Here is a 57,671-nt window from a genome sequence, read left to right as displayed (position 1 = left end):
ACCCGCACGATTACGTGCCCTGGGACGAAGGCCGCAATTTCGCGGCACTCGGTGGCGTCGATTGGGATCCCGAACAGTCCCGCCTGTCGGAGGTGGCGAAGGTCGCCATGATCACCAATCTGCTCACCGAGGACAATCTGCCCTCCTATCACCGGACCATCAGCGAACATTTCTCCCGCGACGGCGCCTGGGGAACCTGGGTCGGGCGGTGGACCGCCGAGGAGAATCGCCATGCCATCGCCATGCGCGACTATCTGGTGGTCACTCGCGGGGTCGATCCGGTGGCGCTGGAGCAGGACCGGATGGTGCACATGACGCGCGGGGTGCACGCGCCGGATCATTTCCACGGCATGCTCGACCAGGTCGCCTACGTGACGTTCCAGGAGCTGGCCACCCGTATCAGCCACCGCGCCACCGGCCGGGTGTGCAACGACCCGATCGCCGACACCATGCTCGCGCGGATCGCGGCCGACGAGAACCTGCACATGATCTTCTACCGGTCGCTCGCGGCGGCGGCGTTCGATCTGGCGCCGGATCAGGCGATGGAATCGGTCACCAAGATCGCGAAGACGTTCGCGATGCCCGGCAACGGAATGCCGAACTGGCGGCGCAACGGTGTGCTGATGGTCAAGCACGGCATCTACGATCTGCGCCAGCATCTCGACGAGGTGCTGACTCCGGTGCTGCGGCACTGGAATGTCTTCGGCCGCACCGATTTCACCGAGCGAGGCGAGCGCGCCCGCCAGGAGCTGGCCGAGTATCTCGACAAGCTCGGGCGCGACGTCGTGCGCTTCGAGGAGCAGCGGGCGCGCATCCTGGCCCGCGAAGCCGCCAAGGCCGAGGCCCTGGACCCGGCCGGGGTATGACCGAGCGGGGGGAGATCAGCGGGCCATGGGTTTGCCGTGGCCCGGAATCAGCAGCCGCGGCCGTCGTGCGATCAGCGATTCCGCGGTGGTGTGGGTCTGTGCCTCGTCGTGGTTGAACACCTCGGGTAGTGCTTGAAGTCCGGTGCCGGGCAGCAATGGATGACCGGTGACCAGTGCGTCGCCGCTGAAGAGGATGCCCTCGTCGGGCATGAGATAGGCGGTGTGGCCGGTGGTGTGCCCCGGCGTGGGGACGGCCACGATACCGCCGGGCAACTGCCGCAGGGTGTTCTCGTCGTAGGCGGTGGCGGTAGGCACCTTCATGCGGACGTGGCCGCCCAGCGCGCGCAGCGTCTGGAACACCCACCGCGGTCCCCCGGGAGTGCGGAGTTGGCGGGCCATATCGGCGGGAGTGATCTGCTGCAGATACTCCCGGCGGGCGTGCGCGGCCTCGTCCGCTCCCGTGTAGACCGGCACACCGGTGCGTTCGACGAGGGTCGGGATGGCGCCGATGTGGTCGAGATGGGCGTGGGTGAGCAGAATCGCCGCCAGATCGGCCGGTTCGTGCCCGATCTGGCGCAGGGAATCGAGTACCGCGCCGGTATCGCGCGGATAGCCGGCGTCGACGAGGACCACGCCGGCGTCTCCGGTGATCAGTGACCAGTTGACGTTCGTCCCGGCCACCACGTACACCGAATCGGCGACCTGCTCGATGGCGCTCATGCGACGGCCCCCGCACGCTCGAACCGATCCCATGACGCGGGAGCGATTCCGCTGTCGCGGGCCGCGGCCCGGCCGAGGACGGACCGGTGCGGCCGGTCGCCGAGGTTGAAGTGGTTCTGCACACCGGCGATCGTGGTGCCGGTGGCCGCCTCGCGCAACTCGCATCGCATTCGGCTCGGCGATCCGTCGCGACGGACCGGCCGGTGGCGCGTCGGCGATCCCGTCGTGCGACTCAGCACGCGGCGCGGGTGGGGATCGAAAGTGGTTGTCCGGGAACCACTTCGGCGGGACCGCTGGGCGTCTGCAGGGTGATGGGGTCACCCGAGGTCAGGGTCACCGTGGTGGTCGCCGATGCGATGTGGACGGTCAGGCGGGTGTCGCCGACCGCGAGTTCGCGCACGGTCAGGCCGGCGGGGAAGCCGCTGGGCAGCATCGGATCGATGGCCGGGCCGCTGTCGGTCCAGCGCCATCCGAGGGGTGCGTAGAGTAGTCCCTGCAGGAATCCCGCGGCGCCGGTGACGAAGATCCACGCCGACTGTCCCTGTGCGTTGGCCCCCGACCGGTCCCCGCGTGCCTCGGCCTGGAATTCGTACGGTTCGCGGGCGTAGGGCCGCACGGATCGATCCAGGTAATCCTGGGTGCGGCAGGGGTCGTAGCGGGCGCTGAGGATCGCGCCGACGCTGTTGCTCATATTCGGGCCGTCCGGATCGGTGCGGTCGAAGTAGTACCGCATGGTCGCGGCCGGTGAATAGCCGGGCGCCGCGTAGGTGAACGGATAGCTGAGCAGCACCGTGTCGGCCTGTTTGATCGGGGCGCCGGTGTAGCCGAGATATTCGGCGGGCACCCCGGGCGCGATATCGGGCGGCATCGCCATATGCGCGCCGATATCGGCCCAGCGCGGGTCGACGGGAAGTCCGGACAGTCCGGCCGCTCGGGCGGCGATGTCCATCGTGTTGCGCACGCCGCCGTTGGTGAGGGCATTGTCGATCGAGAAGGCGACATACTCGTCGGATCCGGCGGCCGGGGCGAAATGGTAGGCGCCGTCGGGAAGTTTCGGCCCGATCCGCGCGGTCAGATAGTCGGCGATCGCGGTGATCACCGGGGCGCCGCGGGTACGCAGCCATTCACGATCGCCGGTGGCCAGATAGTACTGCCATTGGGCCAGCGCGATCTCGTTGTGCAGATGTTCCTCGGTGAGGCCGCACCCGATCGGGGACGCGCAGCGCTGGGCGGGCCCGTCGTCCCACGGATACAGCGCGCCGGGCAGGCCGTAGCCGCGGGCGTTGGCCCGGGCGGCGGGCAGCGCGGCGGCGCGGAAATCGACCACGGTGCGGGCCAGGTCCGGATACAGGGCCAGCAGGGTCGGGAAGATCCAGGTCTCGGCGTCCCAGAACGTCATGCCGCCGTAGTCGTCGGACGACAGTCCCGCCGGTTGCACCGACCAGCGCTCGCCCGCGCGGACGCTGGCCAGGACGGAATACAGTGCGGCGCGGATCCATCGGGTGTAGTCGGTGCGGCCCGGGATCTCGAGGGTGGGCTGCCACAGCCGGTCCCACTGTGCGGCGTGGGCGGAATGTGCGGCCTCGAAGCCCTGGGCGCGACCCGATTCGGCCGCGGCGGTGGCGGCGACCAGGGGATCGGGCCCGTAGTCGGTGGAGGAGATGCCGGTGTAGGCGGTGAAGGTGTAGCTGTCGTTCCCGGTGGCGGGCAGAACGTATCGGATGCCGTCGGCGCCGGGCAGTGCGGTGCCGGCGGCCTGCGGCGGGGAGTCGACGGACGACACCACGAACGCGGTGTCGGCGGTCCCGTCCGCGCGGACTCCCGCCACCGTGCGTCCGCTGCTCGGATCGGCCGTCGCCGTCACCGGGACGACCCGGCGCGCCGCCGCGCCGTCGATCCGGTCGACGACCGCGACCTCACCGGGGCGATCGGGTGTGACGGTCAGTTTCTGCACCGCGAGGTCCGGCCGATCGCGGGAGACGAAGGTGTCGTAGCGAAGTCGCAGCCGGTGCTGCGGGTCCGGTGTCCAGTCGGCCCGGGTGGTGACCGTCGCGGTGCGGTAGTCCAGCGTCTGCCGGTACTCGTGCACCGTCGCCGGATCCACGTCCGCGTCGTATCGATGCCCGGCGATCTCGACGGTGAGCCCCGACCACGCGGGCAGCGCGGCGATCACCTGGGTGTACTGCGGTGAGGGCTCGGCCTGCGCGTAGAAGCCCGCCAAATACGTTCCGGTATAACGGGATTGCTGCAGCGGAAACGAGGTGCGCACCGCGTCGCCGTAGTCGTGGTATCCACCACCGCTGGGCGGCAGCACCGTCCCGATCCGGCCGTTGCCCAGATAGGGCGCGGCGTGGAAATCGCCGGGTGCGAACGATTCCGACGTCGCGGACCACAGTGTGTCCGCCGGGGCCGCGGTCACCATCGGCGGCGGTGCGGCCACCACACCGAGGACGACGATCACTACCGGCCACAGGCGCCGACGCCGCGCAGCGGGCGTCCTTCGGATCGGGCTCACCCCGACGATCGTCGGAACCTGGTGCCGCGCGGTCAACCCGACACGCTCGGTGCCGCGATATCGGGACCGGAATATCGCCCGGCGCCTCAGTTTTCGGAGAAGTCGATCCCGTTTCCGGAGAAGTCGATCTGGGCGGCGGCATTGCCGACCGCGGTCACCATGCCGGTGCCGATCGGCCCGCGCGAATCGAAAAGGGTTGCGGTGCCGACGGATACACCGTTGCCGGTGAGGTGGGTTTCGGCTTGCAGCCCGATCCGGTCACCGACGGGCAAGCGGTCGAGTGCCACGGTGAGATCGGCGTTGATGTATCCGATGCCCTGCGATCCCCAATTGGTCACCAGGCTCGTGGACTCGGCGGCGACCACGGCTTCCACGAACGCGCTGCGCTCCTCGCCCTCGACCGCACCCAGCGGGACCGCCCACAGGCTCTTGCGGCCGGAGTTCTGATGGTCGCCCATCGACGTCGACCAGTCGTTGTCGCTGCGGTACCACCAGTCCACCCCCGCGTCGGTGGGCGGATCGAACGGATGCTCGGAATGCCACTCCTCGCCCGGCGGGGCGTCGGTGGCGCGCAGCTGGACGAGCCGCGCCTCGGCGACTTCGACCTCACCCTGGCGGACGGTGGCCGAGGCGATGTGGATCCGCCGGCCGGCGCGGATCACCTCGGTGTGCACCTCGAGCGGCTGCCCCTTCGCCGCCTTGAACAGATCGATGGTGAATCGAGCCGGGACGAAACCGGGCAGCCCGTGTTCCCGTTCGAGGGTGCGCGCGGCGGCCGCGCAGACGGCGGGGCCGCTGAGCATGTCCGCACCCCAGCGGCCGTATGCCCACTTGCGGGGCAGGTACCGGCCGTCGTCGTCGACGGTGAACATGGCAGGCATATCGGTCATCAGCCCATAGTGTCCTATCGCTTCCGGCGGCCTGCGGCCGACTCACTTGGTGGGCAGGGCGTTCTGCAACCCGCCGACGTCGGTGATCTTCCAGTCCGAGTTGCGGTCGATGGTGAGCGAGTAGGTCACGGTGGTGCGGCCGCCGTCTGGTGTCTGCGCGCTGGTCGACGTGACGTCCAGGTAGGCGTTCACCTTGTAGATGCCGTCGGATTCGGAGGTCACCGCGGCGGACAGCGGCGTCGCCTTCGAGGTCCACTGCAGCGGCAGCAGGATCTGCTCGAGTTGCGGTGCGGTCGCGTCGAATTTGGCCGCCAGCTGGGTGGTGGTGCCGGCCTTCAACCGCTCGATCCAGCCCTTCACATCGTGGTAGTCGATGGTCGAGGCGCCGACGGCGTACTTCGACGCGATGTCGGCGGCGTGCCGGTCGTCGGTGGCGGCGGTATCGCGATCGGACAGGGTGGAGCGTGCCGAGAAGTACAGGCACCCGAACACGATGCTCACCGCCAGCAGGGCGACGATCACCGCGGTGGTCAGTACGGTCGAGAGCCGGACCGCGATCGTCAGCGCGGCTCGTCGCTCACCGGCAGGCACGGAAACCGATGTGACACCGGTGTTTTCGTCCTTCTCGTCTACTGCTGTGCTCATCGGTGGGTTCCTCCTGCCGGTCGGGCTGGGTGGTACTCGGCTATTTGACGGCGATCCGGAAATGCAGCGTCCCGTCGGGATCGAGGCCCTGCAGTGCCTGGCTGATCAATGCGCTGACGTCGATGTGGGGTGAGGAGTGGACGGCCTCGGTGAGTACCGGCTGCAGGGCCGGGCCCAGTGGTGCGACGGCCGGTCCGATCTTGTTGAGCAGTTCGGTCAGTTGCCCGAGGAACGGGACCAGTCCGTCGCCGGTGTAGTAGTTGTCCACGGGTTGTTTGTTCGACAGCACGGACCCGCCCTCGACGATCTTGATCAGCATGGTGCCGAACCGGCCGAGTTGCGGTCCGGCGGTTTCCAGGGAGGGGCCCAGCCAGTCCATATTCCCGCCGACGGCCTGCATATCGGTGAACAGCTGCCGGATGGCGTCGGTGCGGCTCAGCAGGGTGGCCGCCAGCAGATCGGATGAATGCTGAAGGGTGCGCATCGCCTGATCGGTACCCGTCAGCGCGGTGTCGAAGGTGTCGACCAGCCGCGCCACCGTCTCCGGGTGGATCTGCTCGAGCAGTGTCACCGCCCGGGTCGACAGCGCCGTGATGTTCATCGGCAGATGCACCCGCTCGGTCGAGATCGTCTGCCCGTCACGCAGATACGGCCCGCCCGGTCCGGTCGAGGCGAATTCGATATACGGTTCGCCGAGCGCCGACAGCTGTTCGATGTGGATGTCGCTGGTGGCCGGGATGTGGTACTTGTCGTCGATCCGCAGCCGGACGAGCACGCCGGAGGCCTGTTTGCGCACCGTCTCCGCCTTGCCGACCGCGACCCCGTCGAACAGCACCGGCGAATTCGGCCCCAGCCCACCGGATTCGGCGAGCCGGAGATCGGCGGTCAGGTAGGACTTGCGGGGATCGAGGTGCAGCACGCCCACTGTCATGTAGACGATGCCGAAAACGAGGACGGCGGCGATCGCCGTGAGCGAGACGATCGATCGAATTCTCATCGCACCGCTCCGATCATCCGCAGCGCATCGACGATGCGGGTGGTCTGTTCCTCGGGGGGCATGCCGGGGGCCGGAGACGGCGATACCGTGACGCCGACCAGGTCGATCTTCGGGCCGCGCTCGGCGAACGGAATGATCTGGGACTGCAGCAGATTCGTCAGTCTCGCCATATTCGACGGGGAGCCGGTGTCGAGCGGCGCACTGCCGAACAGCATCGGCACCACCGCGCGGGCGGCGGCCGTGGTCGAATCCAGCACCGGCCCCAGCCAGGTCGTCGACGGCGCGAACGGGCCGAGGGCGGTGAGGACGAAGACGACGCCGATTTCGGCCCGGATCACATCGGTGGTGTGCTGCACCCCGTCCGGGGTGAGCAGGGGATCCCATGTCGAGGTGTGATTCAGCAGGCCCTCGTCGACCGTGGCCTGGATGCCGTCGACCAGCTGGTGAATCGAATCGGTATGTGCGGCAAGGTCGTTCAGGTCCGAACCGAGCACGTCGGAGATCCGCGCGGTCACCGCCGGATCCGCGGGCATGATCCCGTTCACGGTGTGCACGATGTTCTGGATGTCGTGCACCGCGCCGCTGCCGACGAAGGTGGCCAGCTGCGCGAGGATGTCCTCGATGGGCAGTTGCTGCCGCGTGTCGGAGATCGGGATCGTCGCGTCCGGGCGGATCTCGCCGGCCGAGGGATGGGCCGGTTCGGTGAGGGCGATGTGGACGTCGCCGAGCGGTGTGGCCTGCCGCAGCTGGGCGGTGGTGCCGACCGGTAGCCGGACCGAGGTGCGGATGGCGACATCGGCGATCACATAGCCTTTACGTGCGGCAGTCGTGCCGGTGGCCGGTGCCGGGTCGACGACGGTGATGTGGGTGAGCTGCCCGATCCGCACCCCGTTCGCGATGACCTTGGCGCCCTGCGGGAGATTGAGGACATCGGCGAACTGGATGCGCAACCGGTAGGTCGGTCCGCCGACGCCGGTGCCCGGCACCGGGATGTCGGCGGGCTGGAAACCGCAGGCCGTAGCCGATGCGGCGAGGGTGGCGGCGAGAAGCGCGCAGGCGCAGATCCGGCGCAGATTCGCGGTGCGTCGTGTCATTTCGCGCTCACCGCCGACAGGAGTACCGGCAGGGCCGGCACGGTCACCCCGCCGTTGCCGGCGGTCTCGCACTGCTGTCCCGCGACCGCCCGCAGCGCCGCGCAGATCTGGTCGGTCTGTTGTCGGGGCAGCACGAGTTTCGGTGGTGCGTACCCGATGGTGAACTCGCCGCTGACCGGATCGATCGCATCGGTGAAGCCGGTGGCGAGGGCCGGGGTCATGCGGATGATCTCGGCGAGCGAGCCGACTCCCGAGGCGATGAGTTTCGACAGGCCGGGAACGTTGTTCAGCGCGCGCAGCGCGGGGGAGCCGAGCTTCATGACCACCTCGTTGAGTTCCGGGAGCAGCCCGGCGAGTGCGGTCACCAGATCGGCCACGGGCGGGAAGGCGAGGGTGTTGATATCGGAGAACGTCTCGGTCAGCCGTGGCACGATGTTCTCCAGTTCCGGCCATCCGTTGCGGGCGCGATGGGCCAGTGCGGCCAGATCGTCCATGAGCTGACCGAGATGCCCGATCGCCGCGTCGGGGGAGGCGAGCGCCCGGCTCAGTTGCTCGATGAGCGCGTTGAGTTGCTGTCCGGTACCGGATGTCGCCCGGTCGAGGGCGTCGAGACCGTCACCGACGGCGGTGCGCTGTGCGGGATCTGCGGACGCGTTCAACTGATCGGAGAGTTTCGCCAGGGCGTCGAAGGTTTCCGACATGCTCTTGGGCGTCAGGGTTTTGGTGATGCATCGGCCCGGATCCCAACCGGCTCCGGCGGGTTCGGCGCCGATGAGTGCCAGAGTGCGATCGGCCAGGATGGTGTGGCTGACCGTCACCGCGCCGACGTCCGGCGGGAGGGTGCGGTCGGCGCGCACCGTGAACCGCACCGTGGCCGCACCGTTGCCGGGTTCGATGGCGGTGACCTTGCCGACCTGGACGCCCATGACGGTGACCGCGCTGTCGGTGTAGAGGCCGATACTGTCGGGCATTTCCGCGCAGTAGCTGCGCGTCGCCGGTTCGGATCGGGTCAACTTCACGCCGAATCCCGCGGCCAGCACGAGGACCAGCACGACCGCCGCCGACATCAGTCCGCGCGATCCGAGCATCTTGGTCAGCATCAGCATCCCCCTCCGGGAACCGGAACGCAGATATCGGTGATCGTGGCGGCGGACTGGTCGACGCTCACTCCGCCGCCCGGCTGGACCAGCGGCGTCAGGCGCTGCTCGAAGGTGTGCAGGGAATCGAGCAGGGCGCCCATGCGATCGCCGAGTTCCCGCAGTTTCGGAATGGCGTCGACGAGTGGCTGCGCCTGATCGCGCAGCGAGTCGTCCCAGATCCGGCCGAGCGGGACCAGCTTCTGCACCAGCTGGGCCAGGCCGTGCAGCGCCCAGCTGAGCTGTTCGCGGTTGTCGGCGACGACGTTCTCGAGGGTGCCGAAGGTCCGCATCAGGGTGGCGAGGGTGTCGGAATTCTTGTTCAGCGCCGTCAGATATTCGTCGGTCAGCGCCAGCGTGTGCGAGACGTCCGCGTTCTGCCGGTCCATGATGGCGACGATGTCCGCGACCGCGCGTCCGGCGTGCCGGAGCGCGTCCGGACTCTTGTCGATCGCACCGGAGAGCGCGGCGAGGTCGCGGCGCAGGGCGTCGCCGTCGGTCCGCTGCACGGGCTCGACCGCGTCCTGGAAGGCCTGGGTGAGGTTGTAGGGCAGAATGACACGCTGCGCGGGAATGACGGTGTGGCCCAACGGGTTCGAACCCGCCGGCTGTACGGCCAGATAGTAGCCGCCGACGAGGGTGAGCATCCGCACCGCCAGGGTGGTCTGATCTCCGATGGCGACGCCGTCCTTCACGGTGAACGTCATCCGCACCCGGTCGGGCAGGAGCCGCAGCGCTGTCACCTTGCCGACCGGAATTCCCGCGATCCGGACGTCGTCGCCCGTGCGTATCGAACCGGCCTCGGCGATATCCGCGGAGTAGGTACGCTCCGGGGTGGTTCCGACGATATCGATGACGCCGATGGCGGCCACCAGCACGAGGACGGCAACGATTCCGCCTATGCCCCAGCGCAATTGGGTGCCGCGTTCGTCGCGGCCGGTGAATATCGCGCGGCGGGTGGCGCGCACGGCGGTGACGATCGACGAGGGGGTGATTACCGGTGACATAGCGTGATCCTCTGTCCGGCGATCAGGACGGCCAGCGGTGCGGGCGCCGCCGCGATGCCGTGGGAGCAGGTCATATTCGCGTCGGGTCCGGTCGGGGGAACGGTCGTCGCCAGGGTCTGGATCAATCCGGGGAGCCGTCCCAGCACGTCGACGGCCTGGCGCGGATTGGGGAGGACCCGGTGCAGGAGGGCGTCCAGGTCGTGGTTCTCCTCGCCGGTGACGCCCAGGACATCCAGCAGGTCCAGCAGCGGGCGCAGCATCGGCGGAATTTCCATCGCGAATTGCACCAGGCCCGGCAATTTGTCGGTGATGGTGACGAACAGTTCGGTCAGATTCGTCATCAACTGCATGGCGTTTCCGGATTTTCCGGCCATATGCGCGGAAACCTGGGCGAAATTGTTCACCAGGATCGACAGCACCTGTGCGCGGTCCGACGCGTACCGGCCCAGCGTGTCGATGGCGTCGAGCGCCGGCCCGATGCCGTTGCCGTCACCCTGAACGACAGCGAGCATGCTGCTCGCGAACCGGTTCAGATCGTCGGGCGACAGCTGCGCCAGCACCGGCTGCAATCCGTTGAACAAGGTGGTGATGTCGAAGGCCGGAATCGTATGCGCCGTATCGAAGGCCGACGCCGAGGCGCGGCGGGCGCCGGGTTGATCCGGCTGCCGGATCTCCAGGTACCGGAAGCCGGTGAGGTTCTGATACCGCACGGCCACAAGGGTTTCGGTGTAGAGCGGGTGGCCCTGTGTCACCGTGAAGCGCACGCGCGCGAGGGCGCCGTCCAGTTCGACGCTGCGCACCTTCCCGACCTGCACCCCGTAGAGCCGGACGTCGTCGCCCGACCGCAGTCCGTTCGCATCGGTGAACATCGCGGTATAGGTGTCGGTGTCGCCACCGACCGGCCGCTCGATCAGCCGGAACACTCCGGCCAGCACGACGGCCATGGCCAGGACGGACAGGGCGACGCGAATCCACAACGCACGGGTCGACACTCAGTGGCCTCCTGTGCCGGGCTGGTGGGACAGCAGCGCCGCCAGCGGCGCCGCCAAACCCGGAACGGTGGTGAGGTCGACGCGCGCGTTCAGCACCGGCCCCGCCGGTGAGTCGTGGAAGCCCGCGCCGAGACGGTCGAGCAGCTCACGCAATTCGCCCTCCGATCGCTGGGGGTCCGAGACCGAACCGGCGATCTGATCGAGCATCGTGACGGCGATCGGCAGCAGGCCCCCGAAATTGCGCTGCGCGCTGTAGAGGGTTTCCGTTGCCACCGGGAGCATCTCGTTCTGAACCCGGTTGAACATCTGCGAGAAGCGATCGACGTTCTCCTTCGTCGCGAGCTGCTGGTTCGTCAGATCCGCGTGCAACAGTTCGGCCGCGCCGGCGAGCAGTGCCGGTACGCCGTGCAGCGCCGAGCCGAACTGGCCGAGCACCAGTGACGGGGGGAGTTGCTGGGTGTCGGTGAACGAGCGCGCGGTCGTGCCGATCGCCTGCAGCAGCGGGGTGAAGGCGCCGATGTCGTGCGAGGTCGTGCGCAGCACCTCGATGAGTTTCGGGGTCAGCACGTCGTCGGTGAGCCGGCCCGTGGATTCCAGCAGCGCGGCGAGGGTGGCATCGCGCACCCGGTCCGCGTCGCGATCGCTCAGGTCCACGGTCGAGCCGTCCCGCAGCTCGGCGCCGCCATTGATCGGATTCAATTGCAGCGCGGTGATTCCGAAGAGATTGCCGGGCGCGTAGTCGACGGTCAGCGCGTCGGTCAGGCCGAACAGTTGCGACCGGCGCAGCGCCAATTCGACGCGCTGGCGGCCGGCTCCGGCCATGGCGACGGCGGTGACCGACCCGACCCGGACACCGTCGAGCCGGACATCGGTTCCGGGGCCGACGCCCTCGCCGACCTGTGCGGTGACGAGGTCGACGCGGATATCGTCGGCCGGTCGGCTGTCGGGCAGCAGTCGCCAGCCGACGACGATCACCGCGGCGAGTGCGACCGCCCCGATGCCGAGGATCCGGGCGCGGCGGGGCCCGACCTCGGTGCCGGGCAGGGCATAAGGAGGCATGGGGTCATCCGGTGAACGTGATGGGGGACTGGAATCCCCAGAGAACGATGGTGGTGAGCATGTCGAGCGCGATGATCGAGACGAGGCTGGCCCGGATCGCGCGTCCCGAGCCGATGCCGACGCCCTCCGGGCCGCCCGTCGCGAAAAAGCCTTGGTAGCAATGGATCAGGACGACGGCGACGGCGAAGACCATCACCTTGACGGTCGCGGCGATGACGTCCCAGCCCAGGACGAACTGATCGAAATAGTGGTTGTAGGTGCCGGCGGGTGTGCCGTGGATGGTGGTGACGATCAGCGCGCAGGACAGATAGCTCAGAATCAGGGCGACCACGAAAGCCGGTGCGACGGCGATGATTCCGGCGATGACGCGGGTGGTCACGACGAACGGCACCGACCGCACGCCGAGCGATTCGAGCGCGTCGATCTCCTCGGAGATGCGCATCGAGCCGATCTCCGCGGTCATCCGGCAGCCGGCCTGCGCCGCGAAGCCGACACCCGCCGCGATCGGCGCCAATTCCCGGGTCACCCCGAATGCGGAGATCAGACCACTGAGCTGGCCCAGCGAAAGCAGGTTGAGCGCGCTGAACGCCTCGATGCCGATGGAGGCGCCCATCGCCGCCCCGAGCAGCAACATCAGCGGGACCACGCCGCCGCCGATGATCACCGAACCGCGGCCCCACGTCATATCGGTGATCACCACGATTGTCTGGCGCCGGTAGTGCCGCAGCGTGTACGGCAGCGACGACACCACCTGCCAACCGAATCCCAGCACGAAGCCGATCGATTCGAACGGCCGCATCGGATGGGCACGGCGCCCGAGGCGATGCACCCACCGCAGACCCGCGGGCGCGTACGGGGTCGCGGTCATCAGGCCATCCTCACCGGGAAGAACATGGTGACCACCTGCGTGATCGCGGTGTTGAGCACGGTGACCGCGGCGATCGACATGACCACGGCCGCGTTCACGCCGTCGGCCACGCCGCGCGGGCCGCCCCCGGCTTCGAGCCCGCGCTGGCAGGCGATGATCACCACCAGGAAGCCGAAGATCAGCGCCTTGATCAGCGACACCCAGATGTCGAGGGTGGTGGTGAAGGCGCCGAAGGACTGCCAGTAACTGCCCGGTGTCACCCCGAGCGCGGCGACCGCGACAGCGAATCCGGAGGCGATACCGACCGCGATGATCAGGATGTTGAGCAGGGGAGCGACCAGCATCATCGCCGCGATGCGCGGCACGACCAGGCGCTGGACCGGATCGATACCCATGACCCGCATGGCGTCGACCTCTTCGCGCACGGTCCGCGCGCCCAGATCGGAGGCGATGGCCGCGGAACCGGCGCCGCCGAGCATCATCGCGGCGGCCATCGGCGCGCCCTGTTTGATCACCCCCAGCCCGCCGGCCGCGCCGATCATCGAATCCGCGCCGAGTTGCGAGACGATGTTGCCGACCTGGGTGGAGACGATGACGCCGAACGGAATCGCCATCAGCACACTGGGAATCGCGGTGACCTTGATCAGAAACCATGCCTGCGTGAGGGTTTCGCGCGTCTGAAAACGCATCCGCACCGCATCGCCGAGGCCTACCCCGATCGCGTGGGAGCCCATCTGCAGCGCTCTGCCGAGCGTGGCGAGACTCGACAGCACCGTGTCGGAGAAGTTCCGGCGCAGTACCTGCGTCGCCCTGGGTTCCCGTCCCCCGAGGTGTACATCCAGATCAGTGGTCGACATCGAACCTCCGTCCGCCGAACCATGCGGCAGAACGTACCATATGATCTGGACCACATTCCAGACACCAATCCAGATAGGTGCTCTGATCTGTGGGCACGGTTCGGCGATCCGTCGGTGAAGGGGAAAACCGCGTGCTGTCCAGGCGGTTTCAGTGCAGGGGCAGCCAGCCCGGCCACTGCCGCGGACCTTCGTCGCCGCGGATGCAGGCCAGCCGCCACCGCGCCTGGTCGCGGTGCACCGGGTCCGCGACGGCGGCGCGGACGGCATCCATCGTCATCCGCAACTCGAGGATGTCGCGCAGCAGGAAGAACCCCGGCCACCGGATGACGTCCAGATGGTAGGTGTTGCAGAACCGGGCATATTGCGCGCTGGTGATCCAGCCCAGTGAGGCGTAGGCGATCGCGGTCGGCACCAGATCCCATTCCGGCGGGCCGATCGACAGGTTCTCCAGATTCAGCATCAGCACGTCCTCGTCGACGGTGGCGGCGAAATCGCGACCCCATGCCTCGCCGTGGATGACGCACCACTGCATCCCGTTCGGCAGATCCGCCCACCGCCCGCGCAATTCGGTCAGATGGTCGCGCAGCCAGCGGCGGTCCTCGCCGGTGAACAGATCGGTGGTCTCGATCAATTCGGCGATTCCGCGAAACGGCTGCAGCTGGCCCAGGGCGAACGTCGTCGGCGGCGCCAAGCTGTGCAATCGGAGCAGCGCCGCGGCCATATCGTCCACGGCGCCGTGGTGGTACAGCGGCGGAACCTGCCAGAAGGTCACCGTCCGGCCCTGGATCTCGAGCGGTTGCCGCACGCCGGGCAGGGTTCGCAGGGCGGCGACGCCGGAGGTGGTGAGCCAGTGGGCGGCCTCGATCTCCCGGCGCGCCTCGGGGCGATGATCCGGGTGGCTGATGCGCACCACGACCCCGCTGGGCAACCGGTAACCGATGCCCGCGCCGAACCGCACCTCCTGGGCGCCCCCCGCTTCCATGCCGGCGTTCAGACATGCGGCGCGCAGAACCGACAGATTCCCGTTTCCGGCCAGCTGTGCGGTCATACGCATACCCGAGTCTCTGCAGAATCCCTCATCCTTGCCCTCATTGTGATCGATCGGCGGACCGTCCGACACGGTTTCGGGCAACATCCTGGTTACCGATTGCTGAGGTCGAGATCACGGTCGCCCGGTCGGAGACTGCCTCACATCCCTGTTAGGGTTCTAACCGGAGATTCACTCCGCTTCCGTCTCGTGGGGAGGAACCACCCGTGGCGCGCGTCAAATCCCGCCCGCACTACAACGTCGTCTTCGCGGTGCTGCTGCTCGGCATCTCGGCGTACGCATTGCTGCAGTCGATGGTCGTTCCGGTACTGGCCTTGCTGATTCCGGCCCTGCACACCACGCAGAGCACCGCGACCTGGCTGATGACCGGATATCTGCTCTCGGCCTCGGTGGCGACGCCGATTCTCGGGCGGATCGGTGACAAGGTCGGCAAGGAACGCATGCTCGTCGTCACCCTGGTCGCGCTGACGATCGGCTCGCTGATCGCGGCGCTGACCGAATCGGTCGGCGTGATGATCGTGGCGCGGGTGATCCAGGGCCTGGGCGGCGGCGTGATTCCGTTGGCGTTCGGCATCATTCGCGACGAATTCCCGGCGAAGAAGCTGCACGGCGCGGTGGGTATCGCCTCCTCGCTCATCGCCGTCGGATCCGGGTTGGGCCTGGTGCTCGCGGGCCCGATCGTCGAGCATCTGAACTACCACTGGCTGTTCTGGGTGCCGATGATCATCACCGCGATCGCCGCGGTGGCCGCGATCGTCTTCGTGCCGGAGTCGCCGGTGCGCAGTCCGGGCAATATCAATTGGGGCGCGGCGATTCTGCTGTCGGCCTGGCTGGTGGCGCTGCTGCTGGCGGTGAGCAAGGGCCCGTCGTGGGGCTGGGGCTCGGCGCTGACGCTGGGCCTGTTCGCGCTGGCCGTGGTGGCGGCGGCCGCCTGGATCGTGGTCGAGCTGAAATCGACCACACCGCTCATCGATATGCGCACGATGCGGATTCCGGCGGTGTGGACGACGAACCTGGTGGCAGTGCTGACCGGCGCCGGGATGTACGCGATGATGACCTTCCTGCCGCAACTGCTGCAGACACCGAAATCGGTGGCGGGATACGGCCTGAGCGCCGGCATCACCCAATCCGGGCTGTACATGCTGCCGCTGTCGGTGGCGATGTTCGTGATCGGCTTGTCGATCGGGCCGCTGGCGGCGCGCATCGGGCCCAAGGCGATCGTGCTGATCGGCAGCGTCATCACCGTTCCGGCGTTCGTGATGCTCGCGGTCGGACACGACCACGGCTGGGAGATCTACCTGGCCGGTGCGCTGCTGGGTATCGGTATCGGACTGGCCTTCTCGTCGATGCCGGCCATCATCGTCGCCGCGGTGCCGCCCGCCCAGACGGGGGCCGCCACCGGGATGAACGCCAACGTCCGCACCGTCGGCGGTGCGATCGGCAGCGCGGTCTCGGCCGTGCTGCTGACCTCGGGCGCCGCCACCGCGCACGGTCTGCCCGCGGATTCCGGGTATTCCCGGGTCTTCTGGTTCCTCGCCGGTGTGTCCGTGCTCGCCGCGCTGGCGGCCGTGATCATTCCGTCGGTGCGCGCGCACGCGCCGCAGGCGGCCGCACAGGAATCGGAACTTGCCCAGCAGGCGGAACTCTGGGAGCCGGAGCTCGTTGCCGCGCACGACGGTAATGCGATGGTCGCGGGAATCGCCGGTGTGTCGGCGCCGCAGGCGGTGGATATGGCGGGCGACGACCGGGCGATCGGCGGCAGTATCCGGCGGGAGAACGGCGGGCCGGTGCCGGAGGTGGCATTGACGCTGATCGACCAACGCGGACACCAGGTTTCGCGCGCCACGGGTGGATCCGACGGTAGCTACCGCCTTCCTGCCCCGGCGCCCGGCAGTTATGTGCTGATCGCTTCCGCCGCCGCGCATCGCCCGGTCGCCGTCACCGTCGTCGTCGGCGCGGTGGCCCAGACCGTGGATCTGACGCTGCCGAGTTCCGGTGAGCTCACCGGCACCGTCCGCCGCGCCGGCGACGGGAAACCCGTTGCGGGAGCGACGGTTACCCTCACCGATCCGCGCGGGGAGGTGATCGGGGCGGCGGTCACCGGCGGCGACGGCGGCTTCCGCTGCGTCGGCGTCGCGTCGGGCACCCACACCCTCGTCGTTGTCGCCGATCGGATGCACCCCACCGCCGTCACCCTCGCCATCCCCGGCAGCGGACTGCTGCACCACGACGTCGACTTGGAACCGATGGCGACCCTGGCCGGAGCCGTGGAGGCGCACGGCAAGGCGGTCGCCGACGCGGAGGTGACCGTCCTGGACGCGAGCGGTGACCGGATCTCCACCGCCCGCACCGACCGCGACGGCCGCTATGTGGTCTCCGACCTGCCGGCCGGTCACTACACGGTGGTGGCGCGCGGATATCCCTCGGTGAGCAGCACCGTCACCGTCGGCGCGGGCCGGATCACCCACGATGTGGAGCTCGGCTACGACGAGTCGGCATCCGTGGGCTGCGGCTGAATCAGGCCTCGATCTGCGGGTGCAGCCGGTTCACCGACCACACTCGTTGTCTGCGGACGACGAGTGTGGTCGCACCCAGGAAGAGGACGAGGAATCCGGCCAGCACGATCAGGTCGCGGACGAGGTTGCCGGTGAGCCCGCCGGAGATGCCGACGCGTAGACCGTCGACGACATAGGTCATCGGGATGAGCGGATGGATGGCCCGGAACGGGGCCGGGGTGGTCTCGATCGGATAGAGGCCACCGCACGCGGTGAGCTGAATGATCAACAGCGCCAACGACAATGCCTCACCGATCGCGCCCAGCGCGACGCGCAGGAAGTGATCGATCGCCACGAATGCCCCCGCGGCCAGGATCAGCAGTCCGCCCACCCACACCGGATGCAGCGGATCGAGTCCGAGCCCCAGTTGCACGACGAGGTAGAGCAGCAGCCCACCCGCCGCGGCGATGAGGGCGACCGGCAGCCATCCGGCCGCGGCGACGGTGAGCGCGCCGACGCGCCCGGCCAGTGCGCGCAGGTTGAGCGGACGGATGAACAGGTAGGCGAGCAGGCCGACCACCCACAGCGCGATCGCGAAGAAGAACGGTGCGAATCCCCGCCCGTACACACCGGCGGGATGCAGGTTGTCCATGGTGATGCCGACCGGCGAGCCGAGGACGTCGGCGGCCTCGGCCGTCTGCTCGGGGCTGGTGTCGGGAATCTTGGTGACAGCGCCGTCGACCACCCGGGTGATGTCGGCGGCGCCGGAATTGAGCTGATCCGCACCTGTCTGCAGAGTCCTGCTGCCCGCCTCGAGCGCGCCGAGCCCGGCGCCGATCTGGGCAGCCCCGCCGCCGATGGTGCGCGACGCCGCCGTCAGTGCCTGCAGTGGTGCCGCGGCTCCGGCGACGGCTTGGCCGACTGTTCCTGCGCTGCTCTGTAATTCGCTCGCCTGCGCGGCGGCCTGCTGCGCGGAGGTCTGTGCCTGGTCCGCGGTGGTGTTCGCGGTGGTGGCGGTCTGGGCGAGAGTCTGCGCGTTGCGGCGGGCGGTGCCCAGCAGGGGATCGAGCGCGAATTCCGGGTGGGCGGCGGCGAATTGGTCCAGCGCGGTCGAGCCGTCGGTGGCGGTCCGGCTGACGATGCCGGTGGCATCGCGGACCAGACTCAAACTCTGCGCGGCGGCCGAGGTGGCGTTGGCGACCGTGCCCGTCGCGGCGGGCAGTGTGGCCACACCCGCGTTCGTGATCGCGGTGATCGCCTGATCGGCGCGGGTGCCGGCGTCGGCGAGCTGCTGTACGCCCTCGGTGATCGATGCGGCGCCGGTTTGTGCGGCGGTGATGCCCTGGGTCAGCGCGGCGCTGCCCTGTTGTGCGAGCACCGTCGCGTCGAGCAGTTTGTGCGCGCCGGCCGAGGCGATCTGCAATTGCTGTTTCACCTGGGACAGATCGCCGTAGATGGCGGTGGCGTAGGCGGCGTGGGCGGCGGTGTCGATCTGGCTCTGCAGTTCGGTTTTCGCGGTTTGCGCGACGATGCCCACGATGTAGTTGTTCGCGTCGTTGAGCGTGATTCCCATGGTGGCGCGTTCGGGGATCGGGTTCTGCGCGGTGGCCAGTTTGTGGCTGAAGTCCGGCGGCACGGTGATCGTGAAGTAGTAGCGGCCGTGGCGCAGACCGTCGAGCGCTTCGTCGGCGTCGACGAAATTCCAGGCGAAGGCCCCGGAAGCCTGCAGTTGCCGAGTGAATTGCTTTCCGGCGTCGATCATCTGGCCGTTGGCGACCGCGGGCTGGTCCTGGTCGACCACGGCCACCGGAATGCGGTCCGTGCGCCCGTAGGGATCCCAGTTCGACCACAGATACAGCGATCCGTACAGCAGCGGAATCATCGCCAGCCCCACCGGGACCAGTCGGCGCATCGGTGCCCGGAAGCGGCGAAATTCCAACAGGGCCAGGCGAACCGCGGTCATCGCTCACTCCTCCGGCAGGGGGATCTGGTCTCGCTGGGTCGGGTGCGGCAGGTCGATCACCGCGACGGAGTCGTCGAGGGACGGTGGCGGAATCGTCGTCGTCGCGACCACGGTGCAGCCCAGTCCGGTGAGAGTGCGCAAGGCATCCCAGATCCGTTCGGCGCCCGTGTCGTCGCAGCCGCGCTCGACGTCGTCGACGACGATCGCGGCCGGTTGTTCGGCCGCCGCCAACGCCACGGCGAGCAGGGTCTGCTCACGCGGCGGCAGTTCCGCCACGGTCGCCGTCGCGGGCGCGTCGACGCCGAGCAGCGTCAGGGCATAACGGATGCCGGCCTTTCCGATTCGCGGCCCGCAGATCATCATCCGCTCGGTGAGGATGTCGCCGACGCGCAATTCGTCGTCGAGGCCGACCGCCGGCTCCGCCCGCGCCACCGCGACGAGTTGCCGCACCCGCGCGCCGTCGGCGGGCAACCGGTAACCGCCCACCGCGACACTGCCCGCTACCAACCGCATCCGTCCGGCCAGCGCCAGCAGCAGCGAGGTGCGGCCGGATCCCGAGGGCCCGGCCACCACACCCAGCCGGCCGGCCGCGACGTCCACCGACACCCCCGCGAACGCGCATCCCCGTGCTCCGCGAGCCGTGATGCCGCGCGCGATGATCTCTACACCATGAAAAGCCATCGGGGCGAGACTAACCCGTGCGCCCCGGTACCCGTCCGCAGCGACATCCCCGCCGTTCAGCCCAGCACCACGAACAGCACCACGATGGCGATCAAGACGATGACCATGGTGACGATGAGCAGGAGCGGACTCTTGCGGTTGGTCACCGGCGAGTCGCTCAGCGAGACGTCCTCGCGCTCGGGATTCGCGGGCCGGCTCTGGTCGTCGAATCGTTCGGACATCGAGCACCTCCGGGTCTGCGAGCGGTCGCTGCGTAATACCCGGCCGGTACGTCGGCAAACTCGCCGCTAGCCGCCGACCTTCGACCCCGGGATGCGGGTGTGCACGGTGAGCAGCAGGTGATCGAAGGCGGTGATGGTTTCCGGGGCCGGCGGCGCGACGAGGGGAAGTTCCTCGATGATCTGGGCGGCGAGGTCGCGCAGTTTGGTGTTGGTTTCCTGCGAGCGCCACGCCAGCACCTTGAAGGCCTGCTCGGCGTTGATGCGGTACATCCGCATCAGCACGCCCTTGGCCTGTTCGATCACCGCGCGGTTCTCGATCACGTCGGGCAGAGTGGCCGACAGTGTTTCGCGCTCGTTCTCGGCAAGGGCATCGGTGAGGTCGATGTAGAAGCCGGCGGTGGCGGCGACCTGTCCGGCGTCGTCGTAGATCCGGTCGGCGACGACCATCACGTTGTGCACCGCACCCGCAGTGTCGACGAACCGATGCCGACTGGAGAACGATTCGCCCAGTTCGATCGCGCGGGCGATGGTTTTGGCGACTTCCTCGCGATCGTCGGGATGCTTGTGTGCGAGGAGCAGTTCCGTCGTCGGCACTACTCCGCCGGGCGTATAGCCGTGCATGCGATACACCTCTTCCGACCACTCCCAGCGGCGGGTGGCGAACCAGAACCGGAACGACCCCACTCTCGGCATATTCCCGGCGGTGTCCGAGCGGGGCTCGGGTGCCGCATGGTCGCGAAGGGAGTCGGTTCTATGCACAAGCATCATTATGTTCACGGGATGGGCCCGCTGCCGTTGTTCGAACGCACAGTGGACTGAACCGTTCGTTTTCCGTCCTGAGGCGACCCAGCGCCGGAATATGCCCCGGTCCCAGCGCTCAGCCGGCGAGCGCGGTGGCGGGGGAGCGTCCGTAGTGCCGGCGGTAGAGCGCGGCGAAACGACCGGGATGGCCGAAGCCCCAGGTGGCGGCGATGGCGGCGACGCTGTCGCCGTCGTGGGCACTGCCCGCGATTAGGTCTTCGTGGGCTCCGCGCAGCCGCATGCGCTTCAGATACGCCGTGGGTGTCGTGTCGAGGTGGCGGCGGAAGGCGATCTGCAACGCCCGCACGGTCACATAGGCAGCCGCGGCGATGTCGGTGACGGCGATGTCGTCGTGGATATGGGATTCCATGTAGGCCACCGCGCGGCGCACCGTCAGCGGATGCGCGTCCCGGCGATCGAGGGGGCTCGCCTCCAGGCCGGCGGTGGTCGGAAACGTGTGCAGCACGGTCGCCGCCAGGTATTGCGACGCCGTGGCCGCCACCAGCGGTGGCACGTCACCGTCATACGACGCGGCGAGCTGGTGCATATGGGTGATCACCGCGGTGAGTCGGTGACCTGCCTCCGGGGACACGGCGCGATGGCCCGCGAGAGCTACCTCTCCGTCCTCGGGCCGATTCGGGGAGGCGACGCGAGTGAGCAGTGCGGGATCGAACATCGTGATCGTGTAGCGAGCCTGGTGGATGATGCCGGAATACGGCAGATCCGGCGGGGTCAGAACTCCGATTTCGCCCGGCCCGAAGGTATCGGTGCCGACGTCGACGTAGTTCTCCTCGACAGATCCGGATTCGACACCGACCAGGCAGATCTTGTTCAAGGGATCAGCGTCGTAGCTCATGTCGAATCCGAGTTCGAGCCGGTCGAGACTCACCCCGCCCAGCGTCTCGCGCGCGATCCGGCTGCGGACCGGCGCCTCGGTGGTATTGCCGATCTCCATGGTCGTGTAGTTCCGATTCAGGAACTGCTCGGTCGCGGCCAAGCTGTCGCTGTCGAACTCTACTGTCATCGGTCGGTGATCCTCCGCTGTACCACTGCCACTGCCATGCCACCGCCCCGGTCACGTTCGCCTGCGACGGGTGCGTCGTACGGACATGGAAGCCTACTTGTCCACAGTGTTTCCCCGGCGTGCGTTGTGTCACCCGATGGTGACGTGATTCTCGAGGCAGTAACGAACGCGCGCCGGAAACGATCAGAGCAGCGACGAGAGTGGGCTGCGGTGCAGTTCACGGCGCAGGTGCGCGACGTCGTCACAGACGAATGCCGCGCCGTCGGCCTCCAGCTCACCGCGGGAGATACCGCCGCTCAGGACACCGATCGCCGCCACGCCGAGCTTGGTGCAGGCGCGCATGTCCCAGACCGTATCGCCGACGAACACCGCTCGCTGCGCCGTGACACCGGCCCGGTCCAGGGCCACCTGGACGATGGTCGGATCGGGTTTGGCCGTCTCCACGTCTTCGGCACCGGTCACCGCGTACAACACCGACTCGCTGTCGAGCAGGTCGCGCAGCCGGGCCAATTCGTCCGGCGGTGCGGATGTGGCGAGGACGACGCGCAGGCCCGCCTCGTGCAGATGGCGCAGGATCTCGCGGGCGCCGGGCAGCAGGGTCAGTTCGCCGGCGCGTTCGAGGTAGTAGCGGCTGTGCAGATCGCTGGCGGTATCGGCGGTCTCGCTGTCGAGATCGGAGGCGAGGGTGCGCAGCAGTTCGTCGCCGTCCATGCCGATACTGCGGTGGATCCGCCAGGTCGGCACATCGGCGTCGACGTCGCGGAAGGCTCGATGCCAGGTCACGGCATGCAGATAGTTGGAGTCGACGAGCGTGCCGTCGATGTCGAAGAGAACGGCTGCGGGTTCGGGCACGGCATCTCCTTCTCTCCTGTACCAGCCTGCGTGACGAGCCATTCGAGAGTAGATGCCACTGTACCCAGCGTGATGCCGCGGCGGCGGCGGACATCCCCGCCGGATGCGCCGTACGGTTACGGGACCGCGTTTCCCGTCAGCGGGTGCTCGCCACCGGCGCGGGTTCGGAAGGCGTACGGTCCGGTTCTTCGAAAAGCTCTGTCGCGGTGTCTGTTTCGTGGAACCCGGTCGTGTCGTCGGGTCCGCGGCGGCGCAACCAGCGCGGCGCCCACCAGCAGGCGTCGCCGAGCAGGCGCATCGTCGCCGGAACCAGCAGTACCCGCAGAATCGTCGCGTCGATGAGCAGGGCAGCGACCATGCCGAACGCGATGTACTGCATCATCACCAGATCCGACAGCGCGAAGGCGCCGGTGACGACCAGCAGGATCAGGGCGGCGGCGGTGATGATGCGCCCGGTGTGGGCGACGCCGGCGCGAATCGCCTCCCGGGTCGACGCGCCCGCGGTCCGCGCCTCGACCATGCGCGAGAGCAGGAATATCTCGTAGTCGGTGGACAGTCCGTAGATCACCGACACGATCACCACCAGCACCAGCGCCATGATCGGCTGCGGGGTGCACCCGAGCGGCCGCGCGCCGTGCCCGTCGATGAAGATCCAGGTGAGGATGCCGACCGTGGACCCGAGCCCGAGCAGATTCAACGCGCCCGCCTTCAACGGCAGCACCAGTGAGCGGAAGCTCCATGCCATCAGGGCTGTGGTGGCGAGGAAGACGAGGGCGACCACGAGCGGTATCCGGTCCACGAGTGCGTCGATACTGTCCTTCTCGATGGCGGGCTGACCGCCGACGAGCAAGGTCGCGCCCTTCGGCAGTGGCATCGAGCGCAGGTAGTCGATCGCCGCATCCTTGTCGGCGGTGGGTGCGAGCACCGTTTGCGTGGTGAACACGCTCGACTGCGCGGGCCGCTGCAGCCAGGCCGGAAAGGGCGCCGCGAGACCCGGGGCGTGGCCGGCCTCGGCCAGCACGGTCTCCTTGGCGGCGGGGTCGTAGGTGATCAGCACCAGATCGATCGGGTTGATGCGGCGCAGCGGGAAGATCTCGTCGAAGTGCTGCTGCGCCAGCCGGGTCGGATGATCCGGTGGCAGGAAGCGCTCGTTGATGGCACCGAAGGCCAGGTCCCGGATCGGCGCGATCAGCACCAGCAGTCCGATGACCACCGAAACCGCCACGAACAGCGGCCTTTTCATGACGCGGTCGGCAATCCGTCCCCAGAGATTGTCCGGAACCCGGCCCGGCGGCGTGGTCCGGCGGAACCAGGACACGCCGAAGCGGTCCACCCGGTGGCCGAGCACCGCCAGCATCGCGGGCAGCAGTGTGATCGAGGTGAACGCGGCCAGCGAGATGGTGATGATGGCGCCGTAGGCGAACGAACGCAGAAACCCCTGCGGGAACACCAGGATTCCGGCGGCGGCCACGGCCACGATGGTGGCCGAGAACACCACAGTGTGGCCCGCGGTCGCCACGGAACGGCGCACCGCGTCGTCGACGTCCCGGCCGTCGGCGAGTTCGTCGCGGAATCGGCTCAGCACGAACAGCCCGTAATCGATTGCCAGGCCGAGCCCGACCATCGAAACCACCGGCGAGACGAAGGAATTGACCTCGGTGACGGTGGTCAGCAGCCGGATGAGGCCCCAGGCACCGAGCACGGTGAGCCCGCCGACGATCAACGGCAGCGCAGCGGCCACCACCCCGCCGAAGAGGAAGAACAGCAGCACCGCCACCGCGGGAATCGCGAACAGCTCCATACGCTGCTGATCGTGGGCCATGGTGTCGTTCAGCGCGCCGGCCACCGCCTGCCCGCCTGCCACCTCCATATTCACGCCGGGTATGTCGAAGGCGTGCGCGACGGCTCGGAAGTTGCGCATCTGCTCGGTGGGGTTGTCGCCATGGATGGCGATGGAGGCGAAGGCGTGCGCACGGTCCGCGGAGCCGAACATATCCGGAAGCGCCACACCCGTTGTGGTGGGCCAGTATGCGGCGTTCACTCGATCGATCTGCTGCGGGAACCGCTTCGGCAGACTGTCCAGGCTCGCCACGATCGGCGCGGCGAAGGCCGGATCGTCGATCGTCGTGCCTGGCGGGGCGTGATACAGCACGACCACATCGGCACTGTGGTCGCGTCCGAAGATCTCCTCGTGCACGTGCGCGGCTCGCACCGATTCCGAGGACGGATCGTCCCAGCCGCTGGAGCTCAGATGTTCGCCGAGGCCGAGCCCGTACCAGCCGAGGGCGAGCAGTCCGGTCACCAGCACACCGATCACCGTGAACCGCCGGCGCAGCACGAAATCGGCCCAGTGATTCGATTCGGCGGACAAATGCCGGCTCCCAACTGTTTGCGCGTATCGGTTCGGCTGTCGTTTCGCGACGCTCGTCGCGAGACCGGGCCTGCGGTTTCGGCGGAATTTCCGGAAATTAACCGCCGCGCTGTCGTGGGGACAGCGGGCAGCTGCCTCGAGAAAATGAGCGTTCGAGGAAAGATAGGACGCGGTACGCGCGAATCCGGCCGGCGTGCAGCGATTTTCCGACGGATCATAATCGCGGTCCGGAAGTTTTGTGAGCGGTGAGTAGAGCCCGCTGTCACGCCAGGCCGGAACCCCGCGAACTGTATCGAATATTGTTGCGTCCTAACGACTTCAGAGACCGATCGGTCGGCGCGGAACGTGTCGCTGTGGCGGCTGGGCGGGTTCACAAAACCGTCGCGCGCGGTTGGTTGGAGGGTCCAAAAGTGGGGTGAATCTCTTCCATCTCCGATCACGGTCAATAGCGTGGGCGCCATCGGTCACATGCCCAGGACCGCAGAGAGACGAGTGCGTCGCCGAGAGCAGCCGGTGGCCTCTGAACGCGAGACCGGAGGAAATTCGTGTCGGATATTGCAATTGTGGGTATCGGCTGTCGATTCGCGGGCGGAATCGACTCGCCCGAGACATTCTGGGACTTCGTGGTCGACAAGCGCGACGGCGTCGTCGAGATGCCGGCGGATCGATGGGACTACCGCAGGTATTACGATCCCGAACCCCGCACCCCGGGCCGCAGCTACACCAAGCGCGGCGCCTTCATGACCGCCGACCCGTGGCAGTTCGACCCCGACTTCTTCGGCATCTCTCCGCGCGAGGCGACGGTGCTGGATCCGCAGCAACGCCTCATGCTGGAGGTGACGTGGGAGGCGCTCGACGACGCCGGGATGGCCGGCCGCGCGGCCGGTTCCTCGGTCGGGGTGTACGTCGGCGGATTCGTGGTCGACCAGTCCGTGATCGGCGTGGTGGGGCCGGCCCTGTTCCACACCGATATGCACACCCCGGCGAGCGCGTCCTACACGATGCTGTCGAATCGAATCGCCTACGCGCTCAATCTGGTCGGGCCCGCGATCACCGTCGACACCGCCTGCTCGTCGTCGCTGGTCGCGTTCCATCTGGCCTGCCAGGCCCTGGACAACGACGACTGCCGGGTGGCCCTGGCGGGCGGCGTGAACGTGATGCTGCAGCCGGAAACCTTCGTGCTGATGTGCAAGGGCGGGTTCCTCGCCGCCGACGGTCGCTGCAAATCCTTCGACGCCTCCGCCGACGGATACGGCCGCGGCGAGGGCGCCGGCATGGTGGTGCTGAAGAAGCTCGACGACGCCGTGCGGGACGGCGACCGCATCTACGCGGTGGTCAAGGCCACCGGCTCGAATCAGGACGGGCGCACCACCGCCATCACGGTGCCGAATGTCGATTCCCAGGAGGCGCTGGCCCGTACCGTCTGCGAACGCTCGGGCCTGGCGCCGCAGTCGATCACCTACCTCGAGGCACACGGCACCGGAACCCTCGTCGGCGACCCGGTCGAATTGCGTGCGCTCGGAAAGGTTTTCGGTGCTCCCACCGGACGCACCGAGTCGGTCGGCGTGGGGTCGGTGAAGGCGACGATCGGCCATACCGAGGCCGCCGCCGGAGTCGCCAGCGTGATCAAGGCCGCACTCGCCATCAAGCACCGCACCCTGCCCCCGCAGGGCTGGCTGGACAAGCAGAATCCCGACATCCCCTTCGAGGAACTGGGCCTGCACGTGCAGACCGAGGCGCAACCGCTGCCCGCCGACGCCGGCCCGATGTCGGTGGCGGTCAACGGTTTCGGCTACGGCGGAACCAACGCGCACGCGATTCTGCAGGAGTACGTCGGTCCCGCGCCGGCGCCCGCCGGACCGCACCGGCATCTCGGCATTCTGCCCATCTCGGCGCGCAGCACCGCCGCGGCCCGCGCGCTGGCCGGACGATTCGCCGATCTGATCACGGCGGGCGCCGACCCCGATCATCTCGCCGAGGCGGCGTGGACGCGGATGGCGCACCACGCGTTCCGCACCGGCGTGCTGATCGGTGACTCCACCGAGGAGCTGGTGCGAGAGCTGCGCGGCTACGCGGCGGGCGAGGGGCGCGATGCCTCGCGCACCATCGTCTCGCGCGCGCCCGAACCGGTGTTCGTGTTCTCCGGAATGGGCCCCCAGCACTGGCGTATGGGGCGGGAACTGCTCGCCGCGGGTGGCGTGTTCGCCGACACCGCGGCCGAGATCGATGCCGAGTTCCAGGCGCTGGCGGGCTGGTCGATCGTCGAGGAACTGCGCAAGCCCGAGGACGAATCCCGGGTCACCGGTACCGAAGTCGCGCAACCGGCCAACTTCCTCGTCCAGGTCGGCCTCGTGCGCGAGCTGGAGCAGTACGGCATCACCCCGGCCGCCATCGTGGGCCACAGCGTGGGCGAGGTGTCGGCGGCGTATGTGAGCGGCATGCTGTCGCTGCGCGACGCCGTGCGAGTGGCCTACCATCGCGCCCGCCTGCAGGCGACCACCGCCGGCACCGGCGGCATGCTCGCGGTGGGACTGCCGAAGGACAAGGCCCTCGAACTGATCGGCGACGATCCGGGTATCGACATCGCCGCGGTCAACAGTCCCAGCGCCGTCACCCTCTCCGGCGATGTCGAACGCCTGGACCTGCTGGCCGAAAAGCTCACCGAGGAGGGCGTTTTCGCTCGTCGTCTGCGAGTCGAGGTGCCCTACCACAGCCGCCTGATGGAACCGATCGAAGGCGAATTGCGTTCGGTGCTCGCCGATCTCGAGCCGAGGACGCCGACCGTGCCGCTGTATTCGACGGTGACCGGTATGCGGGTCTCCGAGGCCGATTGGGACGCGTCCTACTGGTGGTCGAATGTGCGGCAGCCGGTCCGGTTCTTCGATGCCGTCGGCGCCCTGGTCGGCGCGGGCCACCGGATCTTCCTCGAGGTCGGCCCGCATCCGGTGCTCTCGGGCAATATTCGCGAAGCCCTGCTCGGCGCGGATGTGCAGGGGACGACGGTGCCGACGCTGGACCGCGAACAATCCGACACCGACAGTCTGCGCCGCACCCTGATCGGCCTGCACGCCGCGGGCGTCCTCGGCCGCGATCTGCTGTTCCCGCCCGATCGCCCGGCCACCCCGCATCTGCCGCTGCCGCGCTACCCGTGGCAGCGCACCCGCCTGCACTCCGCACTGCCGTTGTTCGAACAGGCCCGGCTCGGCACGCCCGGCGGCTACGCCATGCTCGGCGATCCCGATGTCGAAGGCCGGCCGGAATGGCTGCTGCAGGTCGGCACCGAATTGCTGCCGTGGCTGTCGGATCACGTGGTGAACGGCATCAAGATCATGCCCGGTGCCGCGTATCTGGACGCGGCGCTGAGTGCCACCAAGTCGCGGATCGGCTCGGAACAGGTTGCGCTGGAAGGCGTTCGGTTCGTCGCGCCGCTGATCATGGGCGCCCCGGATGTACCGCTGGTCGCGCTGAGTATCGAGGAGGCCAGCGGCCGGTTCCTGATCCGGTCCCGCAGTGCCACCGGCACCGCGTGGACGGTGCACGCCTCCGGGCGCACCCTCACCGGCAGCCACGAGCAGACCACGGTCGCCGTTCCGGAGATCGAGGTCGGCATCGACGTCGACCCCGCGATGTTCTACACCGGCCTGGCCGCGGCCGGTCTGCAGTACGGGCCGTCGTTCCGGCGGGTCACCTCGGTGCGCGTCGGCCGCGATGTGGTGGTGGCCACCGTCGACGGCGCGATCGCCGCGGATTCCGGTCATCTGGCGCATCCGGCGGTCGTCGATGCCGCCATGCAGTGTGCGGCCATGTTGTTCGCCGACGAACGCATCGACGAGGGCGTGATGGTTCCGGTCGGCGTCGGCGCGGTGCGGTTGCTCGCGGCGCTGCCCGAGACGGTCACGGTGGTCGCCCGGCGCGATCTCAACGCGCGGCTGCGTGCCGATGTGGATCTGCTCGACGCCGACCACAAATTGGTCGTCCGCCTGTCCGGCCTGCAGATCGGCGCGCTGCGGCCCGGCGACGATCCGCTGCACCGGATGGCCGACTTCTACTACACCGAGACCTTCGAGGAACGCGATCCGATCGACCCGGCCGCGCTGGCCGAAGCCGGCTCGGCGAGTACCGTGGTGGTCCGGGTGGGCGAGACCGACCGGGCCGGCCGGTTGGTGGCCGCACTGGCGGATTCTCGTCTGCACGTGGTGGATTCGACCGGCCCGGAATTGGAGTCCGAGCTCGTCGAGCAGTTGCGCGCGGCCCGCGACGAACCGGCTCGGCGGTTGCACATCTGTGTGGTGGCCGGTGCGGTCGCCGACGACGTGGCCGACTTGTGGACGCTCAAGCGCATCGCGGTGGCGATCGCCGACTTCGTCGAACCGCCCAGCGAAAACGGCACGCCGCAAACGATTTTCGGTGACGGCCTCGTGCACTGCACGCTGGTCACCGAATCCGCTTTCGCCCTGCCCGGCACTCCCGTCCCGCCCGATACCGGACAGGCCGCGCTGGCGGGTGCCCGGCGCGTGCTGCTCAACGAGCAGACCGCCCTGCGCTGGCGGCTCGTCGACGTCGAACCCGACACACCGATCACCGATCTCGTGGCGGAGTTGGCGGTCCCCGGCGCCTTCTCCCTCGACAATAGCGACGAGGTGCTGCTGCGCGACGGTAAACGCTGGGCGACGGTGATCACCAAACCGCTGCCCGAACGCCTGGAAGCCTTGGAAACCTCGGCGCCGCTGACCGATCCGGAGGCCAACTTCGAACTCGACATGCCGCGTACCCGGCTGCTGTCGGCACTGGCGTGGCGGGAATGCCCGCGGGTGGCACCGGGCCACGGCGAGATCGAGATCCGCATGCAGGTCATCGGGTTGAACTACAAGGATCCGCTGAAGGTCATCGGGCTGCTGGGCGAACGTGAGCTCGCACCGACGTATTTCGGCACCGTGCCCGGTATGGAGGGCGTCGGCACCGTGGTGCGGATCGGCCCGGGCGTGGAGGGCGTGAAAGAGGGCGATCTGGTCGGTGTGGCCGCCAAGGGCATGATGCGCCGCTTCGCGGTCGTGGACCGGCAACTCGCGGTCGTCCTGCCCGAGGGCACCGATCCCGGGCACTGCACCAGCATCATCGCCTTCGGCACCGCCGAATACGCCCTGCTGGATCTGGCCCGGCTGGAACCGGGGGAGACGGTGCTCGTGCACGGCGCGGCCGGTGGTGTCGGCACCGCCGCGATCCAGGTCGCCAAGGCTCGCGGCGCCACCATCATCGGCACCGCCAGCACCCCGGAGCGGCGCGCACACGTGCTGGCGATGGGGGCGGACTACGCGGTGAATTCACGCTCGCTGAACTTCGTCGACGAGGTCGCCGCGATCACCGGTGGCGCCGGTGCGGATGTGATCGTCAGCAGCGCACCCGGTGAGATTCTGCGTCAGAACTTCAACGCCGCAGCCGAATTCGGCCGCATCGTCGAGGTCGGCAAGGCCGACATCTACACCGGCGGGCTGCTGGAACTGGCCAACTTCGACAAGAACCTGTCGTACTTCTCGATGGATCTGGACCGCCTCGTCAAGGTGAAGCCACAGCGGCTCGCGGCGCTGCTGCAACGAGTGTTCGAGAAGGTCACCGAGGGCACCTACCGCCCCCTGCCGTATCACATGTTCGACACCGCCGAGGTGAGCAAGGCGTTCGAGGAGACGCTGCGCTCGTCGCGGCCGGCGCGTATCGCGCTGCGCATGGACGCACCCGAACCGCCGGTGCGCCCGTATCTGCCCGATGTCGAAATCAGCGATACCGCAACGTATCTGATCACCGGCGGCTTCGGTGGTTTCGGTCTGGCGATCGGCCGGTGGCTGACCTTGCGCGGTGCGCGGCGGCTGGTGCTGGCCGGGCGGCGGGGCGCGACCACGGAGGAGGCGCGTCGTCAGCTCGAGGCGTGGCGCGCGATCGGGATCGAGATCGTCGAGGAACTGCTCGACGTGACCGACCCCGGCGCGGTCGCCGATGCCGTCGCCCGCATCCACACCGCCGACCGTCCGCTGCGCGCGGTGTTCCACGCCGCGGGCGCGGTCGCGGACAACAACCTCGCCAAGATGGAACTCGGCCAGCTCGAACAGGTCTATCTGCCGAAGGTGCTGGGCGCGCAGATCGTGCACCGGGCCGTCGCCGAGGCGGGCATCGACCTCGACATGTTCGTGCTGTGCTCCTCGGGCGGCTCGATGTACGGCATCTACGGCCAATACAGTTACTGCGCGGCCAATGTCGCGGTCGAATCGCTGGCGCTGCGCTGGGCGGCCGCGGGGGAGCGGGCGTTGTGCGTGGGCTGGGGTCACCTCTCCGGTGCCGGCGGTATGGCGGCGAACGAGACCTCCGAGAAATATCTCGACCTGGTCGGATTCGGCCCGATCGATATGGGCGACGCCACCGCCTACCTGGAGCAGACCCTGCGCCTGGGCGCGACGCGGGTCGCGGTCATCCCGACCGACTGGGCCAAGCTCACCGGAACCTTCCCGCAGCTGGCCCGCACGGGTCGCACCGCCGCACTGGCCCGCGCCTCGGCAAAGGACACCTCCGAGCTGGCCCGGCTGCGCGAGGAGCTGGCCGCGATGGAGGAATCCAAGCGCGGACCGCATATCGCCCGGCTCATGGCCGGCGAACTGGCCGTCGTCATGGGCGTGGACGTCGACACCATCGATATGACGATCCCGGTGCCCGAACTGGGCCTGGATTCGCTGATGGCGGTCGAACTCGGCGCCCGGGTCACCAAGACACTCGGCATCGACCTGATGTCGCTGCAGATGGGCCGCTCGTTCAGCCTGGAACAGGCCGGGCCGAAGGTCGCCGAACTGATCCTGGCGCACGAACCCGGTGGCGCCCAACCGGATCCGGCGGCCCTGGCCGCGGCGGTGGACGGTACCACTGCGAACGGTTCCCAGCCCGCGGCCGAGTCGAACGGTCACGACGCCCCGGCCGGTGCGGTCGCGGAGATGGCGGGAGTCAGCTGATGGCCCACCTTTTCGCTGTCCGCCGGTGGAAGTGAGAGTGTAACCGTGGTCGATTTCGGACTCATCGACGAATGGTCACCGCCGCCGGGGCGGATGATCACCTGGGTCGCGTCACCGGAAGCGGTGGCGCGGGCCCGGACCGCCCCGGTGCATCCGGCGCCACCGTCGCTGCAACAGGAACAGTATCTGCGCCAAGCGGATCGGCACGCCGCCGCCGATTTCCGGTTCTCCGGACTGTGCCTGGCCACCGCGCAGATCCCGACCGGTGGCCTGGACCGCGAGGCGATGACGCGGATCGTCAACACCTTCCTGTTGCGGCACGACACCTTCCGGACCTGGTTCGACATCGGCGCCGACGGCACCGTGCGGCGGCATCTGGTGCCCGAGGACGTGGTGGACTTCGTTCCGATCGACTACGGCTGGATCGACGATCCGGCCGCGATCCGTCAGCACGTCGAGAAGACGACTCCCGATCCGTTCCAGTGGGATTGCTTCACCTTCGGCGCCATCGAACACGGTGACGCGACCACCGTCTACCTCGCCGTCGACCACCTGCACACCGACGGTCTCGGGCAGTACCTGTCCGCGTCCGATTTCGCACAGCTGTATCTGTCCGAACTGAGTGGCGAGGCCGAACCGCTGCCACCGGCGGCCAGCTATCTGGACTACTGCGTCACCGAGCGCGCCTACAGCGATCTGCTGACGCTGTCCTCGCCGGGCGTGCAGAAGTGGTTACAGTTGTTGCGCGGCAACGACAATCGGCTGCCGTCGTTTCCACTGGACCTCGGCAGACGCTCCGACGGCTACCACCGCAGCGCCCACCGCACCGTCACCCTGCTCGACGAACAGCAGGCATCGGCCTTCGAAGAGATCTGCCGGGCCAACGACGCGGAATTCGTGGGCGGCGTCTTCGCGGCCGCGGCCCTGGCCGAACGAGATCTCACCGATTCCGACTACTACTTCGGCATGACGCCGGTGAGTACCAGAACCTCTGCGGCGGAGGGTAATTCGGTCGGCTGGTACGTGACGCTGGTGCCGGTGGCCTTCCCGCTGGGCCCCGGCACCCCCGTCGCCCGCACCCTGAAACTGGCCCAGCGCGCCTACGAGAACGGGCTCCGCCTGGCGCCCACCTCGTTCCATCGGGTGCTGGAACTACTGCCCGCCGACTCGGAGATCAAGGCCGAACCCGGCTGGGTCACACCGATGATTTCGTTCATCGATGCCCGCGACTTCCTCGGCCACGAATTCTTCGACGAGGTGACGGCCGGTGTCTACGCCAACCGCGCCGCGTCGGAGGAGGCCCTGATCTGGGTCAACCGGCTGCCGTCGGCGACGACGCTGAGCGTCATCTACCCCGACACCGCGGTCGCCCACGACTCGGTCGAGCGCTACATCGCGGCCATGCGGACGGTTTTCGCGTCGATCATCCATCGCGGCGCGGAAACGAACTGAACTACAGGAGGTTTCGTGGTGTCGCAAGGCCCCGTGCCCATGCTCTTTCGCGACCCCGGCATACCCGACGGTGAAAAATGCCGGTACACGGTCGGAACCGACGGCCGCAGTTCGGGTTTCGAACTGACCAGCGTCGTCACCCACGAGAACGGCGGCTACCGGACGCTGCTCGAGGCGTCCAGCGGCGACGGGGAACTGGAACTGACCATCGACCAGCGTTTCGGCCGGGTCGGCGGATTCCTGCGCGCCGAGGACTACCGCGCCGAAACCCGCTCCCGCGGTGTGGTCGTCTCCCGCGAGGAAGCGCATTTCATCGACACCGTCCACCTACCGATCGGCGGAGCACCCGCCCCGTTCCCGACCGACATCATGCCGATCGTCGGCGGCATGACCCTGCTGCGCGGCCTCGACCTCACCGAGGGGGCGGCGCAGTCGATCGATACGTGGCTGGCCTTCTCCGTTCATTGGCCCCTGGTCGCCCGCGTGGACAAACGCGCGGTCGTGGCAGCCGGCGCGGGCGAGATCGAATGCCGCCAGGTGCGCCTGCGGCCGAGCTTCGGGCAGGTGAACATGTTGCTGGACAAGATGATCGGGGGATTGCTGCCTCCGTTCGTGGCGCATATCGAGGTGGAACCACCACATCGGCTGGTGCGCTTGAGTTTCCCGACCGAACTGGCGTTGTCGGCGCCGCGCAGCGTGATCGAGTTGGCCGGATGACGCGAATCACCGGGAGCGGAAGCAAACTTGATTTCGTCGGCGAGCCGGCGAAGGCCGGTGAACCCGAACATGGTGTCCTGCTTCCCGACTCGTCGCCCTCCGAATCGGCGGCTTGGCTGGCCTTCGCCGGCTGTCTGATCGCGGTGTTCATGCAGATGATCGATGTGACGATCGTGAACACAGCGCTGCCGAGAATGACCTCCGAACTCGGCGCCTCCCGTTCGGCGGAACTGCTGGTGATTTCGGGCTATTCACTCGCCTTCGCCTGCACGCTGCTCAGTGCCGCCCGCCTCGGCGCCGTCGTCGGTCGTCGCGCCATGTTCCTCACCTCGGTGGTGGCGTTCACGGCGGCATCGGTCTGGTGCGGATTGTGCACGGGTGCAACCGAATTGGTAGTGGCCCGGGTAGTTCAGGGTGCGGCGGGCGCGGGCATGGCAGCTCAAACCATCGCCATTCTGATCGCCAGCTTCCCTCGTGAACGCCACTCCCTGGTCTTCGCCATGTACGGTGGCGTCGCCGGTTTCGCCGGCATGCTCGGGCCCATTCTCGGCGGCGCCCTGCTGACCCTCGACATCGGCGGCTGGGGTTGGCGCACGGTCTTTTTGATCAACCTTCCCATCGGCATGGTCGCCTTCGCCCTCGCCTGGCGCTACCTGCGCATAGGCCGCCCGCCGTCGCCCGAGCGCCTCGACCTGGGCGGCGCGGCGCTGTCCGGAGTCGGCCTACTCCTGGTCGTCTATGCCCTGGCCCTGGTCCAGCAACACGGCTGGCAAGCCCAGCCGATCGCCCTCGGCCTGGCCGGAGTGGTGGTGTGTGCCCTGTTCGTGGCCCACCAGATCAGGCGTTCGTCCCGCGGAGCCAGCCCTTTGATGCGCCTGGATCTGTTCTCCGACAGAGGCTTCCGTATCGGCTCCATCCTGGTCTGCCTCTTCTTCGGTCTGTTCACCGCGTTCGTCTTCGCCGCCTCCATCACCATGCAGGACGTCCTCGGCTACACGCCGTGGCACACCGCGATCGTCATGACGCTGTTCGCCCTGGGCGCCGGTGCCGGAGCGATCGCCTCCCTGTTCCTGGTCCGCCAGTGGGGAATCCTGATCCTGGCCGCAGGCGTCACCCTCTACGGCGGCTGCATGGGCGGCGGCGCCATCTACCTGCACCTGACCAGCGGCATCGCCAACCCTTTCATCGCCGCTCCCGCCGTCTGCGCAGCCGGCTTCGGAGTAGGGATCTTCGCCGTTCAAATCCAGCCCATCATGCTGGCGGGCCTGAACGCCGACCACATGTCGGAGACATCGGGCGTGGTCCCGACCATCGAACAGATCGGCAACGCACTGGGTTTGGCGGTTCTGACCACCCTGTTCTTCCGCTCCCACACCCTCGACGGCGCGCTCACCATGATGGTGGCACTGGCCGTGGTGTCCTTCGGATTGGGGGCGCTGACGTTGGCTTTGCCGCGAGCACAGCGCATGAACTGAGATTCCTGGCGTGCGTGTCGATCGCGGTATACGGCGGCACACCGTGATGTCGGCTCGAACCGAGGCTTGCGGTCGTTGCCTGATGTTGCCTGAGGAGTGGCTGTCGGCCCGCGAGCCACTGCCCGCATGGGCGCTGGAGCGACGCGGCGCCGGCGAACATCCATCACCCGGAGTCGTGCGCTAGCGTTCCGCCCGCGAAATCCACCGGGCACGAACTGACATCGGCTACGTCTCGCACACCCGGCATGGGTGGGATGCCGCGCGAGGTGGTTCCGGCGTCGAGGCTGCCGCAGCGGAGGCCGGTGCTGGGTCCACGCCGCTCGAGGACACGAGGTGGTGTGCCGTCGCAGATCCACCGAAGTTTGCTGGTCCGGGGGTATCTTTCGGAAGTCGGTGCGGTGTCGGCCGCTGCCGACATGCGCCCTTTGTGTGCCGGATTTGCCGGGACTGTTCCACTTCTGCACGACCTTCGGTTCGAGTACAACTCCGACAGGGCGGATGTGTTGTCGTGAAATGTCTGCGGAGCGCCACGGTCACGCTGGCGATCGGGTGCGCGGTGGCGTTGGGGCCGGTCGCCGCGCTCGCCGACCAGCCGTCGCCTACCCCGGCACCGTCCACCACCGGCCCGACACCTCCGTCTGCATCGGGCCCCGGGGAGCCGTCCATCCCTGAGCGGGCTATTCCTTCAGCGCCCGGTCCAGCCGAGCCGCCCGGAACCGATAGTGCCGCGCCTTCCGCATCGGGCCCGATTGCGCCGTCAACCTCCGACCGGCCTGCGCAGTCCGGGTCGAGTCCTGCTGCGCCGTCGGTCTCCGATCGACCTGCACCGTCGGCGTCCAGCCCCGCTGCGCCGTCGGCGGCTGATCCGGGCGCTGCCTCCTCCGAGCCGAATCCTCCTGCCGCCCACCATGATCCGGGTCCATCGGCGTTTCAGAAATGGCTCGACGACACCATTCCCGCGCCGACGTCGGTGCTGCCAGGGATCGGGTCTGCTGCTTCCGATCCCGGCGACGCGTCGGATCCGCAGGCGCTGTGGAAGGCGATTCAATCCAGTCCGACCGGGGATCCGTTCTTCGACGAGGCCCCGGCGGATCTCGCGCATTACGCACCCGGTGACGTCATCGAATCGCGGGATGTCAGCTGGCCGGGGGTGCCGATGGTCTTCCTGACGGTGCTCACACCGGTTCAGCGGGCGATCCAGGTGAAATTCCGGACCACGAACTCCGCCGGCGCGCCCTCCTTCGGAACCGCGACGCTGCTGTTGCCCTTCGGCCGCTGGACCGGGCCGGGGAGCCGCCCGGTGTTGCTGAACGCGCCGCCGATCAACGCGCTCAACCGGCGCTGCGCTCCCGGCTACGTGTTCTCCCACGGATTCGACATCACCACCGGCGGCACCGGCAACGATTTCGTCCCGTCACCGACGATGTGGGCGGCGAGCCGGAACTACGCGGTGGTGATCCCGGACCACGAGGGCCCCTTGATGGCCTATGCCGAGCCGACCGTGGCCGGCCACATCATGCTCGACACCGTGCGTGCGGTACGCCACCTGATGCCGGACGAGTTCGGCGAGAGCCGTTTCGCGATGACCGGCTACTCCGGCGGTGCCATCGCCAGCTACGCCGCCGCGATGCTCGCACACGAATACGCGCCGGAACTGACACCCCACCTGGCCGGAGCCGCGATGGGCGGCCTGCCCATCGACTACGAATCCTTCGCGAAGACCTTCGACGGCACCTACGCCTCGGGCCTGATGCTGACCGTCACGCTCGCGCTGGCCCGCGAACACCCCGAACTCCTCAGCCGCATGAACCATCTGGCGCAATGGGCGGCCATTTCCCCGCTCGAGGACGTGTGCAGTTCGACCATGGCGGACATCGGAGTGTTCGTGCCCTACGCGGCCGTGGCGAATATGGCCGACCCGCTTCACACCGAATTCGCCGACATGATGTTCCGGCGATTGAGCCTGAAGGGCCGGAAGGCCGGTATGCCGATCTATATCTACAACGGCGTGCACGATCCCTGGATGCCGGTCGCCAAGGCGGAGGCGTTCTATGCCGAACAGTGTGCTCTGGGAGTTCCGGCCACGAAGAGCATCGTGGGCGGGGAACATATCCTGGGCTACTTCGACGGCTTTCTCGGGTCTACGCAGTGGCTGGGCGAACGGTTGTCCGGTGTCCCGGCGCCGAACGCCTGCGAAGTGGCGCCACACGCGGATGCCGCATCGGAGCCGAGCACTTCGAGCAGTGCATCCAGCGACGTCCCCGAGACCGAGAAACCCTCCGCAGCACCCGAACGGCGAAAGACTGCACCGCCGGGTCGATCCGCCGGTCCGAAGCAGGATCGCTGACAACCGTAAGCGATCCGAGTTTTCGTGATCCACCTCACGCGCTGTCACAGCTGCCGGGAACGCGGCGTCTTATGCCCGACCCCCTCAGCAAACGGAGGAAGACGATGAAGAACAACGAAGTCCTCGTGATCGGTGGCGGATACGCCGGGGTGATGGCGGCCAACCGCCTGACGCAGCGTGACGACGTCCGGGTGACGGTGATCAACCCCCGCCAGGTCTTCGTTCCGCGGCTGCGGTTGCATCAGCTGGTGGGCGCGACGCACGAGGCGGTCGTCGATTACCAGGATGTCCTGGCCGAGAAGGTGCGGCTGGTCATCGACAGCGTGACGCGGATCGACGCGGCGGGGCGCACGGTCCAGCTGGCCGGCGGTGACAGCCGCGGTTACGACTACCTGATCTACGCGGTGGGCAGTGGCATCCCCGCGCCGCGGATACCCGGTGCGGCCGAATTCGCCTATCCGATAGCGACTTTGGAGGCGGCTCAGCGGCTGCGATCGGTCCTCTTCGATACGCCCTCGTCGGCCGCGGTGACGGTGATCGGAGGCGGGCCGACCGGGATCGAGACCGCCGCCGAGCTGGCCGGACAAGGGCGCGCGGTCACCCTGGTGTGCGGCAGCGTTCTCGGTCCGTATCTGCATCCCAAGGCGCGGCGCACGGCGCACAAGTACCTCGCGAAACTCGGAGTGCAGGTGATCGAAGGTTCCGATGCGACCGTCACCGCGATCGGGCGAGACGCTGTGGTACTCGGCGACGGCCGGACCCTGGCCAGCGCCGTGACGATCTGGGCGGCGGGCTTCGGCGTACCGGACCTGGCCGGGCGCAGCGGTTTGAGTGTTGATGCCGCCGGGCGGCTGCTCACCGACGAGACACTGACCAGCGTCGACGACGAACGCATCGTCGCGGCCGGTGATTCGTCGGCACCTTCGGATCTGCCGTTCCGCATGAGCGCCTACACGGCGTACTGCCTGGGCGCGCACGCCGCCGACACCGTCCTGCATCGCATCGCGGGGGAGCAGCCCTCGGCGATCGACCTCGCTTTCCCCGCCATGTGCCTCAGCTTCGGCCGGGACGCCGGGATCTACCAGCTCGGGCACAAGGACGAGACCGCCATGCGGCTGTACTTCAGCGGGTTCGCGGGAAAGAAGCTCAAGGAATTCGCGTGCGAGGCGGGGATCAAGCATCTGGCGACCGAGGCCCGCAAACCCGGCTCGCACCACTGGTTCTCCGACGGCAAGTACCGGCCGGCGCAACTGCAGGCCAGGCACGCCGACATTGTTCCGGTTGCCTAGGGGGGACCGATGCGACGCGGCTGTGCGCGGCACCGTGCCCGCGAAACGCACCAGTTCAAGCGCACTGCCCTGAGTGATCAGTAGTCGCTGCCGGTGAGTGGCGAGTTGGCTGGGGGGTGTACTAATCGTGCAAACCTCGCCGCTATCGGCGGCTTTCGCGCAATCGCGCGGAGGTTTGCACGAAAAGTTCACCCGATCCCGACTGCGCCTCCGCTCGACCGCGCACATGATTCTCTCCCGCCCCGGTCGCCGACCGACACTCGAATTGTGTTCGGGCTGAGCGGAAGCCTGTGCCCGGGACCGGGCATCCGCTTACATCGAAACCATGGCAACACCGGCACCGTCGCCCACCGACGCGGACACTTTCACCACCGAGTGGCAGGAATGGCATCGGCGGCAGGAGGCGCACCTGTCCGACCGGCACGGTTTTCTCGCTATCACGAGTCTGCACTGGCTCACCGAGAACCCGCAGCGCTTCGACGACGCCCCCGGCACCTGGTCGACCGGGGCCGACGGCGTGGTGGTCGTGCTCGACGAGGATGAAGAGTTGGTCGTCGACGACGAGCCGGTGCGCGGCCGCTATGGATTCGGCGTCATTCCCGAGCGCGGTGGCGTGAACGCCGTCTGGGGAGACGCGGTGATCGAGGTCGCGAAGCGGGGTGGCCATGACATCGTGCGCCCTCGGCACCCGAACACCCCGCTGCGCACCGCTTTTCGCGGCACTCCGGCGTTCGCGCCGGACCCGAAGTGGGCGGTCACAGGGCGCTATGTGGCCTTCGACGAGCCGCGGCCGACGACGGTCGGCGCTGCGGTGGAAGGACTCGAGCACGTGTACGACGCGCCGGGGCAGATCGAATTCGAGGTCGACGGTAAGCCGTTGCGCCTCACCGCTTTTCCCGGCAAGGGCCCCGGAGATCTGTCGGTGTTGTTCACCGACGCGACGTCCGGAGTCACCACCTACGCGGCGAATCGGGTGCTGCAGGTGCCGGCGCCGGGTGCCGACGGAACGGTCGTGCTCGACTTCAACCGTGCGGTGAACCTGCCGTGCGCGTACACCGATCTGGCGACCTGCCCGCTGCCACCGGCGGAGAACCGGCTGCCGATCGCGGTCGAGGCAGGGGAGAAGATCCCCTACGAGCGTCAGGAATGAGCTCGCCGCGGATCGCTTCGCTGGCGTTCCTGACCCCGGGAAACTACCTCGACGACGATCCGTACACCGGCCTCGAGGACACGCTGCAACTGTTCGAATACGGCGAGCGACTCGGGTTCGACGGCGCATGGATCCGGCAACGGCATCTCGAGCACGGAGTCGGTTCGGCAGCGGTCTTCCTGGCCGCGGCCGCCCAGCGGACGAGCCGAGTGGAGCTGGGCGCGGCGGTGATTCCGATCGGGTACGAGAGCCCGTTCCGGCTGGCCGAGGACTTGTCGCTGGCCGACGTGCTGTCCGAGGGGCGTTTGCAGCCGGGTTTCAGCGCGGGGACGCCACCGCACGCCGACCTGATCGGTGATCTGGTCTTCGACGGCGACTGGCGCAGCTTCGACCTGTCCTACGGCCGGGTGGCCCGGCTGATAGAGAACCTGCGCGGCCACTACCTGGGCGACGCCGACACCGTCATCCACTCGCCGGGCAACACCCAGCGCCCTCGGCTCCAGCCGCACAGCCCCGGCCTGGCCGACCGCGTCTGGTACGGAGGTGGGAGTACCCGTTCGGTGCGCTGGGCGGCGGAGAACGGTCTGAATCTGCTCAGCGGAAATATCGTATTCGGTGACCGCAGTGACGATTTCGTGACCGCTCAACTGGGGCTCATCGACGACTACCGCGAACGCATCGATCCGTCGCGCCCGGCGCGCGTCGCGATCGGCCGGGTGATCGTCCCGTTCGACAGCGCCGACCGGGCGACCCGGGAGCGGTACCGCGCTTATGCCGCCGGCCGCCACGAACGCACCCTCCGCCCGCAAGGTGAGCGGCGGGTCCTGTTCGCCCCGGATGTCGTCGGCACCGCCGAGCAGATTCTCGAACAGCTACGGGCCGATCCGGTCCTCGCACAGACCGGCGAACTGCGTCTGGAGCTGCCCTACGAATTCCATCGCGCGGACTATGAGCAGATCCTCCACGACACGGTGGAACTGATAGCTCCGGAGCTGGGGTGGAAACCCGCGCTCGCCTAGGTCGCTGCGAGCGAACCGGGGCGTTGTCCACACCCGGACACCGCGCTCAGGCGTGAGCCGCAGGGTCGGTGACGATCACTCCTCGGACGGTCCGAGCTCGCTTCTGCCGAGCGCGGCGTCGGGCACAGCAGCGATCAGGCCGTGAGTTTGAACCCGTGCTTCCGGGTATCCACACCATTGCTCGACAACGGTGTCGGCGCTGACCCGCGATACGACACCCGGCGTTCCACCGCATTCGGTATCACCGTTCGTACTACGAGCCAGGAGGACGAGATCGATGATGACCGGCCGGAACTACCGAAGCTCAGCTCTTTTCGTCACCGCCCTGGCAGGGATGGGGCTGGCCGCCGTGTCGACGGCCGCGCCTGCGCTCGCCGCCAACACCATCGACATCAAAGGGGTGGGGCCGGCCAATGTCGGGGTCGACTACACCTGTGATGCCAATTCCGGCACGTCCGCGGTCAAGGTCATGGTGGGCGATCCCAACGCCGACGCGCCGTCCGCGATGGGTACCCAACCGCAGGTCACCTGCAATGGGCAAACGCAGAGCACCGTCGTCGAGCTGACCGGACCCGACGGGTCGCCCGCACAGTTGCAGCAGGGCCAGACCGTGCAGGTCCGGGTGGCGTTGGTGGATCCTCAGGACACCGTGGTCTCCGGCAAGGCCAATGTGTTCAAGCTGGGGTAACGGCGACCTGTGCCCGCCATAGCCGGTGGGTGGCCGCGGCGCGCGCGGTCCAGCCCGCCACGATCCCGAGATAGACACCCGGCAGCCCCCAGTGCAGCACCGCGGCCGCGATCCATACCGCGGGCAGGGTGACGCAGACGACCGAGAACACGGACGCGGACATGACCGCCTTCGTGTTCCCGGCCGCGCGCAGCTGGGCGGCGTAGACCATGCCGATCGACATGACCGGCGCCAGCACCGGCAACGACCACACCACCCCGCGCCCGCTCGCACTCACCACGGCATCACCGGTGACGAGCCGGAACAACACCGGTGACAGCGCGGTGAGCAGCAGCGCGACCGCACCGGAGGCGCCGATCATCAGCACCGCGCCGGCCCGCACGACAGCCCGGCGGCCGCCATCGTCGCCGGCGCCGAGGCACTGGCCCGCCAGAACCGCCACCGCCACACCGATTCCGAACACGAGCATCCACACCAGCGACACTGTCAGGCTCATCACCCGATGCGCGGCCAGGCTCACCGTCCCCGCTCGCGCCACCACCGCCGTGATCACGGCATCACTCCCGTAGGCGACGACTCCGAATACGACATCCGGCACCGCGAGCCCGGTCACCGCATGCCACACCGTGCGATCGGCGCGATTCCGGATGGTTGCCGGCCCGATGGCCCGGCGAACGCGCGGAATCAGTGTGACCGTGCCGGCCGCGACGGCAGCGGTCGATCCGATCGCGGACCCCGCCGGCCCCCACCCCGCACCGAAGATCAGGATCGACGACACCATCACGTTCAGCACGGCCACCGCCACCGCGACCCGGGCGCCGGATCTCGTATCACCGATGCCGGCGAGTACACCACGCAGATGAGCCGTGACGGCCGTGAACGGCAACCCGCACAACAGAATCCACAACATGACCGTCGCATCACGCCGGTCCGAACCCGCCGGTGCGGTCACCGCCACGATCACGGGTGCGGCCGCCGATGCGACCACCGCGACCGTCACTCCGACCACGGCGGCGTACGAAAGCCCTGCCGATGCCACCGTCCGGACCGCGTCGATGTCCCCGCCGCCGTGCCGGCGCGCGACGAGTATCTGGGTCGCCGACCCCCACGGCACCACCAGCGCGGTACAGCAGATCCATACCGGCAGGACCAGTGCGGCAACTCCGAGCGCTTCGATCGAGTGGTGACCCAGCAGCGCGGTATCGGTCACGCCCAGCACCAGCGTCGTCGCGGAGGTCAGCACGACGGGCGCCGCCAATCCGCTCACCTGACGAAGTCGCGCGATCCGCGCTTGCCTCCCCATGGAGGGACTCTAATAGCGTTCCCGCACAGACCGCTTCCAGTGGTGCGGAAACCCGAGCTACACGCGCCGGAGCTCGTGTAAGCACCGTGTCAGCGCTGCGTCAGTCCGGTGACAGCGGCGTGGAAGACAGTTCTTCCATGAACAGCGGAGCACTCGCCACGGTCGGAGCCCGGAATGCCGTGTGGGACACGACGCTCGCCAGTCGTGTCGATTCGGCTCTCGGTATCGGACTCCCGCCGATGCTGCGCTCGCAGTGGCTCGATCGCGGCCGGCGATATCTGCGCGGTGATCACGCCTTCGCCCAGTTGATCCGTTTCGCGCTGGTCGGCGGCGTGAGCAATATCGCCTACGCCCTGCTGTTCGTGGTCATGAGTGGGGTCGGACCGCTCGTCGCGAATATCGTGGGCTCGCTGGTCAGTACGGCGATCGCGAACGAACTGCACCGCCGCCTCACCTTCCGAGCGGCCGGCCGCATCGGCTGGTTCACCGCACAATGGGAAGGCGGCGGCCTCGCGCTCCTCGGTGTGGTGATCAGCACGGCCGCGCTGGCCGGTCTCCGTTTCTGGGCGCCCGGCCTCGCCGATCTCGCGCAGGCGAGCGCCGTCCTCGCCGTCACAGGGGCGGTCGGCGGTCTGCGGTTCCTGGCTCTGCGTGGCTTCGTTTTCTGAGAGCCCGCCCGAATGGGCACGGGTCGTTCGGATCGGATGACAGCGGTATTCGTCGGCCGTCAGCCGGATTCCGTCGCTTCCCGCAGGATGCGGAATTCGGCGGCCAGGGCGTCGAGGGTGTAGTGGGCGTTGAGGCCGCTCGGGTTGGGCAGCACCCAGATTTCGGTGGCGCCGAGGGTTTCGGCCTGGCGCCCGACGGTGGTTTTCGGCCGCCCGAAGGCGGTGCGGTAGGCGCCCAGACCGAGGACGGCCAGGGCGCGGGGGCGGTAGTGCCGGACCCGCTCGGCGAGCGCCCGGCCGCCGTCGCGCAACTCCGCCGCGGTCAGCTCGTCGGCCTTCGCCGTCGTTCGCGCGGCGACATTGGTGATGCCGAGCCCGAGGGCGAGCAGTTCCTTCTGCTCATCGGGACGCAACAGCCGGGGCGTGAAGCCGGACCGGAACAGCGCGGGCCAGAAGCGGTTTCCGGGCCGCGCGAAATGGTGGCCGGTCGCGCCCGACCACAGGCCCGGATTGATGCCGCAGAACAGCACCCGCAGATCGGGTGCCACCAGATCGGGAATGGTTCGGTCCTTCGCGGCGGCCAGATCCGCCGGGGTGGGGCGGTACGCGGCGGAATGTGCCATCCGCCCAGTGTGCCGGACCGCGCGCCGCGCGCGCCCACGGTGGTGGTCGGCGCGGAATGCGGCGCTGGCCGCCCGACTCGCCGTGGCGGGAAACGATGTCGACGTTCGCGTCCATCCCGAATCCACCCACGCCTTCACCTTCCGCCCGACCGGCATGGCCGCCGCCGCTCTCCGGGAGATCGACATGTGGGTTGCGGACCGCCTGCGGGAGAAAACGATCTGACCAGCGCAGAGCCGGGCGGCTGTCCGTCATCCGGTGCGATGCGACCCGTCGGAGGCTGCGATGCTCGCGGGTCGCTGGTGGCGCGCCGGATCCCATTGCGACGGTGACGTAGTGGTGACCGATCACCAGCGCGGACCGGGTCCATTCGTTACCCTGGCTTGATGCGATCCCGGTTTCTGCGCAATGTCTCGGCCGTGTTCGTCGCTGTTGCGTCGGTGTTGCTGAGCGGCACTCCGGCTCTGGCCGGCCCACCGATACGGGCGGCAGCGCTCGCATCGCTGGACTCCGGATTTCTCTGGGGTGTGGCGAGTTCGGGCTTCCAGTCCGAAGGCCGTTCGCCCGACAGCAATTGGACTCGTTACATCGCGCGCAACCCCGGGTACGAACCACTGCAGAATTCGGTCGACTTCGCCGATCGCTACGACTCCGACATCCGGCTGGCCGCCGATATGGGTATGCGGGTGTTCCGGGTCGGGATCGAGTGGGCGCGGCTGCAACCCGAGCCCGGGAAGTGGGACGACAACGCGTTCCGCTTCTACGATTCGGTGGTCGACAGCATCGTGCGCGCCGGGATGCGGCCGATGATCACCCTCGACCACTGGGTGTATCCGGGCTGGGAGGCGGACCGGGGCGGCTGGCGCAACCCGGGCATGGTGGGCGATTGGCTGGCGAATATGCGTGCCGTCGTGGATCGCTATTCCTCGCGGAACCCGTTGTGGGTCACCGTGAACGAACCTGTCGCCTACATCCAGAACGAGGTTCGCGAGGCCGGCGCCGATGCCAGCACCATGCTGACCGGGGTGGTCGACGTGCACAACGCCAGCTACGACTACATCCATCAGAAGCAGCCCGGAGCTCAGGTCACCGCCAACGTCGGATACGTCGCGGGTGCGGAGGATCAGGTCAACGGTGAGTTGGTGGACCGGATCGGCGCCCGCCTCGACTACGTCGGCGTCGACTACTACTTCGGATTCGACCCGGCGCAGTCGCTGTACAGCGCGATCGGACGGGCCACCGGTTCGTCGCTGCCGAATCTGCCCGGCCCGCGCATCTGGGACATGCCGCTGCGCACCGAGGGCATCTACTATGCGCTGCAGCACTATTCGCGCCGGTTCCCAGGTAAGCCGCTGTATATCGTCGAGAACGGCATGCCCACCGAGAACGGTCTGCCCCGCGGCGACGGCTACACCCGCAGCGACCACCTCCGCGACACCGTCTACTGGTTGCAACGCGCCAAGGCCGACGGCATGAACGTGATGGGCTACAACTACTGGAGCCTCACCGACAACTACGAATGGGGCAGCTACACACCGCGTTTCGGTCTGTACACCGTCGACGTCCGCACGGATCCGTCCCTGACCCGTCGCCCCACCGACGCCGTCGGCACGTACGCGCAGATCGTCGCCGCCGGTGGCGTCCCCGGCGACTACCGTCCGACCCGCGCCCCAGCGCTCTGCATCTTCGTCGACCCACCGGCCAGCTGCCTCAGCCCGGTCGCGGGGCCGTAGGCGGTCCCGAGCCATCCAGCTGCCTTCGATGCCGTGGTGTGCGCGCGGCGTGCAGTGGTTAACTCCTCTGCGACAACACAAGTGGAGAGGAGCGGGTCGTGGCCGACGACGGCGGTGTGGTGGATCTCGGACAGGACCGGGCGCACAGTGCCCGCATCTACGACTACTACCTCGGTGGACGTGACAATTACGAGGCCGATCGGGTGGCGGCGGCAGCGATCGAGCAGGCGATTCCGTCGGTGCGGACGGTGGCACGAGGTAATCGGTCGTTCATGGTGCGTGCGGTCCGGCATCTGAGTGCCGACCTCGGCGTCCGTCAGTTTCTCGACATCGGCACGGGAATCCCGACCGAGCCGAACCTGCATCAGGTCGCACAGGAGGCGGCACCCGATGCGCGTGTGGTGTACGTCGACAACGATCCGATCGTGCTGGCCCATGCGCGGGCACTGCTGACCGGGACTCCGGAGGGGGTCACCCGATACGTCGAGGCGGATGTACACGATCCGGTCAGGATTCTGTCCGCGCCCGAAGTGGAAGCGACACTGGACTTTTCGAAGCCGGTCGCGCTGAGTCTGATAGCGCTGTGTCACTTCGTACCGGGAGACGGGGTGTACGACATCATCGATACCCTGCTGGCACCGCTGGCCCCCGGATCGTTTCTGGTGATGACACACCTGAGCCCCGACTTCGATCCGGCCATGGTCGAGGGCACGGTCGTGGCCTATCGCCAGAGCGGGATCGAGATGGAAGCTCGTTCCTACGACGGGGTCGCGCGATTCTTCCGGGGTATGGACCTGATCGAGCCCGGCATCGTGGCGATCGACGATTGGCACGCCGGAGGGGTGACCCCGGACTTGCCCGAGGGTGTCAGAGCTCTGGACACCGCCGCGTCAGCGCCCCCGGCCGCCGGGTACGCCGCGGTCGGCCGCAAGCGGTGAAAGTTTTTTTCCGGGTGATGTCGATTCCGGGGGTGCCCCGTTCGAGGGGTAGGTGAGGGGCTGAGAGGCAGCCCACCCCCGGAAGGACACAACCATGCGCACACTGGTGGCTTTCGAGCACATGACCCTGGACGGCTATGCCTCGTCCGGCGAAGATCTGGGATTCGAGTTCACGTTCCGCGCCTACGACGACGAACTGCAGGCCTACACCGAGCACATCCAGGCCGACTTCGACACCGCGATCTACGGCCGCGAAACCTACCTGGGGATGTTCGGGTACTGGTCGCAGCAGCCGAACGCCGAGAGTTCCCCGGGTGAGCGCCGGCACGCCGAATGGGTCAACGCCGTGGACAAGATCGTCTGCTCCACCACGCTGGAGTCGGCCGAGTGGAACAACACCCGGCTGATCAGCAGCGACGTCGCCGAGCAGATCGAGGCGCTGAAGCACCGGGACGGCGGTGTGATCGCGATCTACGCCAGTCCGAAGCTGGTGCATTCGTTCATCGATATGGGTCTCGTCGACGAGTTCCGTATCGTCGTCCATCCGGTCACGCTCGGTTCGGGCACCCCGGTATTTCACGACAAGGCGAAACTGGATCTCGACCTGCTGGAGTCGAAGGCATTCGGTTCGGGCGCGGTGTATCTCCGCTACCAGGTGCGATGAGGAAGGATGCGGATATGCGTTATCTGATGCTGATCCGTCTCGACCCCGCGGCCGCGCCGGTGCAGGGGCCCGATCCCGCCATGGCCGAGGATATGGGCAAACTGCTCGAGGAGATGACCAAGGCCGGCGTGCTGCTCGACACGGCGGGACTGCGACCGGTCGGCGAAGGCGTTCGGGTTCGCCAAACCGGCGGTAAGCAGACCGTGCTCGACGGCCCGTTCAGCGAGTCCAAGGAGGTCATCGGCGGATACTGCCTGCTGCAGACCCGCTCGCAGGACGAGGCCATGGAATGGGGTTCGCGGTTTCTGCGGCTGCACGGGCCGGAATGGGATATCGAACTGGAGATTCGCCAGCTGGACGACCAGGCTTGACGCTATGTCGTTGCCCGGGGTGAGCGGTCGTTCGCACGCAGGTGCCGACGGCCGCTCACCGGCGGCTCGGGCCGTGGAGGCGGCCTGGCGCATCGAATGGCCGAAACTGGTGGCCGGACTCACCCGGCTGGTCGGTGATATCGCCACCGCCGAGGAGTTCGCACAGGACGCGCATCTGGCGGCCCTCGAGCAGTGGCCGCGCGACGGGATTCCGCCGAATCCGGGCGGCTGGCTGATGCTCACCGCGAAGCACCGTGCCATCGACCGGATCCGCCGTGACGCCACCTTCGCCCGGAAACTGCCGATGCTCGGGCACGATCTGGTCACCGAACACACCGGCGCGCAACCGGATACGGACGATATCGAGGACGATCTGCTGCGCATGGTGTTCACCGCCTGCCATCCGGTGTTGTCGCAGCCCGCTCGGGTGGCGTTGACGTTGCGTATGGTCGGCGGCCTCACGACCGACGAGATCGCCCGGGCGTATCTCGTGCCGGAAACCACGGTGGCCCAACGGATCGTGCGCGCCAAACGGACCATCACCGAGAAGAAGCTGCCCTACGAGGTTCCGTCGGGTCCGCAGCTGGCCGAGCGGCTGGAGTCCGTGCTGGAGGTCGTCTATCTCATTTTCAACGAGGGGTATGCGGCCACCTCCGGCGAGAACTGGGTGCGCGCCGAACTGTGTGACGACGCACTGCGTCTGGCGCGGATCCTCACCGGGCTGATGCCCCGGGAACCGGAAGCGTTCGGCCTCGCGGCCCTGCTGGAATTGCAGGCTTCGCGCACCGGTGCGCGCAGTGACGCGACGAAACAGCTCGTGCTGCTTCCCGATCAGGACCGGAGCCGCTGGGATCAGCTGTCCATCCGCCGCGGCTTCGCCGCCCTCGGCCGAGCGCACAACCTGGCGGTGCGTCGCGGTGTTCCACCCGGTCGCTACGCCCTGCAGGGCGCCATCGCCGCCGCGCACGCCATGGCCGCCACCTCGCACGACACCGATTGGCGACGCATCGCCGGCCTGTATGCCGTTCTCGCCGAACGCTTTCCGTCGCCGGTCGTCGAAGTGAATCGCGCCGTCGCGGTGGCCATGGTGCACGGCCCCGCCGCGGGACTCGACCTCGTCGACGCGGTGGCCGCGACCGGCGCGCTCGAGTCCTATCACCTGCTCCACGCCGTCCGCGCGCACTTCCTCGTGCAGTTGGACCGCCCGGCCGACGCCCGCGCCGCCTATCTGCGTGCCGCCGATCTCACCGCCAACGCTGCCGAACAAGCGTTGTTGCGCGACCGTGCGGCCCGGCTGACCTAGACCGAGTTTCTCCGGGCCACTTCGACTTTCGGTGGCGCGGTCACCCGCGTCGATGCGCGTTGTTAGGGTGGTGGGGTGAGTTCTCCGGAGGCATCCGAACGGTAGCCGCTCGGCCCGCGGGCCGAGCGGCGTTGTGAGTGGATTCCCGCCGATCGCTGAGCGACCGGTGCGGTTGGTGTATCTCGCAGCGCCGGATGATGCCGGTTTCATTTCTGGGCGCCGTATGCGGCGCCCTGTCTCCTGGAGTACTTCTCATGCCCCTTGTGGTTGTCGTGCTGGCTGTCGCGGTTTTCGCGCAGGGCACATCGGAGTTCATGGTGTCGGGACTGCTGCAGCAGATCGCCGACGATCTCGGCGTCTCGCTCGGCGCCGCCGGTTTGCTGACCTCGCTGTTCGCGGCCGGAATGGTGGTGGGAGCGCCGACGATGGCGATGGTGGCGGGCCGTGTGCCGGTCCGGTATTCGGCCACGGCGTTTCTCGGGGTTTTCTGTTTTGCTCACGTGATCGGCGCTACCGCAACAGGTTTCGCCTCGTTGCTGGCGACGCGAGGTGTCGCGGCGCTCGCCGATGCCGGGTTCCTCGCGGTGGCGCTGGCCGCACTTCCGCGGCTGGTCGGTCCGGCGATGATCGGCCGCGCGACCGCCGTCGTGGTCTCCGGGGTCACGGTGGCCTGTATCGCCGGGGTGCCCGCGGGCACGGTGCTGGGACAGCTCTGGGGCTGGCGTTCGGCGTTCTGGGCTGTCGCTGTCCTCAGCGCGGTGGCGCTCGTGCCGGTGTGGACGATGCTCGGCCGGCAGGTACGGGACAGTGATGTGCCGACCGGGCCCGCCCCCTCGATGCGGCGCGAATGGTCGGTGCTGAGGCAGTGGCCGGTCCTGATCGCCGTCGTGGCCGCGATCCTGGTCAACGCCGCGACCTTCGCCGCATTCACCTATCTGGGCACCATCACGACCGCCGTCGCCGGAAACAGGTGGGTTCCCATCGTGCTGGCCCTCTTCGGTGCCGGGTCGTTTCTCGGCGTGACGGTCACCGGTCGTTACAGCGACCGTCATCAGCGGCGGATCGTCCTCGGCGGAACGGCTCTGCTCGGGGGAGTCTGGCTCCTCGCCGCGGTGGCCGCGCACATGCTGATCGGGGTGGTGGTCATGTCGGTGGTGGCGGGTGCGGTCGCGTTCGGCGTCGGTTCGACGCTGATCGCGACGATCGTGCGGACCGCGACACCGGTTGCTCCCCGCATCGCCGGTGCGCTGGCGACCACCGCGTTGAATATCGGCGCCGTGCTCGGCCCGGTCGCCGCCGGTCCGGTGGTCGACCTCACCGATGACCCGGCGACCGCGTTGTGGTGCAGCGCCGCCTTCACCGCCGCCGCGCTGGGTGTCGTCGTGCTGGATCGGCGTCGGCCCGTCACGAGCCGGTCGAGCGGCCGACCCGCGGATCGCCCGGCAGCGCGGCGCGGCCGGTGAGGACGCGGCCGACGGGGACCGGAGTTTGCCCGCAACCTGTTCCAACTACCCGAACAGCGATAATGGGCGCGCAAGTGTTCGGAACCAAGATGGTGGGAGAGACGACTGTGAAGCTGATCGGTGTGATCGGTGGCGGAACCATGGGTGCGGGAATCGCCGAGGTATGCGCGAAGGCCGGGAGCGAGGTTCTCGTACTGGAGACGACGCCGGAGTTCGCCGAGGCGGCGCACAAGCGCATCGAATCGTCGATCTCGCGGGGCGTGACGAAGGGCAAGATCACCCAGGACGAGGCCGACGCCGTGCTCGCCCGGGTGCGGGTCACCCTCGACATCGAGGAGTTCGCCGACCGTGACCTGGTCATCGAGGCCGCGCCGGAGATCGAATCGCTGAAGTACGAGATCTTCGGCAAGCTGGACAAGATCGTGAAGCCGGCCGGCATCCTCGCCACCAACACCTCCTCGATCCCGGTGATCAAGGTGGCCGGTGCCACGCAGCGTCCCGAGCAGGTCGTGGGCCTGCACTTCTTCAACCCGGTGCCGGTGATGCCCCTGGTGGAGGTGATCTCGACGCTGGTCACCTCGCCGGAGACCGCCGCCGCCGTGACCGACTACGCGAAGAACACCCTGCACAAGACGACCGTGCAGGCCGGTGACCGCTCCGGATTCATCGTCAACGCGTTGCTGATCCCGTACCTGTGCCAGGCGGTGCGGATGCTGGAGTCGGGCTACGCCAGCGCCGAGGACATCGACGCCGCGATGAAGGGCGGCTGCGGTTACCCGATGGGCCCGCTCACCCTGCTCGACACCGTCGGCCTCGACATCGCTCTCGCCGCCGCCGAATCGCTGTACGGTGAATTCGCCGAGCCGCACTACGCGCCCCCGGCCCTGCTGCGTCGCATGGTCGACGCCGGCCGCCTCGGCCGCAAGACCGGTCGCGGATTCTACGAGTACAACTGATCGCGGCGCCCCGCGTTCCCGGACGGATAACGCTGTCGGCGTATCACCGGGAATGCGGGGCGGAGCCGTCCTTCGCCCACCGCTCACTGCGCGTCGGGGCGTCGAAACGCCTGACCGGCAGCGGGTTTCGCGCCGGCACCGGTCAGGTGTCGGGGTCTTCTTTCCGGTCGCGGGCGGGGCCGGGGCCGGCCAGTTTGCCGGAGGTCTCCGGTGGCGCGTCGACTGTGCGCTTGCCCTGGGTTTCCTGATCGTTCTGTTCGGCATCCGTGTGCGCGTCGGTGTTCTCGGGGTGGTTCATGCCGTGCGCGTACCCGTTCGTCGGCTGTCGAATCGCCGGCACGCGCCGATGAGTCGGTCTGCTCGGTGGGCGGGCCGAAGGAAACCGGCACGTGCGTCGGATAGGGCGTCAAGTTACTGATAGTTCTTGCCAACCGGCATACGTCGCGCAGGGTGTGCCGCCGAACCGCGCATAGGCCGGGGCGGCAGTCGTGGGCCGCCATCGGCGATCCTCCTCCAATCGCGCTGTCGTGGAGATCTTTCCGGGTTTCGGGCGTGTGGATATCGATGCGGGTCAATTCGCGCAAATCCGGCGACACCCGGTCGGCGAGAGTGATAAGTTATCTATCATTCTCTCAACTACGACACCGCTCGCGCGGATGTCGCGGCAAAGCTGCCGAGCGATTCGGAGGTGTCACCGTGTCTCCGTATACACGCTGGAAATCCCTCGCCGCCGCCGGTCTGGTGGCGGTGACGTACGGCCTGGCGCAGCTCGGCGGGGGCCCGCCCGCGCATGCGATGCCGGCCTGTCCGGGCCTGTATGTGCTCGCCGTTCCCGGCACCTGGGAAACCTCCGACGACGACCCGCGCAAAGGAATGCTCGCGGCGAGTGTGGACGCACTCCCGGGCGACGTCGGTGTCGGCTATGTCGCCTACACCGCGACGGCATTCCCGTGGGAGGGCGAGGTGTACGGCCGCTCCAAGCGCGAAGCTGTCGACAAGGCTCGCGCCGCGGTCGCCGCGGTGGCACAGTCGTGCGCCGCGACGCGCATCGCGATCCTCGGCTACAGCCAGGGCGCCGATGCCGCGGGTGATCTCGCGGCCGAGATCGGCACCGGCCACGGGGTAGTGGCACCCGACCGAATCGCATTGGTGGGCCTGGTGTCCGATCCCCGACGCGCACCCACCGACACCCTGATCGGCCCGCCGGTCGCCGGTGCCGGCGCGGGCGGAGCGCGCCCCGGCGGATTCGGCCTGCTCGCCGCACGCACCTACACGTTCTGTGCCGCCGGAGACCTGTACTGCGCCATGCCCGACGGAGACTTCGCCGGCCGCATCGCCGGATTCTTCGTGGAGATCTCGAATCCCGATCCGGCGCTGTTCGACCGGTACTCCCGGGACGCGGCCGATCTGCTCGATTCGGCGCTGGCCGCGGGAGGTCTCGGGTTGCTGGCCGGTCAGCTCGACGCGAGCGCCGTGGACGAGCGCAAGGCTCAGATCGCGGAGTTCGTGAATTCCGGTGTCCACCAGAGCTATCCGTTCTACGTCGTCGGGCCGGGCGGTGAGACGGCCCTGTCCTGGCTGCGCCGGCAACTGGTGGATCTGATAGGCAGGTGAGGTGGGTATGCGGGAAACGGCCGATCGTGGTGCGGTGGCGATCGTCGGTGCGGACGGGCCGCTCGGAAGGGTGATCGACCGCGTCTGCGAGCAGCAATCGGTGGCGGTGGTCGGCCGGGTGACTCGCAGAGGCTGGGTGATCGACGGACCGCCCACCGTGGTCATCGATGTCGGATCGGCCGAAAACCTCTGGGACAGTGCCGAATTCTGTCAGCGGTGGGGTAGCGCCCTGCTGTACTGCGCGGCGAACCGGGATCCCGACGGCTTCACCCGGTTGCGCGAGTTGAGTGCCGCCGTGCCGGTGGGGCTGGTCACGACCCTCGCCCGGCCGCAGACGCGGCTCGAGCTGGTGGCCGCGCAATTGCTCGGTGTCGCCGGGGAACTCGCGTCGGCGGCCCCCGGCTGGTATCCGATGGCGGATCGGTTCCGCGAAGCGAACTAGTCGGCGGGCGCGACGCGTTCGGTTTCCAGCTGGCGCCGCAGCAATTTACCGGTCGCGTTGCGCGGCAGTTCGTCGACGAAGACGACATCGCGCGGAACCTTGTGGCGGGCGAGATTCGCCTTGACGTAGTCGCGGATCTCCTCGGCGTCGACACTCGCCCCGGCGGTGCGAACGACGAAGGCGCGCAGCCGCTTTCCGAAATCGCGGTCGTCTACCCCGACCACCGCGGCCTCCGCGACGTCGGCCCGGTTCACCAGGAGGTTCTCGACCTCCAAGGGGTAGACGTTCTCACCGCCGGAGACGATCATGTCGTCGTCGCGGCCGTCGACGAACAGCCGGCCGTCGGCGTCGAAATGCCCGACGTCGCCGCTGCACAACAACCCGTCCACGATCTCCTTGTGCTGCCCGTCGGTGTATCCGGTGAAGCTGAGGCCGCTGGAGACGAAGATCGTGCCGACCACGCCGGGGGTGGTCACCGGATTGCGGTCGGAGTCGTAGATCGCGACCCGGCATCCGACCGGCGGACGGCCGACCGTCCCCGGCGCCTCGCGCATGTCCTGCGGAGTCGCCACCGCCGCCACCGCGACCTCGGTGGAGGCGTACAGGTTGTAGAGCACCTCGCCGAAAACCTCGGCGGTGCGGCGGCTCAGATCCGGGGATACGGACGAACCGGCGGCGAAGATCACCTCCAGCGACGACGTGTCGTACTGCCGCAACACCGATTCGTCGAGATCGACGATGCGCTGCAACATCGTCGGCACCAGCACCAGGGTCGCGGCGCGGTATTCGGCCACCGTGGCGAGCGTGCGAGCCGGATCGAATTTGCGCTGCCGGAAGACGATTCGATTGCCCAGCGCCCAGCCCAGTGTGCACTGGGACAGTCCGGTGCCGTGGAAGATCGGGGCGGCCATCACCATCGTCTTCTCGCGCGGCAGCGGGATCCGGTCGAGGAACTGCGCCGACTGCAGCGGGGAAACCTTGTCTCGCGGAGCGCCTTTCGGAGTTCCGGTGGTGCCGCTGGTGAGTATCACGAGTCCGCCGGGGCGCGGGGGCGCGGCCACGGGGTCGGTGGAGTGCGGCTCGGCCTGCGCGTAGATGGTGGTGATGCCGGAGGTTCCCTCGTCGTCCCAGGTGAGCAGCCGGGGGATGTCGGCGGGGACAGCTCGGGCGCGGTCGGCGAATTCGCTGTCCAGCAGCAGCGCGTCGACCTTCTCGCGGGCGACGACCTCGGCGAGCTGCGGGCCGGCGGATCCGGTATTGAGCAGCACCACGCGCGCACCCAGCTTGCCCGCGGCCAGCAGGCTCAGAACCATGCCGCGGTGATCGCGGCACAGCACGGCGAGGACGGATCCCGGCCCGAAACCGTGGGCGGCGAGCCCGCGGGTGAGTGCGTTGGATTCACGGTCGAGCTCGTCGAAGGTGAGGGTGCCGCGTTCGTCGACCAGCGCCGGCGCGGTCGGAGTGCGGCGCGCGGCGTGGGCGAGCACCGTGACGAACGGGCCGTAGATTCCCGCGTCGCGCGCGGTCCGGACGATATCGAGCGGATGCCACGGGTCGAACATGCCGCGCCGCCGCAACACCGATGCCGCCGCGAACGCGTCACCGACGGACCGGACCAGCTCGCCCGCAGAACTCGACAGCACCACACAGACCTCGATCCACCTCGGTCGGCGAAGCCTTCGGTATCGCTTCGCCCGGATTATTGTCAGAATACACATTCACATATTCGGCGGTGTGGCCTTCGGTGAAGCATTGCTGTCGGCAAGCATGTGGTGAGAGGATGAGACGTCTGACACCTCATTGACACTCGGAGTGATACGCATGAATCGAGCCGCCCGAACCGTGGCCGCGGCCCCCGCGCAGGATGCCGGACTCGCCCGCCGGCGGCAGTACATGGCCGGTCCCGCGGCATTGCTGGGCGGCCCGGCGAATGTCGTGATGCAGCTCGGCTTGCCGCCCGTCGGTCGCGGAGTGGTCGAAAGTACCGTGGAGAGCGGGCAATACGCACGGCATCCGCGTAAGCGTGGCCGCACGACGCTGACCTATCTGGCGGTGGCGATGCTCGGGACCGAGGAGGACCGCGTCGCCTACCGTGCCGCCGTCGACACCTCGCATCGGCAGGTGCGGTCGCGCCCCGGCAGTCCGGTCCGCTACAACGCCTTCGATCCACAACTCCAACTCTGGGTCGCGGCTTGCATCTATCGCGGCGTCGATGATTCGACCAGGTTCTTCTGTGGCAGAATTGAAGATAACTTAGCTGATGAGTTCTACCGTGAGTCCGCGCGGTTCGGTACGACGTTGCAGATGCCGGAGCGGCTGTGGCCGCCGGATCGAGCGGCCTTCGACGAGTACTGGAACGCCAAGTTGGGCGAGATCTCGTTCGACGACGAGGTGCGCCGCTATCTGCTGGACCAGGTCATCGGCCTGGGCCCGTACAGCCGCGCACAGCGAATCGCCTTCGCGCGGGTCAATCGCTTCTTCACCACCGGATTCCTGCCCCAGCAGTTCCGCGACGCGCTGGGCCTCGGATGGGGGCCGCGGCGCCAGCGCACCTTCGAGATCGTGATGCGAACCATCGGAACCGTGCTGAAGCGCCTGCCCGAACGCTGGCGCAGCTACCCGTTCGATGGATACATCGAGGATATGCGGCGGCGACAGGCGCTCGGAAAGTCGCTGGTGTAAACGGCGGTCAGGCCGCTTCCCGCTCCTCGCTGACGAGGGATACCGTGGATGTCATGCCTTTCCGCGTATACACGACAGCGAGTGGGCCGGACCATGAACAGTCTTTCCCCGACCCGGAGGACAACTTCAAGTTCCTCGAGGGGGGAGTGCTGGCGGTGTACACCGCGACGAAATACACGTATTACGCCCCCGGCTTCTGGACCCACCTCGAGGAACACAAACCCTGATCGTCTCCGGTCGACGACTCAGGGCCCGCAGGGTTTATATACGCCGTACCGCGATAGGTGCGGGGCGCCTCAGTCTCGATGCGGCCTGGCAGGCCAGAGCGCTACGCCCAGGGGCAGCCCGATGACAACGATCCAACCGAGTGCTTGCATCGCAGTCTCCGCAGCAACGGAGCACCCGCTCGCACGTCTCGGCGTCGGCCGGCTCGACCGGTCGGATAGGCGGCGGCACCCGAAATGCGTTGCGGCAGTGAGTCGATGCGGAACTCGGATAAAATCCGCCGCACGCGTCATCCCGTAGTCAGCTGTCTCGAGCACACCGCCCGGATGCGCGATCGGCCTGCGGCGGCCGCATCGCGGTAAGCGCCGAATCGACCGAAGTCCGATTCATCCGGCCGGACGAACTCCCGGAGATATCGGTACACGACACGGTTCGTCTACGGCTGAAGCACCATGCGGAG

At 68.1% G+C, this 57,671-nt stretch carries 49 protein-coding genes (1 of these 49 running past the window's edge); 24 read left to right on the top strand and 25 right to left on the bottom strand.

What is annotated here, in order from left to right; genetic code table 11:
- A protein-coding gene (locus NK1_RS10940) for an acyl-ACP desaturase (RefSeq protein WP_063008407.1) crosses the window boundary here: on the top strand, window positions 1-866 show its 3' portion. 97 nt of this gene lie to the left of the window's left edge; 866 of the gene's 963 nt are visible here — the last part of the coding sequence; the start codon falls outside the window, past its left edge; its stop codon occupies window positions 864-866.
- A 15-nt stretch (window positions 867-881) separates the two neighbouring features.
- Here NK1_RS10940 and NK1_RS10935 read toward each other — a convergent pair whose 3' ends face one another.
- The 14 genes from NK1_RS10935 to NK1_RS10870 form a co-directional block, all read right to left on the bottom strand.
- Window positions 882-1,586, bottom strand: a complete 705-nt coding sequence (locus NK1_RS10935) for an MBL fold metallo-hydrolase (RefSeq protein WP_063008406.1) — start codon at window positions 1,584-1,586, stop codon at window positions 882-884.
- Window positions 1,583-1,756 (bottom strand): hypothetical protein, encoded by a 174-nt coding sequence (locus NK1_RS10930; RefSeq protein WP_157104205.1) that lies wholly within the window; start codon window positions 1,754-1,756, stop codon window positions 1,583-1,585. Before NK1_RS10930 ends, NK1_RS10935 begins: the two co-directional genes overlap by 4 nt.
- 62 nt (window positions 1,757-1,818) lie before the next feature.
- Window positions 1,819-4,101, bottom strand: a complete 2,283-nt coding sequence (locus NK1_RS10925) for a glycoside hydrolase family 65 protein (RefSeq protein WP_157104204.1) — start codon at window positions 4,099-4,101, stop codon at window positions 1,819-1,821.
- An 86-nt stretch (window positions 4,102-4,187) separates the two neighbouring features.
- Entirely contained in the window at window positions 4,188-4,991 is an 804-nt protein-coding gene (locus NK1_RS10920) for an acyl-CoA thioesterase domain-containing protein (protein ID WP_063008403.1), read from the bottom strand.
- A gap of 42 nt (window positions 4,992-5,033) precedes the next feature.
- The gene (locus tag NK1_RS10915) at window positions 5,034-5,636 is read right to left on the bottom strand and encodes a hypothetical protein (RefSeq protein WP_063905963.1); all 603 of its coding nucleotides are present in this window, start codon (window positions 5,634-5,636) and stop codon (window positions 5,034-5,036) included.
- Between the two features lie 40 nt (window positions 5,637-5,676).
- Complete coding sequence (locus NK1_RS10910) at window positions 5,677-6,633, bottom strand: MlaD family protein (RefSeq protein ID WP_063008402.1); 957 nt, start codon at window positions 6,631-6,633, stop codon at window positions 5,677-5,679.
- Window positions 6,630-7,727 carry an MlaD family protein gene (locus tag NK1_RS10905; protein ID WP_063905962.1) on the bottom strand — a complete coding sequence of 366 codons (1,098 nt, stop codon included), beginning with the start codon at window positions 7,725-7,727 and terminating at the stop codon, window positions 6,630-6,632. Before NK1_RS10905 ends, NK1_RS10910 begins: the two co-directional genes overlap by 4 nt.
- Entirely contained in the window at window positions 7,724-8,827 is a 1,104-nt protein-coding gene (locus NK1_RS10900) for an MlaD family protein (protein ID WP_245660436.1), read from the bottom strand. The genes NK1_RS10905 and NK1_RS10900 overlap by 4 nt, the downstream gene beginning before the upstream one ends.
- Window positions 8,827-9,870 carry an MlaD family protein gene (locus tag NK1_RS10895; protein WP_063905961.1) on the bottom strand — a complete coding sequence of 348 codons (1,044 nt, stop codon included), beginning with the start codon at window positions 9,868-9,870 and terminating at the stop codon, window positions 8,827-8,829. The genes NK1_RS10900 and NK1_RS10895 overlap by 1 nt, the downstream gene beginning before the upstream one ends.
- On the bottom strand, window positions 9,858-10,862 hold the full coding sequence (locus tag NK1_RS10890; protein ID WP_063008400.1) for an MlaD family protein: 1,005 nt from the start codon (window positions 10,860-10,862) through the stop codon (window positions 9,858-9,860). The genes NK1_RS10895 and NK1_RS10890 overlap by 13 nt, the downstream gene beginning before the upstream one ends.
- Complete coding sequence (locus NK1_RS10885; RefSeq protein ID WP_063008399.1) at window positions 10,863-11,921, bottom strand: MlaD family protein; 1,059 nt, start codon at window positions 11,919-11,921, stop codon at window positions 10,863-10,865.
- Window positions 11,922-11,925: 4 nt separating this feature from the next.
- The gene (locus NK1_RS10880; RefSeq protein WP_063008398.1) at window positions 11,926-12,789 is read right to left on the bottom strand and encodes an ABC transporter permease; all 864 of its coding nucleotides are present in this window, start codon (window positions 12,787-12,789) and stop codon (window positions 11,926-11,928) included.
- Entirely contained in the window at window positions 12,789-13,646 is an 858-nt protein-coding gene (locus NK1_RS10875; protein ID WP_063008397.1) for an MlaE family ABC transporter permease, read from the bottom strand. Before NK1_RS10875 ends, NK1_RS10880 begins: the two co-directional genes overlap by 1 nt.
- 148 nt (window positions 13,647-13,794) lie before the next feature.
- A complete protein-coding gene (locus NK1_RS10870) occupies window positions 13,795-14,694 on the bottom strand; it encodes a phosphotransferase family protein (RefSeq protein WP_063905969.1) in 900 nt (299 codons plus the stop codon).
- A 206-nt stretch (window positions 14,695-14,900) separates the two neighbouring features.
- Between NK1_RS10870 and NK1_RS33245 the strand changes: the two genes are divergently transcribed.
- Window positions 14,901-17,210 carry an MFS transporter gene (locus tag NK1_RS33245; protein WP_063905960.1) on the top strand — a complete coding sequence of 770 codons (2,310 nt, stop codon included), beginning with the start codon at window positions 14,901-14,903 and terminating at the stop codon, window positions 17,208-17,210.
- 1 nt (window position 17,211) lies between these two features.
- Here NK1_RS33245 and NK1_RS10860 read toward each other — a convergent pair whose 3' ends face one another.
- The 7 genes from NK1_RS10860 to NK1_RS10835 all read right to left on the bottom strand — a co-directional run bounded on the left by NK1_RS10860 (window position 17,212) and on the right by NK1_RS10835 (window position 25,102).
- Complete coding sequence (locus tag NK1_RS10860) at window positions 17,212-19,152, bottom strand: YhgE/Pip family protein (RefSeq protein ID WP_063008395.1); 1,941 nt, start codon at window positions 19,150-19,152, stop codon at window positions 17,212-17,214.
- 3 nt (window positions 19,153-19,155) lie between these two features.
- Window positions 19,156-19,833 (bottom strand): ATP-binding cassette domain-containing protein, encoded by a 678-nt coding sequence (locus tag NK1_RS10855; RefSeq protein ID WP_063905959.1) that lies wholly within the window; start codon window positions 19,831-19,833, stop codon window positions 19,156-19,158.
- Window positions 19,834-19,889: 56 nt separating this feature from the next.
- Window positions 19,890-20,054 (bottom strand): hypothetical protein, encoded by a 165-nt coding sequence (locus NK1_RS34400; RefSeq protein ID WP_157104203.1) that lies wholly within the window; start codon window positions 20,052-20,054, stop codon window positions 19,890-19,892.
- 66 nt (window positions 20,055-20,120) lie between these two features.
- Complete coding sequence (locus tag NK1_RS10850) at window positions 20,121-20,747, bottom strand: PAS and ANTAR domain-containing protein (RefSeq protein WP_245660435.1); 627 nt, start codon at window positions 20,745-20,747, stop codon at window positions 20,121-20,123.
- A gap of 184 nt (window positions 20,748-20,931) precedes the next feature.
- A complete protein-coding gene (locus NK1_RS10845) occupies window positions 20,932-21,879 on the bottom strand; it encodes a helix-turn-helix transcriptional regulator (RefSeq protein ID WP_063008392.1) in 948 nt (315 codons plus the stop codon).
- Window positions 21,880-22,062: 183 nt separating this feature from the next.
- A complete protein-coding gene (locus NK1_RS10840) occupies window positions 22,063-22,773 on the bottom strand; it encodes an HAD family hydrolase (RefSeq protein ID WP_063008391.1) in 711 nt (236 codons plus the stop codon).
- Between the two features lie 94 nt (window positions 22,774-22,867).
- Window positions 22,868-25,102, bottom strand: a complete 2,235-nt coding sequence (locus NK1_RS10835) for an MMPL family transporter (RefSeq protein ID WP_084460765.1) — start codon at window positions 25,100-25,102, stop codon at window positions 22,868-22,870.
- Window positions 25,103-25,647: 545 nt separating this feature from the next.
- Between NK1_RS10835 and NK1_RS10830 the strand changes: the two genes are divergently transcribed.
- The 9 genes from NK1_RS10830 (at window position 25,648) to NK1_RS10785 (ending at window position 42,228) form a co-directional block, all read left to right on the top strand.
- A complete protein-coding gene (locus NK1_RS10830; RefSeq protein WP_084460764.1) occupies window positions 25,648-32,091 on the top strand; it encodes a type I polyketide synthase in 6,444 nt (2,147 codons plus the stop codon).
- Between the two features lie 45 nt (window positions 32,092-32,136).
- Window positions 32,137-33,543: a condensation domain-containing protein gene (locus NK1_RS10825; RefSeq protein WP_063008390.1), complete on the top strand. Its 1,407-nt coding sequence runs from the start codon at window positions 32,137-32,139 to the stop codon at window positions 33,541-33,543.
- Between the two features lie 15 nt (window positions 33,544-33,558).
- Complete coding sequence (locus NK1_RS10820) at window positions 33,559-34,260, top strand: hypothetical protein (protein WP_245660433.1); 702 nt, start codon at window positions 33,559-33,561, stop codon at window positions 34,258-34,260.
- On the top strand, window positions 34,257-35,735 hold the full coding sequence (locus NK1_RS10815; RefSeq protein ID WP_084460763.1) for an MFS transporter: 1,479 nt from the start codon (window positions 34,257-34,259) through the stop codon (window positions 35,733-35,735). The genes NK1_RS10820 and NK1_RS10815 overlap by 4 nt, the downstream gene beginning before the upstream one ends.
- Window positions 35,736-36,705: 970 nt before the next feature.
- On the top strand, window positions 36,706-38,082 hold the full coding sequence (locus NK1_RS10805; protein ID WP_063008387.1) for a lipase family protein: 1,377 nt from the start codon (window positions 36,706-36,708) through the stop codon (window positions 38,080-38,082).
- 104 nt (window positions 38,083-38,186) lie between these two features.
- Window positions 38,187-39,371 (top strand): NAD(P)/FAD-dependent oxidoreductase, encoded by a 1,185-nt coding sequence (locus NK1_RS10800; RefSeq protein ID WP_063008386.1) that lies wholly within the window; start codon window positions 38,187-38,189, stop codon window positions 39,369-39,371.
- Window positions 39,372-39,696: 325 nt separating this feature from the next.
- Window positions 39,697-40,521 (top strand): DUF1684 domain-containing protein, encoded by an 825-nt coding sequence (locus NK1_RS10795; protein ID WP_063008385.1) that lies wholly within the window; start codon window positions 39,697-39,699, stop codon window positions 40,519-40,521.
- Window positions 40,518-41,540, top strand: a complete 1,023-nt coding sequence (locus tag NK1_RS10790) for an LLM class flavin-dependent oxidoreductase (protein ID WP_063008384.1) — start codon at window positions 40,518-40,520, stop codon at window positions 41,538-41,540. The genes NK1_RS10795 and NK1_RS10790 overlap by 4 nt, the downstream gene beginning before the upstream one ends.
- A 277-nt stretch (window positions 41,541-41,817) precedes the next feature.
- Entirely contained in the window at window positions 41,818-42,228 is a 411-nt protein-coding gene (locus tag NK1_RS10785) for a hypothetical protein (protein WP_157104202.1), read from the top strand.
- Here NK1_RS10785 and NK1_RS10780 read toward each other — a convergent pair.
- Window positions 42,215-43,531: an MATE family efflux transporter gene (locus NK1_RS10780; protein WP_084460762.1), complete on the bottom strand. Its 1,317-nt coding sequence runs from the start codon at window positions 43,529-43,531 to the stop codon at window positions 42,215-42,217. The two genes, NK1_RS10785 and NK1_RS10780, sit on opposite strands and share 14 nt — an antisense overlap.
- A gap of 239 nt (window positions 43,532-43,770) precedes the next feature.
- Between NK1_RS10780 and NK1_RS10775 the strand changes: the two genes are divergently transcribed.
- The gene (locus NK1_RS10775; protein WP_084460776.1) at window positions 43,771-44,199 is read left to right on the top strand and encodes a GtrA family protein; all 429 of its coding nucleotides are present in this window, start codon (window positions 43,771-43,773) and stop codon (window positions 44,197-44,199) included.
- A 59-nt stretch (window positions 44,200-44,258) separates the two neighbouring features.
- Here the strand turns inward: NK1_RS10775 and mug are convergent, their stop codons facing one another.
- Window positions 44,259-44,822 carry a G/U mismatch-specific DNA glycosylase gene (mug, locus tag NK1_RS10770; protein WP_063008382.1) on the bottom strand — a complete coding sequence of 188 codons (564 nt, stop codon included), beginning with the start codon at window positions 44,820-44,822 and terminating at the stop codon, window positions 44,259-44,261.
- A 7-nt stretch (window positions 44,823-44,829) separates the two neighbouring features.
- Here mug and NK1_RS10765 point away from each other — a divergent pair, with 7 nt between their 5' ends.
- The 8 genes from NK1_RS10765 (at window position 44,830) to NK1_RS10730 (ending at window position 52,248) form a co-directional block, all read left to right on the top strand.
- Window positions 44,830-45,045 carry a hypothetical protein gene (locus NK1_RS10765; protein WP_063008381.1) on the top strand — a complete coding sequence of 72 codons (216 nt, stop codon included), beginning with the start codon at window positions 44,830-44,832 and terminating at the stop codon, window positions 45,043-45,045.
- Between the two features lie 161 nt (window positions 45,046-45,206).
- Window positions 45,207-46,553: a family 1 glycosylhydrolase gene (locus tag NK1_RS10760; protein WP_063008380.1), complete on the top strand. Its 1,347-nt coding sequence runs from the start codon at window positions 45,207-45,209 to the stop codon at window positions 46,551-46,553.
- 98 nt (window positions 46,554-46,651) lie between these two features.
- Window positions 46,652-47,491 carry an SAM-dependent methyltransferase gene (locus NK1_RS10755; protein WP_063008379.1) on the top strand — a complete coding sequence of 280 codons (840 nt, stop codon included), beginning with the start codon at window positions 46,652-46,654 and terminating at the stop codon, window positions 47,489-47,491.
- A gap of 94 nt (window positions 47,492-47,585) precedes the next feature.
- Entirely contained in the window at window positions 47,586-48,155 is a 570-nt protein-coding gene (locus tag NK1_RS10750) for a dihydrofolate reductase family protein (protein ID WP_063008378.1), read from the top strand.
- Window positions 48,156-48,169: 14 nt separating this feature from the next.
- On the top strand, window positions 48,170-48,526 hold the full coding sequence (locus tag NK1_RS10745; RefSeq protein WP_063008484.1) for a YciI family protein: 357 nt from the start codon (window positions 48,170-48,172) through the stop codon (window positions 48,524-48,526).
- Window positions 48,527-48,530: 4 nt separating this feature from the next.
- A complete protein-coding gene (locus NK1_RS10740) occupies window positions 48,531-49,829 on the top strand; it encodes an RNA polymerase sigma factor (protein WP_063008377.1) in 1,299 nt (432 codons plus the stop codon).
- 254 nt (window positions 49,830-50,083) lie between these two features.
- Window positions 50,084-51,292, top strand: coding sequence for a Cmx/CmrA family chloramphenicol efflux MFS transporter (locus NK1_RS10735; protein WP_084460761.1), 1,209 nt, complete (start codon window positions 50,084-50,086; stop codon window positions 51,290-51,292).
- Between the two features lie 107 nt (window positions 51,293-51,399).
- Window positions 51,400-52,248, top strand: coding sequence for a 3-hydroxybutyryl-CoA dehydrogenase (locus NK1_RS10730; RefSeq protein ID WP_063008483.1), 849 nt, complete (start codon window positions 51,400-51,402; stop codon window positions 52,246-52,248).
- A 142-nt stretch (window positions 52,249-52,390) separates the two neighbouring features.
- On the opposite strand, the gene NK1_RS10725 is transcribed toward NK1_RS10730, so the two are convergent.
- Window positions 52,391-52,546 carry a hypothetical protein gene (locus NK1_RS10725; RefSeq protein ID WP_157104201.1) on the bottom strand — a complete coding sequence of 52 codons (156 nt, stop codon included), beginning with the start codon at window positions 52,544-52,546 and terminating at the stop codon, window positions 52,391-52,393.
- A 398-nt stretch (window positions 52,547-52,944) separates the two neighbouring features.
- Here NK1_RS10725 and NK1_RS10720 point away from each other — a divergent pair, with 398 nt between their 5' ends.
- Both NK1_RS10720 and NK1_RS10715 read left to right on the top strand, forming a co-directional pair.
- Window positions 52,945-53,862, top strand: a complete 918-nt coding sequence (locus NK1_RS10720; protein WP_063008375.1) for a cutinase family protein — start codon at window positions 52,945-52,947, stop codon at window positions 53,860-53,862.
- Between the two features lie 7 nt (window positions 53,863-53,869).
- Window positions 53,870-54,304 (top strand): hypothetical protein, encoded by a 435-nt coding sequence (locus NK1_RS10715; protein WP_157104200.1) that lies wholly within the window; start codon window positions 53,870-53,872, stop codon window positions 54,302-54,304.
- Here the strand turns inward: NK1_RS10715 and NK1_RS10710 are convergent.
- The gene (locus tag NK1_RS10710; RefSeq protein WP_245660432.1) at window positions 54,301-55,947 is read right to left on the bottom strand and encodes an acyl-CoA synthetase; all 1,647 of its coding nucleotides are present in this window, start codon (window positions 55,945-55,947) and stop codon (window positions 54,301-54,303) included. The two genes, NK1_RS10715 and NK1_RS10710, sit on opposite strands and share 4 nt — an antisense overlap.
- A 178-nt stretch (window positions 55,948-56,125) precedes the next feature.
- Between NK1_RS10710 and NK1_RS10705 the strand changes: the two genes are divergently transcribed.
- The gene (locus NK1_RS10705; RefSeq protein WP_084460759.1) at window positions 56,126-56,986 is read left to right on the top strand and encodes an oxygenase MpaB family protein; all 861 of its coding nucleotides are present in this window, start codon (window positions 56,126-56,128) and stop codon (window positions 56,984-56,986) included.
- Window positions 56,987-57,039: 53 nt separating this feature from the next.
- Window positions 57,040-57,213 (top strand): hypothetical protein, encoded by a 174-nt coding sequence (locus tag NK1_RS10700; protein ID WP_157104199.1) that lies wholly within the window; start codon window positions 57,040-57,042, stop codon window positions 57,211-57,213.
- The last annotated feature ends 458 nt before the right edge of the window (window positions 57,214-57,671 follow it).

This window comes from Nocardia kruczakiae NBRC 101016, assembly GCF_001612965.1.
GTDB classification, from domain to species: Bacteria; Actinomycetota; Actinomycetes; order Mycobacteriales; family Mycobacteriaceae; genus Nocardia; species Nocardia kruczakiae.
This window is presented reverse-complemented; position numbering and strand designations above follow the sequence as displayed.

Excerpts from the sequence above, each read along its gene's own strand:
- NK1_RS10935 (WP_063008406.1), bottom strand. The coding sequence starts at position 1,586 with ATGAGCGCCATCGAGCAGGTCGCCGATTCGGTGTACGTGGTGGCCGGG.
- NK1_RS10930 (WP_157104205.1), bottom strand. The coding sequence starts at position 1,756 with ATGCGATGCGAGTTGCGCGAGGCGGCCACCGGCACCACGATCGCCGGT.
- NK1_RS10920 (WP_063008403.1), bottom strand. The coding sequence starts at position 4,991 with ATGACCGATATGCCTGCCATGTTCACCGTCGACGACGACGGCCGGTAC.
- NK1_RS10915 (WP_063905963.1), bottom strand. The coding sequence starts at position 5,636 with ATGAGCACAGCAGTAGACGAGAAGGACGAAAACACCGGTGTCACATCG.
- NK1_RS10910 (WP_063008402.1), bottom strand. The coding sequence starts at position 6,633 with ATGAGAATTCGATCGATCGTCTCGCTCACGGCGATCGCCGCCGTCCTC.
- NK1_RS10905 (WP_063905962.1), bottom strand. The coding sequence starts at position 7,727 with ATGACACGACGCACCGCGAATCTGCGCCGGATCTGCGCCTGCGCGCTT.
- NK1_RS10900 (WP_245660436.1), bottom strand. The coding sequence starts at position 8,827 with ATGCTGACCAAGATGCTCGGATCGCGCGGACTGATGTCGGCGGCGGTC.
- NK1_RS10895 (WP_063905961.1), bottom strand. The coding sequence starts at position 9,870 with ATGTCACCGGTAATCACCCCCTCGTCGATCGTCACCGCCGTGCGCGCC.
- NK1_RS10885 (WP_063008399.1), bottom strand. The coding sequence starts at position 11,921 with ATGCCTCCTTATGCCCTGCCCGGCACCGAGGTCGGGCCCCGCCGCGCC.
- NK1_RS10880 (WP_063008398.1), bottom strand. The coding sequence starts at position 12,789 with ATGACCGCGACCCCGTACGCGCCCGCGGGTCTGCGGTGGGTGCATCGC.
- NK1_RS10875 (WP_063008397.1), bottom strand. The coding sequence starts at position 13,646 with ATGTCGACCACTGATCTGGATGTACACCTCGGGGGACGGGAACCCAGG.
- NK1_RS10870 (WP_063905969.1), bottom strand. The coding sequence starts at position 14,694 with ATGACCGCACAGCTGGCCGGAAACGGGAATCTGTCGGTTCTGCGCGCC.
- NK1_RS10860 (WP_063008395.1), bottom strand. The coding sequence starts at position 19,152 with ATGACCGCGGTTCGCCTGGCCCTGTTGGAATTTCGCCGCTTCCGGGCA.
- NK1_RS10855 (WP_063905959.1), bottom strand. The coding sequence starts at position 19,833 with ATGGCTTTTCATGGTGTAGAGATCATCGCGCGCGGCATCACGGCTCGC.
- NK1_RS34400 (WP_157104203.1), bottom strand. The coding sequence starts at position 20,054 with ATGTCCGAACGATTCGACGACCAGAGCCGGCCCGCGAATCCCGAGCGC.
- NK1_RS10850 (WP_245660435.1), bottom strand. The coding sequence starts at position 20,747 with ATGCCGAGAGTGGGGTCGTTCCGGTTCTGGTTCGCCACCCGCCGCTGG.
- NK1_RS10845 (WP_063008392.1), bottom strand. The coding sequence starts at position 21,879 with ATGACAGTAGAGTTCGACAGCGACAGCTTGGCCGCGACCGAGCAGTTC.
- NK1_RS10840 (WP_063008391.1), bottom strand. The coding sequence starts at position 22,773 with ATGGCTCGTCACGCAGGCTGGTACAGGAGAGAAGGAGATGCCGTGCCC.
- NK1_RS10815 (WP_084460763.1), top strand. The coding sequence starts at position 34,257 with ATGACGCGAATCACCGGGAGCGGAAGCAAACTTGATTTCGTCGGCGAG.
- NK1_RS10800 (WP_063008386.1), top strand. The coding sequence starts at position 38,187 with ATGAAGAACAACGAAGTCCTCGTGATCGGTGGCGGATACGCCGGGGTG.
- NK1_RS10795 (WP_063008385.1), top strand. The coding sequence starts at position 39,697 with ATGGCAACACCGGCACCGTCGCCCACCGACGCGGACACTTTCACCACC.
- NK1_RS10790 (WP_063008384.1), top strand. The coding sequence starts at position 40,518 with ATGAGCTCGCCGCGGATCGCTTCGCTGGCGTTCCTGACCCCGGGAAAC.
- NK1_RS10785 (WP_157104202.1), top strand. The coding sequence starts at position 41,818 with ATGATGACCGGCCGGAACTACCGAAGCTCAGCTCTTTTCGTCACCGCC.
- NK1_RS10780 (WP_084460762.1), bottom strand. The coding sequence starts at position 43,531 with ATGGGGAGGCAAGCGCGGATCGCGCGACTTCGTCAGGTGAGCGGATTG.
- NK1_RS10775 (WP_084460776.1), top strand. The coding sequence starts at position 43,771 with ATGCTGCGCTCGCAGTGGCTCGATCGCGGCCGGCGATATCTGCGCGGT.
- mug (WP_063008382.1), bottom strand. The coding sequence starts at position 44,822 with ATGGCACATTCCGCCGCGTACCGCCCCACCCCGGCGGATCTGGCCGCC.
- NK1_RS10760 (WP_063008380.1), top strand. The coding sequence starts at position 45,207 with ATGCGATCCCGGTTTCTGCGCAATGTCTCGGCCGTGTTCGTCGCTGTT.
- NK1_RS10750 (WP_063008378.1), top strand. The coding sequence starts at position 47,586 with ATGCGCACACTGGTGGCTTTCGAGCACATGACCCTGGACGGCTATGCC.
- NK1_RS10745 (WP_063008484.1), top strand. The coding sequence starts at position 48,170 with ATGCGTTATCTGATGCTGATCCGTCTCGACCCCGCGGCCGCGCCGGTG.
- NK1_RS10740 (WP_063008377.1), top strand. The coding sequence starts at position 48,531 with ATGTCGTTGCCCGGGGTGAGCGGTCGTTCGCACGCAGGTGCCGACGGC.
- NK1_RS10735 (WP_084460761.1), top strand. The coding sequence starts at position 50,084 with ATGCCCCTTGTGGTTGTCGTGCTGGCTGTCGCGGTTTTCGCGCAGGGC.
- NK1_RS10725 (WP_157104201.1), bottom strand. The coding sequence starts at position 52,546 with ATGAACCACCCCGAGAACACCGACGCGCACACGGATGCCGAACAGAAC.
- NK1_RS10715 (WP_157104200.1), top strand. The coding sequence starts at position 53,870 with ATGCGGGAAACGGCCGATCGTGGTGCGGTGGCGATCGTCGGTGCGGAC.
- NK1_RS10705 (WP_084460759.1), top strand. The coding sequence starts at position 56,126 with ATGAATCGAGCCGCCCGAACCGTGGCCGCGGCCCCCGCGCAGGATGCC.
- NK1_RS10700 (WP_157104199.1), top strand. The coding sequence starts at position 57,040 with ATGCCTTTCCGCGTATACACGACAGCGAGTGGGCCGGACCATGAACAG.